Annotated in this window: 46 protein-coding genes and 2 pseudogenes; 28 read left to right on the top strand and 20 right to left on the bottom strand. The window is 72.4% G+C overall.

The window, feature by feature from the left end; translation table 11 throughout:
* Positions 1-42: 42 nt before the first annotated feature.
* Both IE145_RS18295 and IE145_RS18300 read right to left on the bottom strand, forming a co-directional pair.
* On the bottom strand, positions 43-2,994 hold the full coding sequence (locus IE145_RS18295) for a CARDB domain-containing protein (RefSeq protein WP_189526223.1): 2,952 nt from the start codon (positions 2,992-2,994) through the stop codon (positions 43-45).
* 164 nt (positions 2,995-3,158) lie between these two features.
* Positions 3,159-4,055 carry a UbiA family prenyltransferase gene (locus IE145_RS18300; protein ID WP_189526224.1) on the bottom strand — a complete coding sequence of 299 codons (897 nt, stop codon included), beginning with the start codon at positions 4,053-4,055 and terminating at the stop codon, positions 3,159-3,161.
* A gap of 118 nt (positions 4,056-4,173) precedes the next feature.
* On the opposite strand from IE145_RS18300, the gene IE145_RS18305 reads away from it, so the two are divergent.
* From IE145_RS18305 to IE145_RS33760, 8 genes are all read left to right on the top strand, one after another.
* Positions 4,174-5,226 carry a type III polyketide synthase gene (locus IE145_RS18305; RefSeq protein ID WP_189526226.1) on the top strand — a complete coding sequence of 351 codons (1,053 nt, stop codon included), beginning with the start codon at positions 4,174-4,176 and terminating at the stop codon, positions 5,224-5,226.
* Between the two features lie 13 nt (positions 5,227-5,239).
* Positions 5,240-5,767 carry an isoprenylcysteine carboxyl methyltransferase family protein gene (locus tag IE145_RS18310; protein WP_189526228.1) on the top strand — a complete coding sequence of 176 codons (528 nt, stop codon included), beginning with the start codon at positions 5,240-5,242 and terminating at the stop codon, positions 5,765-5,767.
* Positions 5,764-6,780 (top strand): NAD(P)/FAD-dependent oxidoreductase, encoded by a 1,017-nt coding sequence (locus IE145_RS18315; RefSeq protein WP_189526229.1) that lies wholly within the window; start codon positions 5,764-5,766, stop codon positions 6,778-6,780. The genes IE145_RS18310 and IE145_RS18315 overlap by 4 nt, the downstream gene beginning before the upstream one ends.
* Positions 6,781-6,909: 129 nt before the next feature.
* Positions 6,910-8,604: an MFS transporter gene (locus IE145_RS18320; RefSeq protein ID WP_189526231.1), complete on the top strand. Its 1,695-nt coding sequence runs from the start codon at positions 6,910-6,912 to the stop codon at positions 8,602-8,604.
* Between the two features lie 3 nt (positions 8,605-8,607).
* Positions 8,608-9,072 (top strand): VOC family protein, encoded by a 465-nt coding sequence (locus tag IE145_RS18325; RefSeq protein ID WP_189526233.1) that lies wholly within the window; start codon positions 8,608-8,610, stop codon positions 9,070-9,072.
* A gap of 95 nt (positions 9,073-9,167) precedes the next feature.
* On the top strand, positions 9,168-9,566 hold the full coding sequence (locus IE145_RS18330; protein ID WP_189526234.1) for a DUF6221 family protein: 399 nt from the start codon (positions 9,168-9,170) through the stop codon (positions 9,564-9,566).
* A gap of 248 nt (positions 9,567-9,814) precedes the next feature.
* Positions 9,815-10,018, top strand: coding sequence for a cold-shock protein (locus IE145_RS18335; RefSeq protein WP_003964323.1), 204 nt, complete (start codon positions 9,815-9,817; stop codon positions 10,016-10,018).
* A 213-nt stretch (positions 10,019-10,231) separates the two neighbouring features.
* Positions 10,232-10,360 (top strand): LPFR motif small protein, encoded by a 129-nt coding sequence (locus tag IE145_RS33760; RefSeq protein WP_003964321.1) that lies wholly within the window; start codon positions 10,232-10,234, stop codon positions 10,358-10,360.
* 85 nt (positions 10,361-10,445) lie between these two features.
* On the opposite strand, the gene IE145_RS18340 is transcribed toward IE145_RS33760, so the two are convergent.
* Positions 10,446-10,694, bottom strand: a complete 249-nt coding sequence (locus IE145_RS18340) for a hypothetical protein (protein ID WP_189526236.1) — start codon at positions 10,692-10,694, stop codon at positions 10,446-10,448.
* 358 nt (positions 10,695-11,052) lie between these two features.
* Here IE145_RS18340 and IE145_RS18345 point away from each other — a divergent pair, with 358 nt between their 5' ends.
* The 3 genes from IE145_RS18345 to IE145_RS18355 all read left to right on the top strand — a co-directional run bounded on the left by IE145_RS18345 (position 11,053) and on the right by IE145_RS18355 (position 13,039).
* Positions 11,053-11,280, top strand: coding sequence for a DUF5133 domain-containing protein (locus IE145_RS18345; protein WP_098017184.1), 228 nt, complete (start codon positions 11,053-11,055; stop codon positions 11,278-11,280).
* A 27-nt stretch (positions 11,281-11,307) separates the two neighbouring features.
* Positions 11,308-12,399: a glutamate--cysteine ligase 2 gene (locus tag IE145_RS18350; RefSeq protein WP_189526237.1), complete on the top strand. Its 1,092-nt coding sequence runs from the start codon at positions 11,308-11,310 to the stop codon at positions 12,397-12,399.
* Between the two features lie 76 nt (positions 12,400-12,475).
* Positions 12,476-13,039 (top strand): DJ-1/PfpI/YhbO family deglycase/protease, encoded by a 564-nt coding sequence (locus IE145_RS18355; protein ID WP_189526239.1) that lies wholly within the window; start codon positions 12,476-12,478, stop codon positions 13,037-13,039.
* A 35-nt stretch (positions 13,040-13,074) separates the two neighbouring features.
* Here IE145_RS18355 and IE145_RS18360 read toward each other — a convergent pair whose 3' ends face one another.
* Entirely contained in the window at positions 13,075-14,103 is a 1,029-nt protein-coding gene (locus tag IE145_RS18360; protein ID WP_189526241.1) for a S66 family peptidase, read from the bottom strand.
* A 218-nt stretch (positions 14,104-14,321) separates the two neighbouring features.
* Here IE145_RS18360 and IE145_RS18365 point away from each other — a divergent pair, with 218 nt between their 5' ends.
* The 6 genes from IE145_RS18365 to IE145_RS34135 all read left to right on the top strand — a co-directional run bounded on the left by IE145_RS18365 (position 14,322) and on the right by IE145_RS34135 (position 17,532).
* Positions 14,322-15,221, top strand: a complete 900-nt coding sequence (locus IE145_RS18365; RefSeq protein ID WP_189526243.1) for a siderophore-interacting protein — start codon at positions 14,322-14,324, stop codon at positions 15,219-15,221.
* 139 nt (positions 15,222-15,360) lie between these two features.
* Complete coding sequence (locus tag IE145_RS18370; protein ID WP_189526245.1) at positions 15,361-15,579, top strand: MbtH family protein; 219 nt, start codon at positions 15,361-15,363, stop codon at positions 15,577-15,579.
* Positions 15,580-15,774: 195 nt separating this feature from the next.
* Positions 15,775-16,332 carry a heme-binding beta-barrel domain-containing protein gene (locus IE145_RS18375; protein WP_189526247.1) on the top strand — a complete coding sequence of 186 codons (558 nt, stop codon included), beginning with the start codon at positions 15,775-15,777 and terminating at the stop codon, positions 16,330-16,332.
* A gap of 88 nt (positions 16,333-16,420) precedes the next feature.
* Positions 16,421-16,849 (top strand): DUF4190 domain-containing protein, encoded by a 429-nt coding sequence (locus IE145_RS18380; RefSeq protein ID WP_189526249.1) that lies wholly within the window; start codon positions 16,421-16,423, stop codon positions 16,847-16,849.
* Between the two features lie 51 nt (positions 16,850-16,900).
* Entirely contained in the window at positions 16,901-17,287 is a 387-nt protein-coding gene (locus IE145_RS18385; protein ID WP_189526250.1) for a VOC family protein, read from the top strand.
* Between the two features lie 167 nt (positions 17,288-17,454).
* On the top strand, positions 17,455-17,532 hold the full coding sequence (locus IE145_RS34135; RefSeq protein WP_373292019.1) for a 50S ribosomal protein bL37: 78 nt from the start codon (positions 17,455-17,457) through the stop codon (positions 17,530-17,532).
* A gap of 117 nt (positions 17,533-17,649) precedes the next feature.
* Here IE145_RS34135 and IE145_RS18390 read toward each other — a convergent pair whose 3' ends face one another.
* The 9 genes from IE145_RS18390 to IE145_RS18430 all read right to left on the bottom strand — a co-directional run bounded on the left by IE145_RS18390 (position 17,650) and on the right by IE145_RS18430 (position 27,456).
* Positions 17,650-18,588: a PfkB family carbohydrate kinase gene (locus IE145_RS18390; protein WP_189526252.1), complete on the bottom strand. Its 939-nt coding sequence runs from the start codon at positions 18,586-18,588 to the stop codon at positions 17,650-17,652.
* Positions 18,585-19,574 carry a zinc-dependent alcohol dehydrogenase family protein gene (locus tag IE145_RS18395; protein ID WP_189526254.1) on the bottom strand — a complete coding sequence of 330 codons (990 nt, stop codon included), beginning with the start codon at positions 19,572-19,574 and terminating at the stop codon, positions 18,585-18,587. The genes IE145_RS18390 and IE145_RS18395 overlap by 4 nt, the downstream gene beginning before the upstream one ends.
* Complete coding sequence (locus tag IE145_RS18400) at positions 19,571-20,455, bottom strand: carbohydrate ABC transporter permease (RefSeq protein WP_189526255.1); 885 nt, start codon at positions 20,453-20,455, stop codon at positions 19,571-19,573. Before IE145_RS18400 ends, IE145_RS18395 begins: the two co-directional genes overlap by 4 nt.
* Positions 20,452-21,414 carry a carbohydrate ABC transporter permease gene (locus IE145_RS18405; protein ID WP_189526257.1) on the bottom strand — a complete coding sequence of 321 codons (963 nt, stop codon included), beginning with the start codon at positions 21,412-21,414 and terminating at the stop codon, positions 20,452-20,454. Before IE145_RS18405 ends, IE145_RS18400 begins: the two co-directional genes overlap by 4 nt.
* The gene (locus IE145_RS18410; protein ID WP_189526259.1) at positions 21,411-22,775 is read right to left on the bottom strand and encodes an ABC transporter substrate-binding protein; all 1,365 of its coding nucleotides are present in this window, start codon (positions 22,773-22,775) and stop codon (positions 21,411-21,413) included. The genes IE145_RS18405 and IE145_RS18410 overlap by 4 nt, the downstream gene beginning before the upstream one ends.
* A 113-nt stretch (positions 22,776-22,888) precedes the next feature.
* Positions 22,889-23,650, bottom strand: coding sequence for a DeoR/GlpR family DNA-binding transcription regulator (locus IE145_RS18415; RefSeq protein WP_069735965.1), 762 nt, complete (start codon positions 23,648-23,650; stop codon positions 22,889-22,891).
* 353 nt (positions 23,651-24,003) lie between these two features.
* A complete protein-coding gene (locus IE145_RS18420; RefSeq protein WP_189526261.1) occupies positions 24,004-25,098 on the bottom strand; it encodes a Rieske 2Fe-2S domain-containing protein in 1,095 nt (364 codons plus the stop codon).
* Positions 25,099-25,255: 157 nt separating this feature from the next.
* Positions 25,256-26,155, bottom strand: a complete 900-nt coding sequence (locus tag IE145_RS18425; protein ID WP_189526263.1) for an LLM class F420-dependent oxidoreductase — start codon at positions 26,153-26,155, stop codon at positions 25,256-25,258.
* A 98-nt stretch (positions 26,156-26,253) separates the two neighbouring features.
* Entirely contained in the window at positions 26,254-27,456 is a 1,203-nt protein-coding gene (locus IE145_RS18430) for an erythromycin esterase family protein (protein WP_189526264.1), read from the bottom strand.
* A 57-nt stretch (positions 27,457-27,513) separates the two neighbouring features.
* Between IE145_RS18430 and IE145_RS18435 the strand changes: the two genes are divergently transcribed.
* Entirely contained in the window at positions 27,514-28,287 is a 774-nt protein-coding gene (locus IE145_RS18435) for a TioE family transcriptional regulator (protein ID WP_189526268.1), read from the top strand.
* A gap of 9 nt (positions 28,288-28,296) precedes the next feature.
* On the opposite strand, the pseudogene IE145_RS18440 reads toward IE145_RS18435, so the two are convergent.
* A pseudogene (locus IE145_RS18440) lies at positions 28,297-29,145 on the bottom strand (acyl-CoA dehydrogenase family protein); the annotation flags it as partial.
* Positions 29,146-29,243: 98 nt separating this feature from the next.
* Between IE145_RS18440 and IE145_RS18445 the strand changes: the two are divergent.
* Positions 29,244-29,492, top strand: coding sequence for a hypothetical protein (locus tag IE145_RS18445; protein WP_229825629.1), 249 nt, complete (start codon positions 29,244-29,246; stop codon positions 29,490-29,492).
* Between the two features lie 33 nt (positions 29,493-29,525).
* Here the strand turns inward: IE145_RS18445 and IE145_RS18450 are convergent, their stop codons facing one another.
* The gene (locus tag IE145_RS18450; protein ID WP_189526270.1) at positions 29,526-30,758 is read right to left on the bottom strand and encodes a metallophosphoesterase; all 1,233 of its coding nucleotides are present in this window, start codon (positions 30,756-30,758) and stop codon (positions 29,526-29,528) included.
* A gap of 171 nt (positions 30,759-30,929) precedes the next feature.
* Between IE145_RS18450 and IE145_RS18455 the strand changes: the two genes are divergently transcribed.
* From IE145_RS18455 to IE145_RS18470, 4 genes are all read left to right on the top strand, one after another.
* The gene (locus IE145_RS18455; protein WP_189526271.1) at positions 30,930-31,220 is read left to right on the top strand and encodes a hypothetical protein; all 291 of its coding nucleotides are present in this window, start codon (positions 30,930-30,932) and stop codon (positions 31,218-31,220) included.
* Between the two features lie 257 nt (positions 31,221-31,477).
* Positions 31,478-33,091, top strand: coding sequence for a S8 family peptidase (locus IE145_RS18460; RefSeq protein WP_189526273.1), 1,614 nt, complete (start codon positions 31,478-31,480; stop codon positions 33,089-33,091).
* Positions 33,092-33,345: 254 nt separating this feature from the next.
* Positions 33,346-36,258 (top strand): ATP-binding protein, encoded by a 2,913-nt coding sequence (locus IE145_RS18465; protein WP_189526274.1) that lies wholly within the window; start codon positions 33,346-33,348, stop codon positions 36,256-36,258.
* A gap of 276 nt (positions 36,259-36,534) precedes the next feature.
* On the top strand, positions 36,535-37,425 hold the full coding sequence (locus IE145_RS18470; protein WP_189526276.1) for a S1 family peptidase: 891 nt from the start codon (positions 36,535-36,537) through the stop codon (positions 37,423-37,425).
* Between the two features lie 113 nt (positions 37,426-37,538).
* On the opposite strand, the gene IE145_RS18475 is transcribed toward IE145_RS18470, so the two are convergent.
* Together IE145_RS18475 and IE145_RS18480 are read right to left on the bottom strand one after the other, a co-directional pair.
* Positions 37,539-37,892: a hypothetical protein gene (locus IE145_RS18475; protein WP_229825630.1), complete on the bottom strand. Its 354-nt coding sequence runs from the start codon at positions 37,890-37,892 to the stop codon at positions 37,539-37,541.
* A 402-nt stretch (positions 37,893-38,294) separates the two neighbouring features.
* A complete protein-coding gene (locus IE145_RS18480; RefSeq protein WP_229825632.1) occupies positions 38,295-39,815 on the bottom strand; it encodes a WD40 repeat domain-containing protein in 1,521 nt (506 codons plus the stop codon).
* Positions 39,816-42,756: 2,941 nt separating this feature from the next.
* Here IE145_RS18480 and IE145_RS33945 point away from each other — a divergent pair.
* Positions 42,757-43,539, top strand: a pseudogene (locus IE145_RS33945) (CHAT domain-containing protein); the annotation flags it as partial.
* A 50-nt stretch (positions 43,540-43,589) separates the two neighbouring features.
* On the opposite strand, the gene IE145_RS33950 reads toward IE145_RS33945, so the two are convergent.
* Positions 43,590-45,329 (bottom strand): CATRA conflict system CASPASE/TPR repeat-associated protein, encoded by a 1,740-nt coding sequence (locus IE145_RS33950; protein WP_373296602.1) that lies wholly within the window; start codon positions 45,327-45,329, stop codon positions 43,590-43,592.
* Positions 45,271-46,935 (bottom strand): CATRA system-associated protein, encoded by a 1,665-nt coding sequence (locus tag IE145_RS18490; RefSeq protein WP_189526282.1) that lies wholly within the window; start codon positions 46,933-46,935, stop codon positions 45,271-45,273. The genes IE145_RS33950 and IE145_RS18490 overlap by 59 nt, the downstream gene beginning before the upstream one ends.
* Positions 46,936-47,163: 228 nt before the next feature.
* On the opposite strand from IE145_RS18490, the gene IE145_RS18495 reads away from it, so the two are divergent.
* The 4 genes from IE145_RS18495 to IE145_RS18510 all read left to right on the top strand — a co-directional run bounded on the left by IE145_RS18495 (position 47,164) and on the right by IE145_RS18510 (position 50,965).
* On the top strand, positions 47,164-47,361 hold the full coding sequence (locus IE145_RS18495; protein ID WP_189526284.1) for a hypothetical protein: 198 nt from the start codon (positions 47,164-47,166) through the stop codon (positions 47,359-47,361).
* Positions 47,362-47,427: 66 nt separating this feature from the next.
* Complete coding sequence (locus tag IE145_RS18500; RefSeq protein WP_189526286.1) at positions 47,428-48,276, top strand: hypothetical protein; 849 nt, start codon at positions 47,428-47,430, stop codon at positions 48,274-48,276.
* On the top strand, positions 48,273-49,406 hold the full coding sequence (gene grrM / locus IE145_RS18505) for a cyclophane-forming radical SAM/SPASM peptide maturase GrrM/OscB (RefSeq protein WP_189526288.1): 1,134 nt from the start codon (positions 48,273-48,275) through the stop codon (positions 49,404-49,406). The genes IE145_RS18500 and grrM overlap by 4 nt, the downstream gene beginning before the upstream one ends.
* Positions 49,403-50,965, top strand: a complete 1,563-nt coding sequence (locus IE145_RS18510) for a hypothetical protein (RefSeq protein ID WP_189526289.1) — start codon at positions 49,403-49,405, stop codon at positions 50,963-50,965. Before grrM ends, IE145_RS18510 begins: the two co-directional genes overlap by 4 nt.
* Before the next feature lie 375 nt (positions 50,966-51,340).
* Here the strand turns inward: IE145_RS18510 and IE145_RS18515 are convergent, their stop codons facing one another.
* The gene (locus IE145_RS18515; protein ID WP_229825634.1) at positions 51,341-51,820 is read right to left on the bottom strand and encodes a peptidoglycan-binding domain-containing protein; all 480 of its coding nucleotides are present in this window, start codon (positions 51,818-51,820) and stop codon (positions 51,341-51,343) included.
* Between the last annotated feature and the right edge of the window lie 634 nt (positions 51,821-52,454).

A 52,454-nucleotide genomic window follows, 5' to 3' on the forward strand; every position in this document is an offset into this window, starting at 1 on the left:
GGCCGGCGGGGGATCCGCCGGCCCGGGAACCGTTCAGGGGGTTCAGCGCTTGGCGCGGACGCCGTTCGGGGTGCCGGAGATCGTGAACTGCGAACCCGGCTCGATCAGCACATGGCCGTCGCGCGAGTCGGTGATCGTCACGTCGGTGAGCGTCGCGTTGCCGCGCGCGCCGCCCATCGCGAGGATGCCGGAGCCGTTGTCGGACTGGTCGATCCGCACGTTCTGGATCTTGACGTCCGGCATCAGCCCGCCGCCCGTCTTGAACTGGATGCCGTCATAGGTGGAGTCGACGATGTCCGTGTCGCGGATCGTGACTCCGGGGATCGGCAGGTTCTGCGGGAAGAGCGTGATGGCACCGAACTCCTGGTCCTCGTTCCAGAAGGCTCCGCCGGTGCGGTAGAGGCCGTTGTTGGCGATCAGCGTCTGCCCGGAGAAGGGCAGCGGGTCGTGGTCGGTCGCCAGCATGATGGCCGGGTAGTTCATGGTGTCGGAGATCAGGTTGTTCTCGATTCTGTTGTCGTAACCGCCGTAGATCGCGATGCCGTTGGCGCGCCACGGGAGCTGGATGGTGTTGTTGCGGAAGCTGTTGTCGTGGCCGATGTCGACGGACCGGTCCTTGACGTACTTGCTGGACCAGACGGCGAGCGCGTCATCGCCGGTGTTGCGGAACGACGAGTTGTAGACTGTGGAATTGCGGGTGCCGTTGGCGAAGTTGATGCCGTCCGCGTACGTGTTGCGGATCCGCATCCCGGTGAACTCGACGCCGTCGCCCGGGTTCCACAGCTCCTGGATGTTGTCGAAGTCGCGCCCGGCCCAGACGCCCACGTTGGCGTGCTCGATCCAGACGTTGCTGATCTTCGTGTCCTTGCCGAACCGGCCGTTGAGCGCGACGCCGCCCTCGTGGTTGCCGTCACCGCCGCGGATCGTGCCCGAGCCGAAGATGGCGATGTCGGAGATGTGCGTGTTCTCGTCGATGTCGAAACCGAAGTTGCCCTCGTGCGGGTGGTTGATGCCGCCCGCCTCGTGCGGCGGGGTCAGCGTGTAGAGCTGGGAGTGCCACATGCCCGCGCCCCGGATCGTCACGTCCCGGATCCCGACCTGGTTCCACTGGCCCCGGTCGAGCGGGTCGTCGGTCAGGATCTTCTGCTCCTGGCGCCACTGGCCCGCCGGGATCCACACACAGTCGATCTCGCCGTTCTGGTCCGCCGTCACCGCGCGCTGGATGGCGGCCGTGTCGTCGATCCCGTCGTTCGCCACCGCACCGTACGTCGTGATGGAGACACAGCCGGACGGCTGCGAGGCGGGCGCGGCCACCTGCTCCAGGTCGATCAGGTCGATGATGTGGAAGGCGGCGTTGTCGCTCGCGTCCCGCTGGAGGCGGAACTTCGTTCCCGCCGGGTAGGTCTCGGTGAGCAGGGCGTGGGACTCGTCGAACAGCCGCCGCGCGTCGCCGCCCGGTGTGTTGGTGAGCCCCTCGGGGCTGTCGGTGTTCCCGTACAGCCAGCTGTGCTTCGAGGAGAGGCCGAGCTTGCGGACGAACTCGCCGTCGGCGTACAGGCTGATGGTCGCCTCGCGGCCGCCGCCACCCGGGGCGTCCGGGACGGAGTTGCGGACGACGATCGAGTTCGCCGGGGCGGTCGAGGTGAACTCCACGTACTCACCGGTGGAGTTGAGCCGCACCGACTCGCGGCCGGAGGACTCGGTGGCGAAGTTGGTGTGTCCGAAGGTGCGTTCGGCGTCGGACTGGAGCAGCGTGCCTTCGTAGTCGGCCTTCTCCGCCTCCAGCTCGGTGTACGGGACGGCCGCGCCGCGACCGACCACGATGGACCGGGCGAAGGTGTTGTTGGTCTCGCTGGTCTCCGTGACCAGGTTCGTGGCGTCGGCGGTGGCGGTCAGGGTCGCGCCGCCGCTCGCCGCCGTCCAGCTGCCGCCGAGGGTGACGTCGGCGGTCGCACCCGCGGCGATGGCCGGGGTGGTGCCGCCCAGCGTGGTGGAACCGACGGTCAGCCGGGTGACCGTGCCCGCGCTCACCGCGCTGGTGCCGCGGTTGTGCACGGCCACGGTGAAGGTGACCGTCGCGCCGACGGCCGGGTTGGCCGGGCTGGAGGTGATGGAGCGGACCTCCAGGTCCGGGCCGGGGCTCTGGCCGACCACCAGCGGGGAGGTGGTGGTGCGGCTGTTGTTGGTGTCGTCCGACTCGACGACCGTGTCGGTCGGGTCCACCAGCGCCGAGACGGTGTACGACCCCTGCGGCCGCTTGCCGACCTCGACCGAGACCGGGGCCGAGGCCCCGGCCGCGAGGGGGCCGACCGGGGCGCTGCCCACGACCACGCCGCCCAGGCTCACGTTGACGGTGGTCGCGGGGGAGGCGGCCGACCCGGCGTTGCGGACGGTCCCTTCGACGGTGATGTCGTCCGTCTCGGACGGGGACGACGGGCTCCAGGACAGTGCGCTCACGGTCAGGTCCGGGTTGGGCGCCGGCGTCCCGAACACCTGGATCTCGGCGACCTGGGCGCCGGGCGCCTCGGTGTTGGAGAAGAACTTCAGCTGGAGGTCGGCGACCCGGGCGTCCACCGGGATGGTCACGGTGTTCTGGTGGGAGCCGGGGGTGAACACATAGCCGGCGCGGGCGCGCAGCGAGGTGAAGGCGGTGCCGTCCTGCGTCCGTCCGAGCACCTGGATGTCCTGCGTCCGGGTGGCCCAGATCGGGTCCGGGTTGAGCTTGACGACCACGGACTCCAGGTCCGCGTCCGCCCCGAGCTTCACCGTCAGGTCGGCGGGGTGCCCGTTGGACTCCCAGTAGCTGTCGACCTTGCCGTCGTTCGCGTTAGAAGCCGGGTATCCACCGTGGGATCCGCTGGCGGTGACGGTCTTGCCCCGCGCGAGGTCGGTCGCCTCGGCCGCGCTCGCGGTGACGGGCAGGAGCCCGGCGGAGATCAGTCCGGCTGTCAGCAGCCCGGCGACCGTCCGTCCGGTGAGTCGCTTCCATCTCATGATGTCCTCTGCTTCCACAAGATTTGAGCCTGCAAGTCAATTTTTTGCGGTCAGAGGTTCACAGATTTCTGCGCTGCTTCGGATTTGTCAACGGTCTTCGCATGGTCATGTCATTCGCGTGCGTGATGCGACGCGGCGTCAGACGTACTCCGGCGCAGGGCTGTTCAGCCCGCCGCCACGCCTTCGACCAGCAGCAATGTCAGATCCACCGCCGCCACGGCCACCGCTCCGGCGAGCGCCGCCTTGCGCCAGCGCCGGCCGAGTGCCGGGCCCACGAGCGCCGCCGCCCCAGCCAGGGCGAGTGCCGCCGCGCCCCTGGCGCCCACCGGCCCGGGCGGCCCGAGTGCCAGCACCGCCGTCGCCCCGAGGAGCGGCAGCGGCAGCAGCAGCCGGGTCCCCGTGTCGCCCAGCCGGTGCGGAAGGCCCAGGATCCCGGCCGCCCGGTCCGCCGCGATGTCCGGGAGCGTGTCGGCCAGATGTGCCGCGAACCCGAGCAGGGCCCCGGCCGCCACCGTCCACCACCGGGGAGCCGGCCCGCCCGGCAGCGAGAGGTTGACGGCGGCGGGCAGGGCGCCGAACCCGGCCACGTACGGCAGCCACGACAGGGCGGTCGCCTTGAGGCGCAGGTTGTAGAGCCAGGCGGCCGCGACCGCGGCGAGGTGCACCGTACCGGCGAGAACCCCGCAGGCCAGCGAGAGCAGTACGCACACGGTGAGCGCGGCCGTCGCCGCCACCCACACCGTGCCCGCCCCGACCGTGCCGTCGGACGCGGGCTTCCCCCGGCGCCCGGCCCGGGCGTCGCGCCGCGCGTCGTACGCGTCGTTGCACCAGCCGACCGAGAGCTGCCCGGTCAGTACGGCCGCCGTGACCAGCGCGGAACGCGGAACGCCGAGGCCGGAGCCGAGGGCGAGGGCGCAGGTGAGCGCCGTCACCGCGAGTGCGGGACCGGGGTGGCACGCGAGCGCGAGCCCCGCGACCCGGCCGCCCCGCCGCCCGGCACCGGTCGGAGGGGCGTCGACCGGAACGGAACCCGCGGGGCTCACCCTCTCCGTGGCGTCCATCGGGCGATCGTAGGGGGCTGCCGCCCCGTCAATGCCACGACCGGGCGGGTCTTTTGCGCCGTTTCGCACCATATTGCGGGCAGGATGGGGGCATGACGCCACCGAAACAGGAGGCAGGATGACCCGCATCGCCGCGGTGCACGGGGCTCTGCCGTCGCACCGTCACACCCAGGGCGAGGTCACCGACATGGTGGCCCGGACCTGCCTGCCGCCCGGCGCCGACCGCCGCGTCCTCGACCGGCTCCACGAGAACGCCCGGGTCCGCAGCCGGCACACCGTGCTGCCGCTGGACGGCTACGGCGACCTCGACGGCTTCGGACCCTCCAACGACGTGTTCATCCGGTCCGCCGTCGATCTGGGCGCCCAGGCCGTACGCGGCGCGCTCCGGACGGCGGGGCTGCGCCCCACCGACGTCGACCTGCTGATGTTCACCTCCGTCACCGGCATCGCCGCCCCCTCGATCGACGCCCGGCTCGTCACCCGCCTCGGAATGCGGTCCGACGTCAAACGGCTGCCCGTCTTCGGTCTCGGCTGCGTCGCCGGAGCCGCCGGAACGGCCCGGCTGCACGACTACCTCCTCGGCCGCCCCGACGACGTGGCCGTGCTCCTGTCCGTCGAGCTCTGCTCCCTCACCTTCCAGCGCCACGACACCTCGCCCGCCAATCTCGTCGCGACCGCGCTGTTCGGGGACGGGGCGGCCGCCGTCGTCGCCCTCGGCGGCCGCCGGGCCGTCGCCGGACCCGAGATCGTGGCCACCCGCAGCCGGATGTACCCGGACACCGAGCACGTCATGGGCTGGGACATCGGCTCCACCGGATTCCGCGTCGTCCTCGATCCCGGCGTGCCCGACGTCGTACGCCGCTATCTCGCCGACGACGTACGGGAGTTCCTCGGCGAACACGGCCTCAAACCGAAGGACATCGCCCACTGGGTCTGCCACCCGGGCGGCCCGAAGGTCCTGGAGGCGGTGACCGAGGTCCTCGACCTGCGCGACGGGGCGCTCGACGTCACCTGGCGCTCCCTGGCCGACATCGGCAACCTGTCCTCGTCCTCGGTCCTGCACGTCCTGCGGGACACCATCGAACAGTGCCGGCCGGAGCCGGGCACCCCCGGACTGCTGCTCGCCATGGGCCCGGGGTTCTGCTGCGAACTGGTGCTGCTGCGCTGGTAGGAAGGAACGGCCCATGACCTGGTACACCGCTCTCGTGCTCGCCGTCGCCGCCGAGCGCCTCGCCGAACTCGCGGCGGCCCGCCGCAACACCCGCTGGAGCCTCGCCCGGGGCGGCGTCGAATCGGGCCGGGAACACTATCCGGCGATGGTCGCGCTGCACACCGCGCTCCTGGCCGGCTGTCTGGCGGAGGTCCACCTCGCCGATCGTCCCTTCCCGCCGGTCCTCGGCTGGGCCATGGCCGCCGTCGTCGTGGCCGCGCAGGCGCTGCGCTGGTGGTGCATCCGCACGCTCGGTCCCCGCTGGAACACCCGCGTCATCGTCGTCCCCGGCCTGCCCCGGGTCACCGGCGGCCCCTACCGGTGGCTGAGCCACCCCAACTACGTCGCCGTCGCCGCCGAAGGGCTCGCGCTGCCCCTGGTCCACGGGGCGTGGGTGACCGCCCTCGTGTTCACCGCTCTCAACGCCGCGCTCATGGCCGTCCGGATCCGCTGCGAGGACGGGGCGCTGGCCCGCCTCCCGGCCGTGGACGCACGCACGTGATCGACGTCCTCGTCGCGGGCGGCGGACCAGCAGGCCTCGCCGCCGCGATCCGGGCCGCCTCCGCGGGCCTGGAAACGGTGGTGATCGAGCCGCGCACCGCCCCCGTCGACAAGGCGTGCGGCGAGGGCATCATGCCCGGCGGCGTCGCGGCCCTGCGCGACCTCGGCGTGCGGGTGAGGGGCCACGAACTGCGCGGCATCCGCTACACCGACGGCCGGCGCAGCGTGGAGGCGGCCTTCCGGGGCGGCCCGGGGGCGGGCGTCCGCCGCACCGAACTCCACACCGCTCTCCACGGACGCGCCGCCGCCCTCGGCGTACGCACCGTCGCCGCCAAAGTGGGCGAGATCCGGCAGGACGAGCACACCGTCACCGCCGCCGGTCTCACCGCACGGTGGCTCATCGCCGCCGACGGGCTCCACTCGCCGCTGCGCCGCGCCCTGGGCCTCGACCACCCGGTCCCCGGCCCCGGCCGCTACGGGCTGCGCCGCCACTACCCGCTCGCCCCCTGGACGGACCACGTCGAGGTGCACTGGTCCCGGCACGGCGAGGCGTACGTGACCCCGGTCGGCGAACGCCTGGTGGGCGTGGCCGTCCTGAGCCGCGACCGCCGCCCCTACGACCAGCACCTCGCCGCCTTCCCCGCCCTCGCGGACCGCCTCGCGGCCGGCCGGGGCGCCACTCCCGTACGCGGGGCCGGTCCGCTGCGTCAGCGGGCGCTGGGCCGACGGGCCGGGCGCGTCCTGCTCGTCGGTGACGCCGCGGGGTACGTGGACGCCCTCACCGGAGAGGGCATCGCCCTCGCGGTCGCCACCGCGACGGCCGCGGTCGACTGCCTGAGCGCCGGGCGGCCCGAGGACTACCCCCGCCGCTGGGCGCGGGTCACCCGCCGCTACCGGCTGCTCACCGCGGCCCTGCTGGCCGCCGCGGGACACCCGTCCTCGGGCCGGCTGATCGTCGGCGCGGCCCACCGGGCCCCCGCCGTCTTCGGCACCGCGGTCCGCGCGCTCCAGTGAGGTCGCGGCGGCGTGTGCCGCGGGCCGCCCGCTCGAATGGCAGGGTCCCCGGTTCCGGCTTAACGTCGATCGGGTGAACGCCCGCGCTCACGCCGGGCACTGTCCTCGGCACGAGAGACGAACTCCATCATGACGGGCTCCCGCGCGACACCCACGGCCACGGCACCCGACCGGCACCGGAGTGGACTGGCGCTGCTGGTCATCGCCTCGTGCCAGCTGATGGTGGTGCTCGACGTCACCATCGTCAACATCGCCCTGCCGCACATGCAGAAGGACCTGGGGTTCTCCACCGAGAACCTGTCGTGGGTCGTCAACGCGTACACGCTGACCTTCGGCGGGCTGCTGCTGCTCGGCGGGCGCCTCGGCGACATCCTCGGCCGCCGCAGGGTCTTCATCTTCGGCGTGCTCCTCTTCGTCTTCGCCTCGCTGCTCGGCGGACTCTCCCAGGAGGGCTGGCAGTTGCTGGCAGCCCGCTCCCTCCAGGGCGTCGGCGGCGCGATCGCCTCGCCGACCGCCCTGTCGCTGATCACCACCACCTTCCGCGAGGGCCCCGAACGCAACCGCGCGTTCGGGGTGTTCGCCGGTGTCTCGGCGGGCGGCAGCGCGATCGGGCTGCTCGCCGGCGGAATGCTGGTGGAGTGGCTGGACTGGCGGTGGGTCCTGTTCGTCAACGTCCCGATCGGCCTGCTGATCGCCTTCGCGACCCCGCGTTTCATCCCGGAGTCCGAACGCCGTCCGGGCCACTTCGACGTCATCGGCGCGCTCACCTCGACAGCCGGCATGGTGCTGCTCGTCTACGGCTTCATCCGCGCCTCCGAGGACGGCTGGACCGACGAGCTCACCCTCGGCTCGTTCGCGGCCGCCGTGGTGCTCCTCGCGGTCTTCATCATGATCGAGCGCGGCTCGAAACAGCCCATCACCCCTCTGTGGATGTTCCGCGACCGCAATCGCGCCGGGTCGTACGCGATGATGCTCAGCCTCGCCGCAGCGTTGTTCGGGATGTTCTTCTTCCTGACCCTCTTCGTGCAGAACGTGCTCGAATTCAGCCCGCTGCGGGCCGGGCTCGCCTTCCTGCCGGTCAGCGCCGTCATCGCGGTGAGCGCCGGCCTGACCTCCCAACTGCTGCCCCGCTGGGGCCCCAAACCCTTCATGGTGGTGGGCGCGCTCCTGGCGGCCGTCGGCCTCGGCTGGCTGACGCTGACCGACGTCCACAGCTCCTACCTCGGCTCGATCCTCGGCCCGATGCTCGTCTTCGGCTTCGGCATGGGCATGCAGTTCGTCTCCCTGACCCTGATGGCCGTCTCCGGCGTCGCCCCGAAGGAGGCGGGCGCCGCCTCCGGCATCCTCAACGCCACCCAGCAGGTCGGCGGCTCGCTGGGGCTGTCGATCCTGGTCACGACGTTCGGCAAGGCCAGCCGCAACGAGGCGGCCGACCAGGTGCCGAAGTTTCTCGAGCAGGCCACGCCCGCCCAGAAACTGGAGTTCCGGAGGACCGAGGTGCTGCCCCCGCCCTGGGGCGCCGAAGTGCTCACCTCGGGCGTCTCCAGCGCCTTCGTCGTCGCGGCCTGCTTCGCCGTGCTCGCCGCCCTGGTCGCCCTGTTCGTCATCCAGGTCCGGCCCGCCGACCTGGCCCGCCTCCAGGGCGGCGCGACGCCGCTCGCCGCGGAGGGGGCGGGCCAGGGCGAAGCGGAGGAACCGACGTCCGGCGCGGGCGCCGTCCGAACCGACCCGGACGCACCACCACCCGGCCCGGACGATCCACGGACCGGTCCGGACGATCCAGGGACCGATCCGGACACCGACCGACCCGCGAAAGGGCTGTGACCCATGGACTGGACCCTCGAAGTGATCGTGCTTCCCGTCACCGACATCGACCGGGCCCGGGACTTCTACCGGGACAAGCTCGGCTTCCACGTCGACATCGACGACGAGGTGATGCCGGGCGCCCGCGTGGTCCAGCTGACGCCGCCCGGCTCCGGCTGTTCGATCGCCCTCACCGACGGACTGCCCAACCCCACGGGAACCCCGCAGCCCGGCACGTACCACGGCCTCCAGCTCTGCGTCACCGACATCGCCGCGGCCCACGCAGAACTCGTCGGCCGGGGCGTCGAGGTCTCCGAGCCGCAGCGGTACGCCCCCGACGACGGGGCGACCTTCATGCACTTCACCGACCCGGACGGCAACGGCTGGGCGGTGCAGGAGTACCGCCGCCGGAAGACCGAACCCCTGTACAAGCTCCTCGCCGACCAGGCCGCCGGGAACGGATCGAACGCGGGGGACACGGTGGGGTGAACCGGATGTGGAGGTGGATCGCGCCCCGTCCGGTCCACCAGAATGCTCCCCGTATCGAGTGCAGAGATCCATCAGCGCAAGGGAGCGGCATCCACATGGGCGCCAACGCAGACATGGTGGCCTTCGTCCGGGCGCGGCTCGCCGACGAGGAACACGTCGCACTGGCCGCCGGCGGGGACCGATGGCGGTGCCCGGCCGACGTGCCGGGCGAGGTCCACGACCGCACCGGCGGAGTGGCGTTCACGGTGCGCGGCCGGGGCTTCGACCAGCACATCGCCCTCCAGAACCCCGCGCGGACCCTGGAGCGCATCGAGACGAACCGCGTCATGCTGGGCGAGTACATCGAGGTGGCCGACCTGGACACCGACCGCCCGGCCGAGGACTTCCGCTCCGGCCGTGCGGTTGGCCTGGGCTTCGCCGTACGGCAGCTCGCCGCCGAGTACGCGGGCCACCCGGACTACCAGGCACGCTGGCTTCCCCGGTTCATCCAGTAGTCCGATGTCGCCTGAACGGGCGGTGGCCACGGTCGTACCAGCCGGTGACCTTGAGGATGATCCACGCCAAAATGGCGTTGCTCTCTGGTGAGGAGTGATCCCGCCGTGTAGCGTCGCCGACAGATGTCGTGGTTCGCAGTACCTGCCCGCGCCTGGCGCGGGCGTTTTGCTGTGCAGTGCCTGAGAACCAGGGCGATCACCTCCGGGTCCGCGCGGTGCGGATCCGTTTACTGCTGAGAGGTACAGGCATGGCCAGCGGAACCGTCAAGTGGTTCAACTCGGAAAAGGGCTTCGGCTTCATCGCGCAGGACGGCGGCGGCCCCGACGTCTTCGCGCACTACTCCAACATCAACTCCACCGGCTTCCGTGAGCTCCAGGAAGGCCAGGCGGTGACCTTCGACATCACCCAGGGCCAGAAGGGCCCGCAGGCGGAGAACATCACCACCGCCTGATCCGGGTTGGACCGACCCTGGAGCCCCGGAGCGCGACGCGCTCCGGGGCTCCAGGGCGTTGCGGGCCGATGGGCCGATGGACTGATGGCCCGATGGGCCGGCGGGGCGGGCTGGCCACGATCCGGGGATTGGGGTGCCGCGCCGTGGGTACGCGGTGGCTCGCGAACCCAACGCCCCTGGAAATCCCTGGGAGCGAGAACGGAGGGCAGACCCATGCTGAAGGCCATCGCGGACGTGCTTCGCTCCATCGGAGGAGCCATCGCCACCGTGGTCACGTTGCCCTTCCGGGCGCTCGCGCGGTTGTTCGGCGGCGCGTCGAGCAGCGCGCGCGGACACCACTGAACGCCACGGCATGCCGGTGTCCCGGCCCTTCGCAGGGCCGGGACACCGGCATGCCGTGGCGTCGTGCAGGGGCGGAGGAGACAGGTCAGTCCGTCGCCTCGTTCGGGGCGGGGTGCTCCTCCGGGTGCGCGCCCGCGTTGCGCGGCTCGTTCCGCCCGGCGCCCGCCTCGTCCAGCTCGGGCCCGTCGTTCTGGCGGGCCACCCGGTCCGGCACCGGTATGTCGAGAGCGTCCTCGCCCTCCTGGTTCTGCTGGTCCGGCATGTCCGCCGGTACGGGGGGCGGGCTGCCGGAAGCTCCGGTGTAGGCGGTGCCTTCCGGCCTGCGGTCGGTCATGAGAGCTTCCTTCCGTACGGCCCCGGAGCGCCCGGGGAGGAGTGATGCGCTCAGGTGGGTACCCGCTGCCGGGCGAAGCAGTCACCCGGTCCGACGAGGCGGGGGACACAGGGGCGCGGCCTTTCGCGCCACGCTCCGGGGCGGCGGATGAGAAGGTGCGGGGCCCGTGCGATCCGGCCATATTGGGAGCTCCGGGCCACCGGTCCGGCACGTGCCGCGCGAGTCGGCGGTGGAAGCGGCGTCCGCGGAGTGTGATCGCCCCGGGCGTGGGTACCCGGGGCGATGCCCCATCCGGGCAACACGTCGCCCCCACTCGGTCGCGACATCACCCGACCGACCCCGCGGAAGGAAGCCCCGCATGCTGATGGCCCACCCCACAGTTCTGCGCAATCTGATCGAGCAGTACGAGGCCCTGCGTGTGCTGCACGCCGAGAACGGCGGCCAGGAGGCCCGGCAGCGCATGGACGACGTGGCGTACACGCTGTGCGTGTCGACCGGCACGAGCGACGTGGACAGCGCGCTGGTCGCCGCTCGCCACCGGTTGCCCGGCGCCCGCCCCGAGGACGACTCCGTCCTGTCCGCCTGACCTGCCGAGCGTCGAAGGGGAGGCCCCGTGGTCCGCACGGTGGGAGTCGAGGAAGAACTGCTGCTGGTCGACGAGGACAGCGGCGAGGCCCGGGCGCTGTCCTCGGCGGTGCTGGCGATCGCCGAGAAGGACACGGCCGGGGAGTCGCCGTTCGAGCCGGAGCTGCACCGTCAGCAGCTGGAGTTCTCCACACACCCCTGCGCCGATATGGGCGAACTCGCCCACGCGGTCCACCGGTGGCGCGCCCAGGCGGTCCGGCACGCCGCCGACGCCGGGGCGTCGGTCGTCGCCCTGGCGACCTCCCCGCTCCCGGTCAGCCCGAAGATCGGCACGGGGGAGCGGTACCGGTGGCTGGCGGAGCGCTTCGGCCTCACCGCCCAGGAGCAGCTGACCTGCGGCTGCCACGTCCACGTCTCGGTGGCCTCGGACGAGGAGGGCGTCGCCGTGCTCGACCGGGTGCGCTGCTGGCTGCCCGTCCTGCTCGCGCTGAGCGCCAACTCACCGTTCTGGCAGGGGCAGGACAGCCAGTACAGCAGCTACCGCAGCCAGGTGTGGGGTCGGTGGCCCTCGGCCGGTCCGGTGGACGTCCACGGCTCCGCCGAGGCGTACCGTGCCGGCGTGCGGGCCCTGGTCGCCACCGGAGTGCTCAAGGACGAGGGGATGGTCTATTTCGACGCCCGCCTCTCGCACCGCTACCCCACGGTGGAGGTCAGGATCGCGGACGTCTGTCTGGACCCGGCCGACACCGTGCTGCTGGCCACCCTGGCACGGGGCCTGGTGGAGACGGCCGCCCGGGAGTGGCGGGCCGGTGAGCCGCCGTCGGGGGCCGGTACGTCCCTGCTGCGCGCGGCCTCCTGGCAGGCGGGCCGCTCGGGCCTGGAGGGCCGGCTGGTCCACCCCCGGACCTGGCGGCCGGAGCCCGCGCCCGATGTCCTCGCGGCCCTGCTGGACCATGTGCGGGACGCCCTGGAGGACAGTGGCGACCTGGAAGCCGCGGAGAAGGCCGTGGCCACCGTGGTCCGGCGGGGGAACGGGGCACGGATCCAGCGCGAGACCCTGGCACGGACCGGGAGCCTGCGCGACACGGTGGCCGAATGCGTCCGCATCACGGCCGGATGAGCCCCCGCCGCCCCCGTCGCGGCGGGACGACCGCATGAACAGCCGAACACCCGACATCGCAGGAACGGAGCAGTCCATGTCCACCACCGCTCTCGACGACCGCCGGATCCTGGCCGTCGTCACCAATTACGGCGTCGAGCAGGACGAACTCGTCGTCCCCGTGAAGCACCTGCGCGACCACGGGGCGCAGGTCAGCGTGGCGGCGGTCTCCTCCGACACGATCCAAACCCTCATCGGCGACCGCGATCCCGGAAAGACCATGCGGCCCGACCTCACGCTCGACGACGTCGACCCCGCCGCGTACGACCTCCTCCTCGTCCCGGGCGGCACGCTGAACGCCGACTCGCTGCGGCTGGAGGACGCCACCACCCGGATCGTCAGTTCGTTCGCCGCCTCCGGCCGGCCGGTGGCCGCCATCTGCCACGGGCCGTGGGCGTTGGTCGAGGGCGGCTACGTCCGGGGCAAGACGCTGACCTCGTACGCCTCGCTGCGGACCGACATCACCAACGCGGGCGGCACCTGGGTCGACAAGCCGGTGATCCGCGACGACGCCGAGGGGTGGCCGCTGATCACCTCCCGGAACCCCGGAGACCTCGACGACTTCCTCGGCGAGATCGACGCCGTGCTCGCCGAGGGCTGAGACGGCCGCCCCTGGCCCCCGCGGGGGCTCGGCCCTCAGTCCAGCGTCTGCGTCACCTCGCTGCGGGTGGCGGTGTGCACGACCCGGCACCGTGCCCCGTTGACGAGCGGCAGGTACGGCGGCACATGGCCGCACTCGACGTCGGCGACGATCGGCACGTTCAACGGCCCGAGGGCGTCCAGCACGGCCTCGGGCTGGGTGAGCGAGGGGGTGTCCGGGGCGGAAGTGCGGCCCACGAGCACGGCGTTGGCCGCGTCGAAGAAGCCGGCCAGGCGCAACCCGTGCAGATAGCGGCAGATCGCGAACGCGTCGTCACCGGCGGCCTCCACGTACACGAGAAGCCCCTCCGGGGCGTGGGCCCGGGCGAACGCCGAGGCGTCGAGGTACGGCGTTCCCGTGAGGTTGCACAGCATCTCGACGCAGCCGCCGATCAGCCGCCCCTCGACGTCCACGTCGCCGCCGCCGTCCAGCCGGGTCCACCGGCCCGGGACGTCGAGCGTGAGCGTACGGGCGTCGGGGTGCGCGGCCCAGTCGTCCCAGCCCGAGGCCCGGTGCCGCTGCGGCGGGATCTGGGTGAAACGGTGGCCCGGCGGGGCGGCGACGATGCCGAACCAGGACTCCAGGCCCTCGGGGACCCGGTACGGGGTGTCCATGAGGTTGTTCCCGTGCACGGTCGCCACCCCGGTGAGCAGGGTCAGCGGCGTCATCACCGTCGACATGTCCGAGTAGCCCACCACCCAGGTCGGCTCCGCCGCCCGCACCGCCTCCCAGTCGATCAGCGGCAGCAGGTCGATGGCGGTCTCCCCGCCCCACGGCGGAACCACGGCGCGGATGCCGGGATCCGTCAGCATCGCCGTCAACTCGGCCGCCCGCTCGGCCGCGGGCGCGCTGACGTGCCCGGACCCGTCCATGCACCGGCCGACGACGACCTCGTACCCCCGCGCCTCCACCTCGCGCACCGCCACGGCGAGCCGCTCACGCAGTTCGTCGGGCACTCCGCTCGAAGGGGAGGTGACGCCGACGCGTTCACCGGGGCGCAGGGTGCGCGGGTATCGAACTGGCATGCGGTGGATTCTGGCACAGCACGCCCGCGCCGCGTCAGCGCGATTCGGGGGTCTGCGCCGGATGGTGGAGGGCCGGGCCGACGCTGTTCCGGCGGCCCATGCCCGAGGCCGTCTCGAACCGCCGCACGCGGAAGGTTAGGCTGGCCTAAGTCAATTCGGTTCTCTCGCCCCCGCGGCGAGGCGCTCAGGCCGACCACGCGTACGAAGGGGCAGTGTCCATGACGATCCATCGAGCCGTCGTCGCCCGAGTGCAGCCGCTCTCCCCGAGCATGACCCGCGTCACCCTTCACGGAGAGGGTCTCGCGGGCTTCCGGACCACCGGGGTCGGCGACGAGTACGTGCGGATCTTCCTCCCGCACGGCCCGGACCGCACCGACGTCTCCCTGCCCCGGACCACCGAGCAGGGCGGCTGGGAGACCCCCGAGGGGCAGCCCGTCGCCCCGATGCGCACGTACACGATCCGTGCCGTGCGCCCGGAGGCGGGCGAGGTCGACATCGACTTCGTGCTGCACGAGGGCGGTGTGGCGTCCGGCTGGGCCGCCGAGGCGCGTCCCGGCGACGTCGTGGGCGTCAATGACCCCACCGGGCTCTACAGCCCTCCGGACGACCTCTCCTGGCAGGTGCTGGTCGCCGACCAGACCGGCCTGCCCGCCGCCGCCCGGCTGCTGGAGAACACCCCGGGGCATGTCCGGACCCGGGCGGTCCTGGAGGTGCCCGACCCCTCGGCCGCGCTGCCGCTGCGCGAGCCGGCCGACTCCAAGGTGACCTGGACCTACGGCGGGAACGGTCACGGCCCGAGCCGTCTGGCCGAGCTGGTCGCCGCCGCCGTCCCGCCCGGCACGGACCTCGCGGGCGGCTACGTCTGGGTGGCCGGGGAGACCAACGCCCTGCGTGCCGTGCGCCGCTACCTCCGGCGCGAGCTGGGGCTCCCGGCCGAGCGCTTCAAGGTCGTCGGCTACTGGATACCGAACTCCGACACCTGGTCCGAGCGGTACGAAGCCCTGCCCGACGCCGTGCGCTCCGAGCTGGAGGCCCTCTGGGACAACCCCGCGACGGGCGGTGACACCGAGGACCTCACCATCCGGTACGAGGCGCGCCTCAGCGACCTCGGCCTCTGACCGTCACCCCCTCGTCGGGACGCACAAGTCTCCAGTGAGGCACATGAGTCGGGGAATCCGGCGGGCCATCCGCGAGGGGACGGGTAGGGTTGCACCCGGTCAAGTAAAGCTAGCCTTGCCTAAAGTTGAGGAGCGTGCGGTGACCAATCCGTTCGATGACGAGGACGGCACCTATCTGGTGCTCGTCAACGACGAGGGGCAGCACTCCCTGTGGCCGGCGTTCGCCGAGGTGCCCTCCGGATGGACAGTGGCGCACCCGGAGGACACCCGTCAGGCCTGCCTGGACTATGTCGAGCAGAACTGGACCGACCTGCGGCCCAAGAGCCTGATCGAGAGCACGGCGGCCGACCCCGTCTGAGCCCCGGCACCGGACGCGGCCCCGCCTGTCCGATGGCCCCGCACCCCGCGTGCGGGGCCATCGGCGTGCTCGCGGCGCCGGTACGCCCCTGGGCCCTGTCGTCGAACTGCCGTCTGCCGTGCGACGGCAGGGTGACGACAGGACCTAGGCTGCGACCCGGCACCGGCCCCGACGGATTCAGGAGCGCACCCCCGCATGAACCACCCCGTCCGCGACGTCCCCTTCCCCGACGCGCTGAGCACCGACACGTCCCCCGCGCCGCACCCGCTGCTCGCCCCGGTGACCGGATTCCTCGGCACCTGGCGCGGCACCGGGAGCGGCGGCTATCCGACGCTGGAGGCGGACTTCACGTACGCGCAGGAGGTCACGTTCAGCCACGACGGGCGGCCCTTCCTCGCCTACGAGGCCCGGGCCTGGCTGCTCGACGCGGACGGGAACCCCCTGCGGCCGTCCGCCCGGGAGACCGGCTGGTGGCGGCTGCGACCGGACGGCCGGATGGAAGCCCTGATCACCCAGCCCACCGGCATCGCGGAGATTCTCTCGGGCCACGCCCGCGACGGCGCCGTCGACCTCGCCACCGAGCAGGTCTCCCTCGCCCCCACCGCCAAGCAGGTCGACGCCACCCGCCGCCGCTACACCCTGACCGGCCCGGAGACGCTGGCCTTCGTCCACGACCTCGCCGCGGTCGGCCGGCCGCTCCAGTACCACCTGTCCGCCGAGCTCCGCCGGACAGCGCCCGGCCGGGCCGGGTAGTTGCCGGAGCGTGACCGAAACGGCGGCATGGCGGCCGGGCCACGGGGCAGGTGGACGGGAAGCACAGGAGAACAGGAGCGCCATCCCGATGTCCCTTCCCTCGTACCCGGATTCCCCGTACTCGGCGCCGCCCGCGGCCGGTCACGACCCCTACGGCGGTCAGCCGCCCGCCCGGACGAACGGCTTCGCCGTCGCCGCCCTGGTGCTGGGCCTCCTCGCCTGCCTGTTCTTCTGGACCGTCGTGGGCGGCCTGCTCCTCGGGCTGCTCGCCGTCGTCTTCGGCATCATCGCCGCGCTCCGCACCCGCCAGGGCCGCGCGCCGCGCCGGGTGATGGCCATAGTCGGTGCCGCGTTCGGCGCGCTCGGGCTCATCGGCTCGGCGGTCGTTCTCGTCGTGGCCGTCTCCGTGTTCGACTCACCGGAGTTCAACGACTTCGAGAGCTGTATGGACCGGGCCAACGGGCGGGCCGCCGAGGACCGCTGCACCGAGGACTTCATCGACGAAGTGACCAGCTGACCGGCCCCGCGCGAGCCGCCGCCCCGAGGGGCGGCGGCGTAGGCTCGGCCCATGGTGCATGTACTGGGCAGCAGGATCCTGCTGCGCCCCACCGACCCCGGCCGTTCCCGCGCCTTCTACGGCGAGGCCCTGGGCCTCGCCGTCTACCGCGAATTCGGTACGGGCCCCGAGCGCGGCACGGTCTACTTCCTCGGCGGCGGATTCCTGGAGGTCTCCGGCCGGGGCGAGGAGCCGCCCTCGTCGGCCGTACGGATCTGGCTCCAGGTCGACGACGCGGAGGCCGCCCACGAGGAACTGCGGGCCAAGGGCGTCCCCGTCCTGCGACCGCCGAGACGCGAACCCTGGGGGCTGGTCGAGATGTGGATCGAGGACCCCGACGGCGTGCGGATCGCCGTCGTCGAGGTGCCCGACGACCACCCCCTGCGCCACCGGCCCTGACCGGCGGTCTCCGCACATCAGTCCACCCCCGCCCGGCACCGCACCGCCGGTTGCACGCGCACCGGGTGTTTGCCACGGTGTGGGTGGGTAGGCGGCCCGGTGATCACCGGGCGATTCCGCCCGTTGGACCGTCCGCAATGGAGCACCGAGCAGAAAAGGAGGGTTCGATGTCCTCGAAGCGACGTCGTAAGAAGAAGGCCCGCCGCAAGAACGCCGCGAACCACGGCAGGCGGCCGCAGAGCTGAGACCGCGCCGCGGCCCCACCGGACTTCCGAGCCGGTGGGGCCGCGGCGGTTTCCGTGGGCCGGGGGAGGGCCGTGCGGAACTCGGGTCCACCGTGTGATGCCCGGTGGACGACCGCTTCACACCCCAAGCGGGGCGGTGGGTTCCGTTCCCGCCCCGGCGCAGACCGAGGCGGCCGTCGCGGCCGCGTACTCCAGCATCGCCCGCGTCTCCCCGCCGGACAGCTCGGTCCGCCACCCGGTCTCCGCCCCGAGCCAGGCCAGCATTCCTGCCATGAACGCGTCACCCGCGCCGATGGTGTTCACCACCCGCACCGCAAGGGCGGGGACGGAGATCGCCGGGGCGTCCTGGACGTACGCGGTGGCGCCCCGCGCGCCCCGGGTCAGCACCACCAGCCGCCCCTGCCCGGCGAGCCTGCGGCAGCTCGCCTCCGGCTCCGCGTCCGGCCACAGGCGCACCAGATCCTCGTCGCTCGCCTTCACGACCCGCGCGAGCGCGCACAGTTCGCGCAGCCGCTCCACGCTCCGTACGGGGTCCAGGGTGCGGTCCTCGCGCACATTGGGGTCCACCGCGAGCACAGCGCCGCGTGCGGCCGCCCGCGCGACGGCGGCCACCACCTCCGCAGCCGGCTCGACGACCGCGGCGAGCCCGCCCACGTACACCGCGCCGAAACGCGGCACCTCCGCCGTACGGTCGGGCAGCGCGAAGGTCGCCGTGTCCCCGAGATGGAAGCGGTACGTGTTCCCGTGCTCACCCGGGTCGGCCACGGCGAGCGCGGTGGGCAGGGGCGGGCGGGCGCTCAACGAGAGATCGACGCCCGCCCCGGTCAGCCACGCCTCCAGGCGGCGCCCGAAGGCGTCGTCGCCGAGCCCGCCCACGAACGACGGCCGCCCGCCCAGCCGGGCCAGCCCCACCGCGACGTTCGCCGGCGCCCCGCCCGGCTGCGCCACCCGGACCGCGTCGTCCTCCCCGGCCGGCACCAGATCCACCAGCGCCTCACCGGCCACGAGGACCGGGCGGGGGCCCCGGCCGGGGGCCGGGGGCGGGGTGTCCGTCACGGCTCCACCACGATCTTGCGGCCGATCCCCGCCTGGAAGCGCTCGATCGCCTGCGGGTACTGCTCCAGCGGCAGCCGGTCGCTGATGAACACCGACGCGTCCAGCACCCCGCTCGCGAAGAGCGCGGCGGCCCGCTCGTAACTGTGCAGGACCGCCATCGACCCGGTGATGGTGATCTCCTGGTTGTAGATCCGGTACGGCTCGATCACCGCGGTCGTGGCGTAGTCCGAGACCCCGAACTGGAGGAACGTCCCGCCCTTGGCGACCCTGCCCAGCCCGTCCTGGATCGCCCCCGCGTTGCCGGTGGCGTCGATGACGACGTCCCAGCCGCCCGGCCGGTCCAGCTCCTCGGCGCGGGCCGCGGCCCCGGTGCACCCGAGCGTCGTCGCGGTGGCCAGGCGCTGTGCGTTGATGTCCAGCATGTCCACCGACGCCGCGCCGGTGCGCTTGGCCAGCTCCAGCATCATCAGCCCCATCGTCCCCGACCCGTAGATCAGCACCTGGGCCCCGAGATTGCCGTTGAGGACGTCGTAACCGCGTACCGCGCACGACAGCGGTTCGATCAGCGCCGCGTCCCGGACGTCGATGTGTTCCGGCAGCCGTACGCAGTTGGCGACGGGCGCCACGGCGTACTCGGCCGCACCCCCGGGCACGGTGACGCCGATCGCCGCCCAGTTGTCGCAGAGGTTGCCCCGGCCGGAACGGCAGTAGCGGCACTCGTGACAGTGCAGCGAAGGGTCCACGGCCACCTGGTCGCCGACGGACAGCTCGGTGACGTCCGCTCCCAGACCCACGACCTCACCGGCGAACTCATGGCCCGGCACGATCGGCAGCGTCGGTGCGAACTCGCCCTGGAGGATGTGGAGATCGGTGCCGCACAGCCCGCACGACGCCACCTTGACGACCACGTCGCGCGGGCCCGGCGTGGGGTCCGGCACGGTGGTCACCGAGACCTTGCCGACGGCTTCGACGATGGCTGCCCTCATTTGACTGCTCCCAGCGAGAGGCCCTGGACGAGTTTGTCCTGGGCGGCGTAGCCGGCGACGAGCACCGGCAGGGACACGACCACGGACGCCGCGCACAGCTGGGCGAGGAAGAGACCCTGACTCGTGACGAAGGTGGTCAGATGGACGGGGGCGGTCCCGGCGACCACGCCGGTCAGCACCCGCGCGAACAACAGCTCGTTCCAGCTGAAGATGAAACAGATCAGGGCGGTCGCGGCGATCCCGGGACCGGCGACCGGGGCGACGACCCGCCGCAGCACCGTCGGCAGCCGGGCCCCGTCGACCTGTGCCGCCTCGATGATCGAGACGGGCACGTCCGCGAGGAAGGACTGCATCATCCACACCGCGATCGGCAGGTTCATCGAGGTGTAGAGCAGGACCAGCAGCCAGATGTTGTCCAGCAGCCCCGTGTTCTTCGCGAACAGGTACACCGGCAGCAGCCCGGCGACGACGGGAAGCATCTTGGTGGACAGGAAGAAGAACATCACGTCGGTCCACTTGCGCACCCGCCGGATGGAGAGCGCGTACGCGGCGGGCAGCGCGAGCAGCAGCACCAGCACGGTCGAGAAGAACGACGCCGCCAGCGAGTTGACCAGCGGAGGCCACGGGGTCGGGCCGCCCCCGTCACCGAAGAACGTGCGGTAGCCGTCGAGCGTCAGGGCGGCGGCGATCGACGGCGGGTTGGTCGCCGCGTCGGCCTCCGCGTGGAAGGACGTCAGCACCATCCACAGGGCCGGCAGACAGAAGCCGATGCCCACGACCCAGGCGACCACGCCGAGGGCGGCGGAGCGCCGACGGGCCTTGCGCTCCAACCCGTTGACGGGCGAGGTGACGGACGGGGAAGTCGCGGTCGAGGCGCTCATGCGCGGCTCGCCTCCTCACGGAAGAGGGAGGAGACCACCCGGAGCGCGAAGGTGGCGATGATGATCGTGCCGATCACCACGACCACGCCCGCCGCCGACGCCAGCCCGTACTCATGGGCCCGGTAGAAGGTCTCGTAGACGGTGTACGGGAGGTTGGCGGTGCCGAGCCCGCCGGAGGTGATCGTGAACACCGCGTCGAAGTTCTGCACGATGTACACCGACCCGAGCAGGATGCCGAGTTCGAGGTAGCGGCGCAGATGCGGCAGGGTCAGATGGCGGAATATCTGCCAGGGCCCGGCCCCGTCCAGCCGCGCGGCCTCGATGATCTCGGCCGGCCGGCTCTGCAGCCCGGCCAGCAGGATCAGCATCATGAACGGCGTCCACTGCCACACGAGCGACGCCTCGATGGCGATCAGCGGCATCTCGGACGTCCACTCCGGCTGCGCGATCGACTCGATGCCGAACAGCTCGCCGAACCAGGTCAGCGCCCCGTTGAACAGCCCGTACTCGGGGTTGTAGAGGGCGTGCTTCCACAGCAGCGCCGCCGAGACCGGCACCAGCAGGAACGGGGTGATCAGCAGGGTCCGCACGAACCCCCGGCCGAAGAAGGCGCGGTCCAGGAGCAGCGCGAAGACGAGCCCGAGCGCGACGCTGACCAGCACGACGGTCGCGGTCAGGACGACGGTCGTCACGACCGATTCGCGCAACGCCTCGTCGGTGAAGACGGACGCGTAGTTGGAGAGACCGGTGAAGTGGCGCTTCTCCGGCTTGAGGGAGTTCCAGTCGAAGAGCGAGATCACCAGGGTCGCCACGAAGGGCAGTTGGGTGACGGCGATCAGGAAGACCAGGGCGGGCAGCAGCGGTGCGCGGGTGGCCCAGGCGCGCCGCCTGCCGCCGTCCGGATTCTTCACCGGAGCCTTTGGAGAGGCGGTGGTCCCTCTCGTTGCGGTGATGGTCATCGGTACTCCTCCGCGACCTTCTCGGCCAGCTTCTGGGAGGCGGCGAGCGCGTCGTCCACCGACTGGCGGCCCGCGATGGCGGCGCTGATCTCCTGCGCCACCCGGGTGCCCAGATCGGTGAACTCCGGTACGCCGACGAACTGGATGCCCGCCGTCGGGCGGGGCTGGGTGCCCGGGTTCTTCGGGTCGGCCTGGGAGATCGCCAGCTCGGTGACATCGGCGAACGCCCCTGCCTCCGCCCGGTAGTCGGGGTTGGCGTAGGTCGAAGCCCGCTTGCCCGCCGGGACGTTGGACCAGCCGCTGGTGGCGCCGACGAGCTCCTCGTACTCCTTGCTGGAGGCCCAGGAGACGAACTTCCAGGCGTCGTCGGCCTTCTTGGACGCCTTCTGGAGGCCCCAGGCCCAGGTGTAGAGCCACCCGGAGCTCTCGGTCCGCTCGACGGGGGCGGGGACGTACCCGATCTTCCCCTTCACCGGGGAGCCCTTCGCCTCCAGGGATCCGGCGCCCGCCGTGGCGTCGTACCACATGGCGGTCTTGCCCTGCGTCATGTTGTTCAGGCACTCCGCGTACCCGGACTGCGGGGCGCCCAGCTCTCCGTGACTGCGCACGAGATCGACGTAGAACTTCGTCGCCTTCTTGAACTCCGGCGCGGTCAGGCGCGGTTCCCAGTCCTCGGTGAACCAGGTGCCGCCCATCGTGTTGACGACCGTGGTCAGCGGGGCGATGACCTCGCCCCAGCCGGGCAGCCCGCGCAGACAGATGCCCTTCATCCCGCGCTCCGCGCCGTCCGTCCGCTCGGCGAGCTTAGCCACCTGCTCCCAGGTCGGCTTCTCGGGCATCGTCAGGCCCTGCTTCTCGAAGACGTCCTTGCGGTACATCAGGAAGGACGACTCGCCGTAGAAGGGCTGGGCGTAGAGCTTGCCGTCCTCGGCGGTCAGCGACTCCCGCAGCGGCTCCAGGATGTCCTCCTGGTCGAAGGCGGTGTCGGCCTTCGCGTAGTCGTCGAGCGGGTGCAGCCAGCCGTTCTTCGCGAAGAACGGCAGCTCGAAGTTGCTGATGGTGGCGACGTCGTACTGACCGGCCTGATTGGAGAAGTCCTGGCTGATCTTGTCGCGTACGTCGTTCTCGGGCAGCACCGTGAAGTGGACCTTGATACCGGTCTCCTTCGTGAAGTGCTTCGCGGTCAGCTTCTGCAACTCGACCATCTGCGGGTTGTTCACCATCAGCACGTTCAGCGCGTCGCCGCCCCCGAAGGAGGTCCCGCCCGCTCCGGCACAGCCGGTGGCGAGCAGGGCCAGTGCGGCGGTCACGGCGCACGTCCGCCCCCGCATACGTGGTCGACGGCGTCCTGGATGAGGCATGGGGGCTCCTGATCAGTCGTAGCGGCTCGGTGATCGGGTGGATGCGGGCATGGCGGACCACGCCCCGGCGGGCGGGGGAGCGGAGAGATGGCGCGTGCGGGCGGCGGGGACGGTCAGACGCGGATGACCTGAGGGCCCAGCAGGGAGTAGCGCTGGGCCTCGGCCGAGGAGAGTCCGGCGTCGGTGACGATCGCCTCGAAGTCACCGACCCCGGCGAACCGGCAGAAGCTCACCGCGCCGAACTTGCTGTGGATCCCGGCGAAGATCCGGCGCCGCGAACTGCGCAGCGCCTGCGCCTTGACCTCGGCGACGGCGGGGTCCGGGGTGGTGAGACCGTACTCGCGCGAGATGCCGTTGGCTCCGACGTACGCCAGATCGATCACGAATTCCGAGAGCATCCGGGAGGCCCAGTGGTCGACGGTCGCCATCGTCGAACCGCGCACCCGGCCGCCCAGCAGCAGCACCGAGGTCTTCTCGACCGCGGCGAGGGAGGTGGCGACGGCCAGGGACGCGGTGACCACGGTCAGCGGCCGGTCCTGGGGAAGCGCCTCGGCGACGAGCTGCGGGGTGAACCCCTCGTCGACGAAGACCGTCTCGGCGTCGCCGAGCAGATCGGCCGCGGCGGCCGCGATGCGCGACTTCTGCGGAACGTTGCGGGTGGTGCGGACGGCGAGTGTGGTCTCGAAGCCGGCCGACTCCACGGGGTAGGCGCCGCCGTGGGTCCGACGGACCAGCCCGTGCTCCTCCAGGACGTGCAGATCGCGGCGGACGGTCTCCCTGGCCACCTTGAACAGGTCCGCGAGGGCGTTCACCCCGACCGACCCCTCCCGCCGGGCCGTGTCCAGAATTCCCCGACGGCGTTCCTCGGTGTCCACGGCGCACTTCCCTGGTCGCTGCTGCGCCCGTTTCGGGCGGAGCCCGATAGTCCGTTCGGGCTCATGTGTCGTTTGTACAAGCAGGTCAGGGGTCACGACCAGCGGCTTCACCGAATCCCCTCGGCCCGTTCGTGCCCGGTTGGTGGGCACGAAAGCGCAGTTCAGGCGCGGACGGCCGCCGTGTCGGCCGTCCGCGCCGCCCGCTTTCCCGTGTTCCATGCCCGAACGGCGCCCGAATCATGGATCCCCGGCGTCCGCGGTGCCCGAGGGGGAGGGCACACGAACACCGGGGCGGCGCGGCCCGGGGCCGCGCCGCTCGGGTCGCCCGGGCGGCCCGGCTCCCCCGGGCCGTGTCAGGGGAGCACGGGCCTGCTCTCGCCCTCGCCGCCATGGGGGCGGGGCACCGCGCCCCTCCCGGGCGCCTCCGGATAGAACCGCCGGGCCCAGCGCCGGAACGGGCCGATCGGTCCGTCGCCGGAAGCCAGCCGGGGCGGCTGCTGGTACTGCTTGTGGTGCCAGATCGGGAAGTCGGCGGCGGTGAACTCGCAACTGGACCGGAAGACGGGACGCTCCAGGAGCCGGGCCGCGGTTCGGCTGACGATCCGGGCGAGCCCGGGCGGCAACCGCCCCGGCTCGTCGAAGGCGATGCGGTTGAGCTGCCGGAACTGCATCCGGTTGGGCGCGATGGCCGTCGGCATCACCATCGTGCACATCCGCAGCCCGAAGCGGGGCGTGTGGACGTCGGCGTGCAGGCAGCCGAGTCCATAGCCGTCCACCTTCACGTCGACGGTGAAGTCACCCACGAGGGGCGCGGACTCGTGGGCCCGCATGGCGACATGGAACGTCGCGCCGTCGTACGTCACAGGACCGTCGATCTCGGCCTTCGACCAGCCGTGCAGGGTGGCGAAGTGCCCGAGGTCGACCGCGTTCTCGATGACTTCCTGCACGTTGCCGGCCAATTCCCAGGCGGCCGTGCGCGCGGGCCTGTGCCCGATCCGGTGCCACCGCGGTACGGACCAGTCCGGATCCCGTCCGTCGTGGTGCCGCCAGACGAAGACGCCCCCGTTCACCTCCTGGACGGGCAGCTGGGCCAGCGGCGACCGCGGGGGAGGCGTGCCGTACCCCGTGCGGACACAGGTGCCGTCGGGGGCGAACGCGAAGAAGTGGAAGGGACACGTCAGATCCTCCCCCTCGACCTTGGCCAGGCCGAGATGGGCCCCCAGGTGCGGGCAGTACGGCCGGACGGCGCGGAGCAGTCCCGTGCCGGTGCGGTACAGGACGACGTCGCGCCCCGCGAGCGGCCGCGTCAGCACGGTGCCCGGCCGCAACTCGTGCGAGAAGGCCAGGGCGGACCAGCCGCTCGGATACGGCAGGGCGGGCGCTCCCGCCGCATCCGCCGGCGTCGGCCCCTCGCTGATCGTGTGCCCGTGCTCGCGTGCCACTCCCACGACTGCCCCCTCCACGGTCGGTCGTACGGAGGCTGCCCAGCACCGCGCCGGGAGCCTCCTGGTACGCCGCACATCACCCGAAGGGGACCGTGCGGGCGGCGGGTTGACGGGAGGGGGGCGAAGCGCGGGGCGTCATCCGGAGCGCGCCCGCTTCCCGTCAGAGGCCGGTGCCGAACGCCTCGGCCAGCTCGCGCCATTCGGCGCGCGGCAGGCCCGCCCCGCCCTCGTCGGCCGTGAGGACCTGCAATGCGACGTGGTCCGCGCCCGCGTCGAAGTACTCCCGGGTCCGGCGTGTCACCTGTTCCGCGTCGCCCAGCGCGAAGAGGGCGTCCAGCAGGCGGGTGCTGCCGCCGCCCTCGAAGTCGCCTTCCGTGAACCCGAGGCGCAGCAGATTGGCCGTGTAGTTGGGTAGCTGGAGATACATCTCCAGCATCGTCCGAGCGGTCGTGCGGGCGCGGTCGAGGTCCGTGTCCAGGACGACGGTCAGCTCCGGGGCGAGCAGCGCGTCGGGGCCGAGCGCCGCACGGGCCTCGGCGGTGTGCTCGGCCGTGACGAGATAGGGGTGTGCGCCCAGCGACCGGTCGGCCGCGAGCTTCAGCATCTTCGGTCCGAGAGCCGCCAGGACCCGGTGGCCGGAGCCCACGGACGGTTCGGCGGCGTCGAGCGCGTCGAGGTACTCCACCATCGCGCTGTACGGCTTCGCGTACTGGGGCACCATCGGGCCGTGGCTGACGCCCAGTCCGAGGACGAAGCGGCGGCGCGCGTCCGGCTCGATCGCCGAGACCGCGGCCGCCACTTCCTCCGCCGTGTGGTTCCAGATGCTCAGGATGCCGGTGGCCACGGTGATCGAACGGGTGGCGGCCACGACGGCGGCGGCGTCGGCGGGCGTCGGGCTGGCCCCGGTCCAGACAGTGCCGTACCCCAGTTCGTCGAGTTCGGCGAGCGCCTCCGCGATCGCCTTCCTGCCCGCGTCGTCCACGCGTGACGCGTGCAGCGCCGCGCTCCAGATCCCCACGCGTCCGAAGGTGTTGCCCGATCCGTTCGTCTCAGAAGTCATGGTGTGATCAACAACGGCCCGCCCCGGGTATTCCTGCCCCGAGGGCTTTTCACCCGACCGGATGGGGCCTGGTCCCGCAGGCGCAGTCCCATGCGGTCTCAGTCCTCGGGGACGTCCTTCATGAACACGATCCCGTCGATGCGGGCCAGGTGCGCCGGGTCGAGCGGGGCGTAACCGAAGTACGGCGACGAGCGCCGTCCGGGGCCCGTGGCGGCGAGGGCGGAGGCAGCTTCGGAGGCGTCCACGAGGCAGGTCTCGGCCGGGAGCGCGTACAGGGCTCCTTCGAGGGTGTCCGGCGGCGGGATGTCCACGCCCTGGTGCCGCATCGTGCCGAACGCGGTGGCCAGGAAGCCGTACTCCTCGCCCAGCCGGGTGTGCACGACGGCACCCGCGCTCCACCACTCCAGCCGCTGTCCGCCCATCCGCATCGAGCTGATGTCGCGCTGGAGATGGCTGTTGTGCGCGTGGACCAGAACCTTCCCGCGTTCCGCGAGCGCGAGGAGGTTGTCGGCCATCATCTGGTCCCGCAGGCCCGTCAGCCGTGCCAGTCGGCTCGGCGAGGCGTCGGCCATCCAGTGGTGGTAGCGCAGCAGCCCCGAGGCGGCCCGCGCCCGGAGCCGCGCCCGGTCGAACGCGTCCCGTGAGGTCGCCGCGATCAGCCGCGGCGCCCAGGAGTGGAGCAGCGCCCCCAGATCGTCGGCGAGCAGCCGCAGCTCCCCGGCCTCGGCGGACTGCCCGAACGACGCGGTCGGATCCAGCATCGCGGCGGGGTCGGTCCACCGGTCGTCGGGCCCGAGCAGACGGTCGAGCGTCCCGGCGGTGCACGGAATCAGTCCCGGCTCGACGTGGTCGGTGAGCGTGCGGTGGAGCGCGGTGAGGGTCTCCCGGGGGCTCGCGGCCCGGGCCATCTCCAGCGGACCGTCGAAGCCGGCGAACCGGACCTGGTCGGACGGGGGCCGGCCGTCGTTGAACACGCGCATCCAGTCCACCAGTTCACGACTGGCTGCGGACGCTCCGAGACCGTGGCTGAACCCCCGGTCCAGTACGTCGTCCAGGGCGCCCGCGCCCGTCGTCACGTAGTCGTCCACCAGAAGTCCCGCCACACAGTCGCTCTCGACGGCGATGGTCCGGTACCCCTCCCGCTCCACCAGCTGACGGAAGAGGGCGTTGCGCAGGCGGAGCGGGGCGTCCACCCCGTGAGTGGGCTCGCCGAGGGTCAGCATCCGGGGCGGGGAGGCGAACAGCCTCATGACGGAGGCCGCCTCGACGGCATGGGCGATGTCCTTGATGTCGTTGGCCATGGCTTCAACCGTATCGTTGAACCTTCGGTGGAAACTTTTGCGCGATATCCTCGGTGGATGGGTAAAAACCCTCAAACAGCAGGTCGCCTCCGCCCCGTCGACCTGGCCCGTCGGCACGGTCTGTCGACCCAGGCCGTGAGGAACTACGAGGCGGCGGGCATCCTCCCGGCCGCCGGGCGCACCGCCCACGGCTACCGCACCTACACACCGCTGCACGCGGACGCCCTGGGCACCTTCCTCGCCCTGGCCCCCGGCCACGGGCACGCGATCGCGACGGCGATCATGCGGGCGGTGAACCGCGACGATCCGGCCGAGGCGCTCCGCCTTGTCGACGAGAGCCACGCCCAGCTCCTGGAGGACCGCAGAACGCTGGACGCCGTCGAAAGGGCCCTTTGCGACGTGGGGCCCGGGGCCGTGCCCGCACCTGACGACGGGGCGGATCACGGCACGATGTTCGTCGGACCGCTGGCAAGGAGGCTGGGCATCGGACCCGCCACGCTGCGGAAGTGGGAGCGCGCCGGGATCGTGACCCCGCGCCGCGACCCGCGGACCGGGTACCGCGTGTACGACGGGGCCGACGTACGGGACGCAGCCATGGCGCACCAACTCCGGCGGGGCGGCTACCGCCTGGAGCAGATCGCACCGCTGATCGCCCAGGTGCGGGCGGCCGGGGGCCCGGAACCGCTCGCCGCCGCCCTGCGCGACTGGCACGACCGGCTGGCCGCCCGCGGGCGCGCGATGCTGGCCGGGGCCGCCGAGCTGGACGCCTACCTCCGCGAACGCGAAAGGCCGGCGCGGGCGCAGGGCCCGCACCGGCCGCACGGCACGTGAGCGGTTCGGTCAGGCAGGCAGCCGCCCCAGCAGGGCCGCGAAGTCCGTGCCCGCGGGAAGGGTGCCGAACGCGAGCCCCCGGTCCCCGGCGAGGCGGGATGCGCAGAACGCGTCGGCCACCGCCGCCGGGGCGTGGCGTACCAGCAGCGATCCCTGGAGGACGAGAGCGGCCCGTTCGACGACCCGGCGGGCCCGGAGCTGCGCGTCCTCGGGGCGGGCCAGCTCGGCCCGCAGCTCCCGCCAGGCCGCGTCGAGGCGCGCGTCCGCCCCGGTGGCCGCCCCGATCTCGGCGCTCAGGGCCTCCAGCGACTCGGGCTCCCGGGTCAACGCCCGCAGCATGTCGAGGGCGTTGACATTGCCGGAGCCCTCCCAGATGCCGTTGAGCGGGGCCTCGCGGTACAGCCGGGGCATCCCGGACGCCTCGTCGTAGCCGTTGCCGCCGAGGCACTCCAGGGCCTCGGCGACCGCGACGGGCTGCCGCTTGCACACCCAGTACTTGCCGATCGCGGTGGCCAGCCGGAGGAAGGCGCGTTCCCCGGCGTCGCCCCGGTGGGCGCGGTCGGCGGCCCCCGCCAGGCGCAGGGCCAGGGTCGTGGCCGCCTCGGACTCCAGGGACAGGTCCGCCAGGACGTTGCGCATCAGGGGCTGGTCGATCAGCTCGACGCCGAACACCGAGCGGTGGCGAGCGTGGTGGGCCGCCTGAGCGAGCGCGGCACGGGTGCCGGCGGCCGAGCCGAGCACACAGTCGAGCCGGGTCATCGTCACCATGTCGATGATCGTGCGCACACCCTTGCCCTCGCTCCCCACGAGCCAGGCCACGGTGTCGTCGAACTCCGGCTCGCTGGACGCGTTGGAGAACGTGATGCACCTCAGCGCCCTGCTGGACGGCGTGGCGTTGGGCTTCCTCCTCGGGGCCGCACGCCGTGGGGCGCGCAGCCCGGCCACACCCCCAGGGGATGGGCAGCGGGGCCGGATTCGCGCACCACGCCTTCCTGCTGGAGGACGTCGGGAAGACGGTCCTGCGGGCGCCCTTCGCACCGTTCCCGCGCGGCCTGTTCACCGGCTCCCCGTCGTTGTCCCCGCGCCCGCCATACTACGCCGCCAAGCGCACGGGCCGTACGACGATGAAGCGCCTCACCGCCCGGACGACGGCCCTGTCGCCGATGAAGCTGCTGGGCATCTTCGCCTCGGCTCCGCGGGGGTGACGTCCCGGCGGTCGGGCCGCTCGCCCTCCGCCGTCAGGACGCGGCGGCCCCCTGCGGGGACCGGAGGACGAGCAGGGTGATCTCGCTGGGGGCGAAGACGCGGAAGGGCGGACCCCAGAAGCCGGTACCGCGACTGGTGTAGAGGAGGGTGCGCGCGCCGTGGCGGCTGAGGCCCGCGACGGCCGGCTGGTCGACGCGGACCAGGTAGTGGAACGGCCAGATCTGGCCGCCGTGGGTGTGGCCGGAGAGCTGGAGGTCGATGCCGTGGGCCGCCGCGCGGTCGATGAACTTGGGCTGATGGGCGAGGAGCAGGACGGGGAGACCGGGATCGGCGCCGTCGAGGGCTCCCGCGAGATGGGCGCGGTGGCCCGCCAGCCCGGAGGACTCGGCGGTGACGTCGTCGACGCCGGCGACCACGAGGCTGTCGCCGTCGCGTTCGAGCAGCAGGTGGCGGTTGCGCAGGGGCTCCCACCCCAATTCGTCCATCAGGTCGACCCAGCCCTGGGCCTCGCTGTAGTACTCGTGGTTGCCGGTGACGTAGACCCGGGCCCGGGTCGCTCGCACCGTGCCCAGGGGAGCGGCCTGGGCGCGGCGGCGTTCGGGCGTGCCGTCCGCGATGTCGCCGGTGTGGCAGACGAGATCGGCCTCCAAGGTGTTCACCGTCTCGCAGACGCGTGCGGACCAGCGGGCGCGGTCGAGCGGACCGTAGTGGGTGTCGGTGATCAGGACGACCCGGGTGCCGTCCAACCCGGCTCCCAGACGCGGGAGTTCCACGTCGAGCCGACGCACGCGTGGTACGCGTCGGGCCTCGGCGTACCCCCAGGCGAGCAGCACGGCGGCGACGCTGAGGACGGCCCACGTGACGATGCGCGCCCGGTCCTGTCCGTCCCCGACGCCGGCCACGGCCAGCGCGGGCCGCAACAGGACACCGAGCAGGACGGACCAGGTGAACAGGACCCATATGGAGCCGAGCAGTGTGTCACCGACGACGGCCGCCCCGTCCTGCTGACGCCGGCCGTGCCCCCGGGCCATCGCGAACGGCATACCGACCAGACCGAGGACGGACAGCGCGGTGCCGGCCAGTGCGACGGGCAGCGGCCAGCGCTGACCGGTGTGCAGGAGAACCCAGCACGGCACGGCCCACAGCAGGACGGGGGCGACCAGGGGGATGTAGCGCATCAGACGCCGCAGCCGACTCCGCGGCGCTCCCCGCGCCGCGTCGCCTGCCGCGCCGCGCGCGGATCGGGTGTCGCCGGCATCGGTCACGCTCGTCCTCCTGCGGTTCTGCCTGGGCGGATCCCGTGGCCGATGCCCTGCTTCTGCTCCGGCCCCACTGCCGGATTCTCTCGCAGTACGCGGGATCGCCCCAGGGGGGGGGGCGGCCGTGCAGTCCGCGATCCAGGCCCGGCCCCGCCTCGGCGCCCGTAGGATGCGTGGATGTCCAAGCCGATACGGATGAGGCGCCGCACCTGGGCCGGTGCGTGGGCGGTGCTGTGCGCGGCCGGTCTCGCCGCCACTGCCGCGCTGCAGAACTCCTCGGCATCGGACCCGCGGCCCGCCACGTCCGTCAGTGCCGAGTGCGACGAGTTCATCGCCGAGGCCGAGAGGCAACTGGCCAAGTCCGGGCAGCAAGACGAGGAAGAGGGAATCCTTGCCTTCTCGCGAGGCCCTGCGAGCACCGTCGAAGACTGCGGCGACGAACTTCGCGACTTTCTCAGCAAGAAGTGACGCCCGTTTCTCGGCAAGAAGTGACGCCCGTCCGCCGTTGACGTACGGCAGCGCGCCCTTCCTTTAGGTAGGGCTACGTATTGATAGGCGCCGTTCGCGCGCCGCACACTCTGGGCGGCAAAGCCCATCACCGCTCATCCCCGCGGCCGCCCGGCCTGATCTCCCGTCACCACGGCTCTCTTCGTGGTGCCCGCACGCCGGGCGGCCCACCCCCACCCAGGCCCGACAGGGCCTGTGACGCATCAAGAGGAGAAGCTGTGGATCGTCCCGTTCGCACCTTGCGGAGACTGCTCGCCGTCGGTGCCGGTGCCGCCCTGCTCGTCGGGGCCGCCTCGACCGCCGGGGTCGCCGCCGCGCCCGTACCGCCGGGCGGTGGCGAAGGCCGCATCGTCGGTGCGGACCGCCCCGACGCGGTCGAAGGCTCCTACATCGTCACGCTCAAGGACTCCGTGGCCCGTACGGAGATACCCTCCGTCGCGCGGTCCCTGTCCCAGCGCCACGCGGGCCAGGTCAGGAGCACCTACACCAGCGCTCTGCGCGGCTTCTCGGTGAAGATGAGCGAGGAGAAGGCCAAGCGCCTCGCCGCCGACCCCTCGGTGGCCCGCGTGGAAGCCGACGGCGCCGCGTACGCCACCGGCACCCAGCCCAATCCGCCCAGTTACGGCCTGGACCGCATCGACCAGCGCGGCCTCCCGCTGGACAGGAGCTTCACCTACCCCAGCGAAGCCTCCGACGTCACGGTGTACGTCGTCGACTCCGGTGTCCGTATGAGCCACGGCGACTTCGGCGGCCGGGCCACCAGCGGCTACGACTTCATCGACAACGACTCCAACGCCTCAGACTGTCATGGGCATGGCACTCACGTCGCCGGTACGGCCGCGGGCAGCTCCTACGGGGTCGCCAAGGGCGCCAAGATCGTCAGCGTCCGTGTGCTGAACTGCCAGGGCAGCTCCGGCACCAGCTGGGACCCGGTCCTCCGCGGTATCGACTGGGTCACCAAGAACGCCAAGAAGCCCGCCGTGGTCAACATGAGCGTCGGCGGCGGCAGGACCCAGTCCATCAACGACGCGATCAGCAACTCCATCGCGTCCGGCATCACCTGGGTCGTCGCCGCGGGCAACAACAACGCCGACTCCTGCCAGTACTCGCCCTCGTCCACCCCGGCGGCGATCACGGTCGGTGCCACGAACGGCTCGGACGCCCGCGCCACCGGCTGGAGCAACGGCCAGGCCTCCAACTACGGCACCTGCCTCGACATCTTCGCCCCCGGGGACAAGATCATCTCCACGTCCAACGCGGGGGACAGCGCCGGCCAGTCCATGAGCGGCACCTCCATGGCATCCCCGCACACCGCCGGCGCCGCCGCCCTGCTCCTGGCCGCCGACCCGTCGCTCACCCCCGCCCAGGTCCGCGACAAGCTGGTCGCCGACGCCACCCCGGACAAGATCAGCGACGCCCGCTCCGGCTCCCCGAACCGTCTGCTCTTCACCGGCAACGGCGGCGGTGAGGACCCCACCGATCCGCCCGGCAGGAAGTTCGAGAGCACCGGTCAGGTCCAGATCCGCGACAACGCCACCGTCGAATCCCCCATCACCGTGACCGGGATCGACGGCAACGCCCCCGCCGACCTCTCGGTCACGCTCGACATCCGTCACACCTTCCGCGGCGACCTCAAGGTCGAACTGCTGCCCCCGGGCGGAGGCGCGGCCGTCCTGAAGGACTTCAACCCCAACGACAGCGCCGACAACGTCCGGGGCACGTTCACGGTCAATGCCTCAAGCAGCCCCGCGAACGGCGTCTGGAAGCTCCGCGTCACCGACAACTGGGTCAACGACACCGGCTCCATCAACTCCTGGTCCCTCCAGTTCTGATCCGGCCCGCGCCTCCCGGCCGGTGAGCGACTCTCCGCGAACCTCGCCGGCCCGGGAAGGAGGCGTCCGCGGCGCCCGCACACGCGCCGCGGACGCCACTCCTCTTTCCAGCGCCGTGGGAAGGAGCCATCATGAGGCCCTCCCGACGGCCCGGTCGCATCGCCAGTCCGGCCAGGCCACCAGTCCGCCCGTAGGCCCGCCCGGCCATCCACCCCTCGTCATGCCGATGCCGCTCAGGAGCGCAAAAGGAAGCCGTGAACGCCGAGCCGTCGCCGCCCCCCGCCCCCGGTCTCCCGGCCGTACGCTCCGCCCTCCTGGACGACGTGTGCTCGCGGCTCGACCGCAGACCAGCCGTCGCGGTGATCACCGGCGAGGCCGGGGCAGGCAAGAGCCGATTCGTACACGAACTCCTGCGACGGACCACATCACCGGACACCGCCACCCTGGTCGCCCGCTGCCAGGAGGCGGACACGCCTTTCCCCCTCGCGCCGCTCGTCGAGGTGCTGAACCGCTTCCGCTCCGGGCCGCTCCCGGCGGACCTGCCGCCGGTGACCGGGGCCCTGCACGCTCTGCTGCCCGACCTCGCGGATCGCCTCCCGCCCGCGCCGCCTCCCCTGGGAGACCCGCTGGCCGAACACCGCCGCGCCCTGCGCGCCCTGCACGCGTACACGGCAGCGCTCGGGGAGACCGTCCTGGTCGTCGAGGACCTCCAGTGGGCCGACGCTTCCACCTGCGCCTTCCTCCGTACGGTCGTCGCCGATCCGCCACCGCGACTGGGCCTCGTACTCACCGCCCGCAGTCATACCGCTCCCCACACTGACACCGAAGGGAGCGACGGCCTTCCGTTTCCGCTGCGCGCACCGGCCCAGGTGACGGTGGTCGAGCGGCACCTCGCGCCGCTGTCGGCGGCGGAGACCGGTGCGCTGGCCGCCGGGCTGCTCGGCGCACAGGCGGTCCCGGACGAGTTCGCCGGCCGTCTGCACCGGTGGACGGGCGGTTTGCCGTACGTCGTCGAGGAGGTACTGCGCGGATGGCCGGGCTCCGCGGAGTTCCCTACCGGCGCGGCGGGGGAGCCGCCGCTGCCCGCGTCCGTGCGCCGGGTAGTGGTGGAGCGGCTGCGTGGCCTTCCTCCGGCGGCACGGCGGGTGGTCGCCGCGGCCGCGGTCCTCTGCGAACCCGCGCCCGTTGAACTGCTCTGCTCCGTCGCGGGGTTGGGCGAGCCGGAGACGCGTCGAGCACTCGCGGCGGCGGTGCGGGAAGGGGTGCTGCGGCGGACGGGCGAGGCCCACGCCTTCCCCGACGACGGTGCCCACGGCTTCCCCCGCGACGGCGGGTACGCCTTCTCCTACGACCTGGCGCGCCGGGCCGCGTACGAGGCGGTCGCCGAACCGGAACGGCCTGTGCTGCACCTGCGTGCGGCTCGCGCCTTGGCCCGGCACGCGAGCGTCGTCCCGCTGGCGGGGATGGCCGAGCACTACCGGCGCGCCGGCCGCCCCGTACAGGCGGCGCGCTGCCTGGAGGCGGCGGCCGACCGGGCGGCCGGGCACGGGGACGCGGGCCTGGCCGCCGCTCACTACCTCGATGCCCTGCGCGACGGTCCCACACCGGTGGCCCGGGACCGGATCGCGCTGAAGCTGGCCCGCGTCGCGCTGAACGCCAGGCCCGGCCCGCAGGTGCCCGCAGCGCTGCGGCAGGTCCTCGGCCGGTGCTCGCTGGGCCCCGGGCCGAGCGGCGAGATCCGGTTGCTGCTGGGCCTGTTGCTGCGCAACCAGTCGGGTTCCGGGCTGGAGGCGCTGGAGGAGATAGCGCGAGCGGTCCCCGACCTTCTGGTCGTCTCCACCGGCCAGGCCGCACGCGCGCTGGCGATCACCGCCATCCCCTCCCTCAAGGGCTGGCGGGTCGGCGAGCACCGCCGTCTGCTGGCCGAGGCGGAGCGGCTGCTGCCCGGGGTCGAGGAGGAGGACCTGCGCTCCGCCGTGCTGGCCAACCGGGCCACCGCCCTGGCCCTGATGGGCGACCCGGCGGCGTGGGAGGCGGTCGCGGATCTGCCCGACACCCTTGCCGGTGAGGCGGCGGCGAGGGTGTACGCCAATCTGGCGGGCGCCGCGAACTCCCTGGGACACCCGCGGCGTGCCCGTGCCTTCCAGGCCCGGGCGTGGCAGGCGGTGCGGGCGAACCACGCCCCCTATCTGGAGGCGTTCGTCGAGACGACGGACGTGGTCGCGGCCTTCACCGGTGGCCGGTGGAAGGGCCTCCTGGGGCGTGCCGAGCGTGCCGAGGCGCAGTACCGGGACGTGCCCGACTTCCACGCGGAGGCCCTGCTGGTCTGCGGACTGCTGCGCCTGCACACCAAGGGGCAGACGGATGTGGCGCGGCGGCTCCTGGAACGGGCCGTGCGGACGACCGCGCTGGACACCGGCGTGGTGCTGACGGCTGCCGCGGCCGCCGGGGCGCGGATCCACCTGGCGGCCGGACGCCCACCGCGGGCCGTCCAGGCGGTGGAGGAGGCGCTGCGGCAGGTCCGCCGTACCGGGGCGTGGGTGTGGGCGACCCCCCTCGTACCACCGGCGATCGACGCTCTCATCCGGGACGGCCGCCCGGCCGAGGCGCATCGCCTGGGCGCGGAGCTGGCCGCGGGCATCGCCGACCGGGACGCACCGGCGGCCCGGGCCGCCCTGCTGACCTGTCGGGCCCTGCTCACCGCGACGGACTCCTCGCAGTCCGGGCACGCACCGTCCGACGCGCTGTACGTGTCCGCGGCGGATGCGTGGACGCGGCTGGAGCGACCGTACGAAGCCGCGTACGTGAAGGAGGCCCGGGGTCTCCATCTGCTGGCCTCGGGCATGCCGGCCGGGCGCACGGCGCTGCACGAGGCGATCGCGGCCTACCAGGACATCGACGCCGTATGGGATGTGCTGCGGTGTCAGCGCGAACTGCGGGAGCACGGACAGACCACCGCCCGCAGGCCCGGTGCGCTGGGGTACGGCGACCACCTCTCGCCCCGGGAGCGAGCCGTGGCCCGCCTCGCCTCGCTCGGCCTGTCGAACCGCGAGATCGCGCGCGAGCTGGTCCTCTCGCACCGCACGGTCGAGCACCACGTGGCGCGTGCCCTGCGGAAGCTGGGGGTCTCCTCACGCACGGAGATCGGTTCACACCTCGGACCGTGACCGGACAGGCGAGGGCGGGAGGCGCACCCAATGGTCCATATTCCGCCATCCCCTCCCCTTCCAAGGTGGGTAATGTGCCGGAATGTTGAGGTCTGGAGCGCACCGCAAGAGCTACTCGTCAGCCAGCCCGGATCCGGGGGTCTTGTGTGGGTCCACCGGTCTCTTCAGCATGAATAACGTTGTCAGGGACACGTCGGAATGATCGTGTTCCCGGTGACGCGTCATGGGCGTCCACCCAAACGCCCCGAGTTTCCCCCCACGATCTGGAGGAACACAGTGCGACTCTCTCGCCCCCACAGCCTCACGAGACGAGCACGACTCATCGCCGGGGCCACCGGCCTCGCCGCCGCGGCGGCACTCGCGGTTCCCGCTGCCGCCGCGTCCGCCCAGCCGGCCCCGACGACGTTCAGCGCCACCGAGCTCAACCGGACCGCCGACTCCGTGCGCACCGCCGATGTCGGCGGCACGGCCTGGTACGTCGACGCGGCGTCGGGCAAGGTCGTCGTCACCGCCGACAGCACGGTCAGCAAGGCCGAGATCGCCAAGCTGAGGAGCGAGGCCGGCGTGAACGCCGACGCCCTCGTGGTCAAGCGGACCCCCGGCAAGTTCACCAAGCTCATCGCCGGTGGCGAGGCCATCACCACCGGCGGCGCCCGCTGTTCCCTGGGCTTCAACGTGCAGGACAGCGCGGGAACCAAGTTCGCCCTGACCGCCGGGCACTGCACCAACATCGGCAGCTCGTGGTCCATCGGCACCACCACCGGATCGAGCTTCCCCGGCGACGACTACGGCATCATCCGGCACTCCGACCCGGGCGCGGCCGACGGCCGTGTCTCCCTCTACAACGGCAGCTATCAGGAGATCGACGGCGCGGCCGATGCCAGGGTCGGCCAGTCCGTCCAGCGCAGCGGCAGCACCACCGGCCTGCACGGCGGCTCCGTCACCGGTCTCAACGCCACCGTCAACTACGGCGCCGACGGCATCGTCTCCGGTCTGATCCAGACCAACGTCTGCGCCGAGCCCGGCGACAGCGGCGGCGCGCTCTTCTCCGGAAGCACCGCGCTCGGCCTCACCTCCGGCGGCAGCGGCAACTGCTCCTCCGGCGGCACCACGTTCTACCAGCCCGTCACCGAGGCGCTCAGCGTCTACGGAGTGAGCATCATCTGATCCCGCACGAACCGGGGTTCCACCATCGGCCCTGAACGCTGCCCCCGCCGATTCGTCGGCGGGGGCAGCGTTCGTTCGTGTGCCGTCGTGTCCAGCCCACGGGCCTCCCCGCCTCAGCGGAACTCGTGGATCACCTGGATCTCGCCGACGATGTGGGCGTTGAAGTCGTCCAGTTCCTCGGCCGGAACCCAGAGCTCGAGAATGGTCCGCCCACCGGCCTGCCGGACGGGATACCGGCTCAGGAACTCCGACTCCACCTCGAACCGCGTGACGAACCCGGCTCCGTCGTGCTTCACGTTCCAGTCCCGGGCGATCCTGACCGCGTAGTCCTCGTTGAGAACGGGGTAGAAGATCGGCTGCTCCGGCAGACGCGGCGGCCAGGCACGCCAGTCCGACTCCCGGACCAGCTCAAGCTCCACGGGGCCGGTGGGGCGCCACAGGGTCGTCGTCGCTCGGGGGCTGGTCATCTGCATCGCTCTCCACACGTGTTCCACCGGCACGGCAGGCCGGGAGACCGGACCATACCGGCCCCACGAGCCTGGCCGCGAGGCGGTTTCCGTCGCTTCCCCGCTTCCCCGCTTCCCGCCTTCCGGTCGGCGGAGACGGACGGCCGGACGCCGCCGTCGGTGCCGTGAGGCCGCGCGCGTTCCGCTTGCCGAGGAGCGTGAGCAGCAGCTCCCCGCCGCCCGCCGGGGCGATGTTGGTCCGCGGCCGCGGTGGATGCGGAATTCCTCGTTCCTGGTGGGCATCCGGCGTTGCCCGGAACGGACCCATGGCGTGCCCGGCTGCCACGCGACCGCCTCAAGGGCCACCCGCCGGGATACGGGCGGCCCTTGTCCCACGACGGAAATCGCCGTACCGCGCGCCGGCTACCGCCTGCCGCGGGTTACCGTGTTCGACTCCTCGACGGTGTTCACCAGGAGCCAGTGCTCCGTCCGGTAGTGGAACGTGCCTCCGGCGTAGCCGAGCACGTAGACGACGTCTCCGGCCCGGTCCGGCAGGACGTCCTCAAGCGTGAAGGTTCCATCCTCGGCGACCGGAACCGGCGGCAGGAAGGTGACGTCCGGCCCGTCCATTCGCTGGACCGTGATCTGCGGCGCCTCGGCGGGCGCCAGACCGTCCAGGTCCAGCCGTCCAGTCACCCTGATCGGCTTTCCGGCGATGGCCGGGCCGTGCGCCACGTTCACGAAGCTCGACGGAGCCAGGGCCTCCCGGGTCTGGATCGTGTGCAGCCAGAACTTCGTACCCTCCTGGTTGGAGGTCACGACGAAGAGCTGTTCGCCGTCCCCGGAGAACTCCATGCCCCGAGGGACGACGCGTCGGCCCGCGTCCTCGTCGTCAAAGCTGATCCGCAGCGGCTCCCGCTCGACCGACGGGTCGGCGAACGCCAAGGTCAGGTCGGCCGCGTCGCCCGAACCCGCGCCGCCCTGGGCGAACCACTTGCCGTCGGGGCTGAAGGCGACCGCCGTGGGTGCCACGCCCTCCGGCAGCGGCACGTAGCGGTTGTCGAGGAAGCGGGCGTCCTGGCCGCCGAGCAGCACCGTTCCCCGGGCCCCGTCGGCGACCGCGAGGACGGAGCCGTCCGCGGAGAAGTCGGCGTCCCGGAAGTCCATTCCCGGGCCCGTGCCGCTCTCGGCGAACCGGCGTTCGCCCAGGAACTCCAGCAGGTTCCCGTCCGCCCCGTCCGTGACCCGGTAGATCCCCAGGTCGGGGTCGTCGGTGGGGGACCAGCGCTCCGGGGCGGTCACGAGCAGCCCCCCGGGCCCTCCCTCGAGATGGACCCTGGTGTACGAGTACATGACCTCCCCGGCGCTGTGGCCCTCAGCGGTCGCGGCGACGCCGACACTGCCCATGCCCAGCGCGTCGTCGCAGCCCTCGGGGGAAGCGGGGGCCCGGCTGGTGAAGAACAGCCGTCCGCCGGTGTGCACCAGTTCCCGCCCACAGTCGTCGGCGGGCGCCGGAATCGGGTCGAGGGGGTACAAGGACCCGTTCTCATGGGAGTAGTTCGCGATGTGGTCCGACTGCCCGGCATAGACCTTCGAGCCGGTCGGGTCCACCGCGACGCCCGAGAGGGGGGCGGCCAGGTCGGCGCTCGCGAGGGCGGGCCCCGCGCCCCCGTAGAGCACGCCGATCACCTCGCCCCGCCTCGACCCGTCCGGATAGACCCGGTCGCCGGCGATCCACACACGCCGGCCGGCGTCGTCCACCGCCATCTGGGTGAACGACGCGGCCGACAGCTCCCGGCCCGGCCCCGACGGCACCACCGCCGCGACCTCGGCCGCCCCCGAGGCCGCGGACGCGGTACCGGTGGCGGCCATCGTCGATCCGGCCAGCGCGCTCGCCAGCAGCGCCGCCGTCAGTCTGCTGCCTCTTCCTAACGCCTTCTTCAACGGTGTTCCCCCCTGATGTCGGCGCGCCGCGGCGGATCACAGCGGCACTGGTGCTGATACGAAAGCGTCATCAGCAGGCTGAGACAAGTCATTTGTGGCCAGCACGGTTCCTCCGCACCTTCAGCGGGACGGCGGCCCGTTCACACGGCGTGGAGCGCATGGACGGCGGCGGGGGCATCGGTTCTCGCCGGCCGTGACAGAGTCGGTGGGACCCTGAAGCGGTGCGGGAGAGGAGCCTCATGTCGCAGCACACCCGCCCCAGCGATTCGGGGTGGCGCCGGTTGGGGCCCGGGCGCCTGGGATCGTTGTCCCCGCCCGCTACGAGCACTCCTGGCTGCGCGGCGAGCTGCTGGCGGGTGGGACCCGTCGTGGCGTGTCTCGTGCCGCGGGTCCTGGCCTGCGCGACCGTGGCGGGGCTCCCGCCCGCTGCCGGGCCGCGGTCGATTCTGCCCGCGCCGGTGTTGTACGCGCTGCGCGGCTCGTCGCGGCTGTCGTCGCCGTACTGACGTGAGCCCACCCCGGATACCTGAGGAGCCGCCACATGGCCTCCCGTGCCTTGCGAACCCGATTGTCCGACCGCGTCATCGCCTTCCAGCGGACCGAGAACCGGCGGCTGCTGTTCGGCGCCGACGCGGACGCCGAGCTGGCGGAGGCCGCCCGGACCACCGCGACCACCCGGCTGCCCGTCACCGGCCGGGGTCGGCGGCGTCTGGCGCAGCTGTACCACGCCGCTGCCTGGCTCCACTTCCACCGGTACGACCGCAGCCCCGGTGACGAGGGCTTCGCAGACCTCGCGCGCGCGGTGTTCTATCTCGGCCCGCTCATGGGCAACGACGCGCTGATCCCCGTCCCCCTGCTGCCGGTGCTGGGCGGCAGGACGGACCCGCGGGCCCAGCTCGGGCTCGCTCAGGAGCTCCTGAGCCGGGCCAGGACCGAGGAGAACGGCCCGTACACCGTCTCCGTCATGGCGCTGCTGGACGCCGCTGCAGCCCAGGCCACCGACCCGGAGCACCGCGCGGAGCTGACGAGCCTGCTCGGTGTCGCACACCGGCAGCGCGCCCATGCGGCCGCGATCGCCGACCCCACGGACTTGGAGCGGGCCGTGACACTGAGCCGTACCGCGGTCGACGCCGTCGGCCCGGATTCCGAGAGCCGCAGCAAACTCCTGGAGCGCCTGGGGCTCGCTCTGCTGACGCGCCATCAGTTCGGAGCCCGGCCGGCCGACGCCGCCGGGGCCGTGTCCGCCCTGGAGGAGTCGGTACGCACGGCACGCCCCACGGACCCGGCACTCGCGCCCCGGCGCGGTAACCTCGCGCTCGCTCTGCGGACCCGGCACGAGCTGGACGGCAACGCCGCCGACCTGGAGCGCGCCCTCGCCGTCCTGGCCGAGGCGCTGCGCCCGGAACCGCCGTCCGGGCCCGCCCAGGTCGCCTTCCTGTACGAGGAGCTTCGGGTGGCTCTGCTCCAGCGATGCGTGCTGTTCGGGCGACCCGAGGACATCAGCCGCGCCGTGACCGCGGGAGAACTGTCCCTGGCGGCCACACCCCTGGGCACCGGCGAACGGGTCGGTGCCCTGGGCGCGCTGGCGGAGACCCTGCTGTGGCGCTACGAGTACGAAGGCCGCTCCACCGATCTCGACCGGGCGGTCGGCCTCGCCGAGGAGACCTTGTCGCTCAGTTCGCGCCCGGCCGACCGGCCGTCCGCGGCCCTGCACCTGGGCCACTGCCTGCTGTCACGCTGCGGCCGGGCGGAGGAAGCCTCCGACGTACAACGGGCGGTCGCTCTCATGGAGGAAGCCGCTGCCGCCCTGCCCTGTGGCAGCGCGCTGTACCAAGAGGCCGTCAGCGGACTGGCCCAGGCCTACCACATGCGCTACGGGCTCCTGCGCCGGACACCGGACCTCGACCGTGCCGTGGCGGCCGCCGAGGAGGCCGTGCGAGCCGGCGGGCCGGGCCCCCGCGCCATCGCGAAGGCACGTTCCAACCTGGCGTCCGTCCTGCTGTCCCGGTACCGCCGACTGCGCCGGCCCGGCGATCTGGACGGGGCGGTCGAGCATGGTGTCGCGGCCCTGCGCGGGCTTGCGCCGCGTTCCGCAGAGGCCCTGACCACGGTTGCGGTCGCCGCGTCGGCTCTCACCGAGCGGACGGACGCCGGCTTACGTACGACGGACCGGGACCACGTCGCCTTCCTGCTCGACCGGGAATGGGGCCCGCCCGCCCCCTCCCGGGCCCGGATCCAGTCGCTCCAGGAGGTCGGCGGCCTCGCACTGGCCGCGGGCCGCCACGCGCGGGCGGCCCAACTCCTCGACGAAGCCGCGCTGATGCTCCCGTACGCCGTCCCCGACTCGACGAACCCGATCGACCTGGTTCTGCCGCTGACGACGCACCTCGGACTGGCGGAGAACGCCATCGAGGCGCATTGCGCCCGGAGCGATCCCGCGTCCGCCCTCGCCTCCGCCGAACTCGTCCGGGGCCTGCTGGCGGCGGGCGGCACCAGTGCACCCCGCAGGCCACCACCCGGGCTCCCGTCCCCGGCGGAGGCCGAGCGTGCGGCTGCCGCACGGCGCTTCACCAGCATCCGACAGGCACTGTCCGCGGCGCGGCCGCCGGGTCAGGCTCGGCCCTACGACGCCCCTCGCGCGTACGCCGCGTACGAGGAGGCGTGCGCGGCGGTGCGGGAGGGACACGGCCTAGCCCGCTTCTTGCTGCCTCAGGACGTCTCCGTCCTGAGGCCCGGAGGGGGACCGGGGGCGGTCGTCGTGGTCAGCGCGGGGCGGCGCACCGGACACGCACTGATCATCGGACCGAGCCGGGAACCGGTCGCGCTGCCGCTGCCGGAACTGACCGGAGCGGCAGCGTCCGAGCACACCGGGCTGTTCGCGCTGGCCACCGGGCAGGTGCGGGCGGACCCGCATGCCCGGCTGGCCGATGAGCTCCCCCTGATGCTGGACTGGCTGTGGACCGCCGTCGGAGAGCCCGTCACGACACGCGTGCGGGAGCTGGTTCCCGAGCCGCGTCCCCGGCTCTGGTGGATCCCGGTCGGACTGATCTCCGTCCTTCCCCTCCACGCGGCTGCTCCGATCGGCGGCGCCGGCTGCCTGGACGCGGTGGTGTCCTCGTACGCGCCGTCGGTCCGCGCGTCGGACGGCGTCGGCCGCCCCGGCAGGACCGGCCCGCGGCGGCAGCTCGCCGTCGCCGTGTCGAGCAGTCCCGGCCTGCCGGAGCTGCCCGGGGCGCTTCGGGAAGCCCGTGAGCTGGCGGCGCGGGGGGCCACCGTGCTGCCGGACGCGTCGCGGGCGGAGGTGATGGCGGCGCTGTCTGCGGCGAGCCGAGTGCACTTCGCCTGCCACGCCGGCATCGATCCTCTCTCGCCTTCGGAAGGGGCTCTGTACCTGGCCGACGGTCCGCTGACGATCGCCGAAGTGGCCGCACTCGACCTGGCGGGCGCCGAACTCGCCTACCTCTCAGCGTGTTCCACGGGGCAGGGCGGCTGGCGGTACGCCGGTGAGGCCTTGCACGTGGCGTCGGCGTTCCGGCAGGCGGGCTTTCGTCATGTCATCGGCAGCCTGTGGCCGGTCGCGGACCCCGTGGCGGTCCGCTTCGCGCGCCGCTTCTACGAGGAACTTCCACCCGAGGACTCGGAGGGCAGCGCCGAGGCGCTGAACCGGGCCGCGCGGTGGATGAGGATCGGAACCCGGCCCGCCCCGACCAGTGGGCGGCGCTGGTGCACAGCGGTCCGTGACGCCCCGCCCCGCCACATGACCCTCGGGGCGGCTCATGACCCGCCGTGCCACGAGGGCGTGGGCGGCGGGGCGTGCAGGGTCCCCTCGGTCAGCCAGTCCTGCCCTCGGTCGTCCACCGGCGCCCCGGCCGCCCGGAGCCGCTGGGCGAGCTTTCGACGGCAGGCCGCGGTGTCCTCCAGTTGGATGAAGTTGCGCCCCGCCAGGTCGGCGATGGGGCGGTGCGTGCCTATGCGGACGATCACCGTCCGGGCCGGGGCGTGGGCGAGGGCCATGCCCAGTTCGAGCAGGACGTTGGGCCGCGCCTGCATTCCGGCCAAGGTCTCCTCGGGGGGATCGCCAGGGGCGCACAGCCGCGGGTGGAGCTGGACGGTGTCCTCCGGCGTCAGCAGGACCACGACCGCCCCGGCCTGGCGGATGCCCCGGGCCACCAGCTCCCCGAGGAACGGGCTGCCCTCCGCCGCGGACTCCACGAGGGTCTCCCATTCGAGCGGGCGCAGGCCGAGAGCGCGCAGAAAGGCGAACATCCCGGTCCGGATCGTCAACTCCCGCCCGTGGACGACGAAGACGTTGCGCCGCGCCTCGTCCGGCACCGCGGCTGACGGGGCCGGCTCCGGTGCCCGCGGGACCGGCACGGGGCCGTGTCGGGCCTCCCAGCGGTCCACGGCGTCCGTCAGGTAGCCCGCTTCGTCGTCGATCGCGGACGACAGCCACGAGGCCAGCGCGTGGTCGTCGGCGAACGGTCCCGTGTACGGCGGCGGACTGCCCAGGGCCCGGGCCATGTTGTCGGCGGCGATATCCACGGTGCGGCGCAGAGAGCGCAGCCGTGGCACCAGGCGGCGCGCCTCGGCCGGCGCGTCCGTCGAGTCCGGGAAGCCGGCGGGGACGCGGCCGCCGGGGCGTCCCGTCGTCTCGTCGAGGCGGGCCCGCAGCTCGGACGCCCGGTTGTCGCACCGCCAGACCCGCAGTTGGTAGCGGAGTTTGGCCGCGTGCAGCAGGTAGCGCGCGAGCGGGGGGATCGAGGTTCCGCCGGAGGACCAGCACCAGGCGCTGGCCCGCACCTCGTCGTCCGCCTCCGCCACCAGCAGGAAGTCCCGCCGGTACCGTTCGTCCCCGCCCGGGGCGAGTTCCCACAGGTGGAGCCCTTCCTGCCCGGCGACACCCTGCGTGTGTCCCCCGGGAGTCCGGAGCGTAGGGGGAAGCAGGCCTCGCACGGCAGGTTCGGCCTCGGCAGGGGCGAGCGGCGGGGCCGAGCCGCCGGTCGACGCTGGCAGCCGGGCGAGGTAGACGCGTGCCTCGCCGATCAGTGCCTCGGTCCTGCCGTGGGACACCGCATCCCACTGGCGTGTGAGCAGCCGCCACCCGGGCCGGTCGTGTCGTGGTGCCAGGGCCACGGAGAGGGACAGCACGTCGTGGTGGCGCCGCAGCACCGCCTGGTAGTCGTCCTCGGCGTTCTCCTGTGCGGCCAGCGTGCGCACCTCGTCTGTGCCCGGCGTGGCCTGGAGCAACTGCGCGGCCGTCGCCGGAAGATCCCGGGGCAGGCCGCTGCCCGGCAGGGCCCGGTCCATGGCGAACAGGTGCCGACAAGCCGTCCACAGGCCCCTCACGGCGTCGTACGCGGCCGTGGCGCGGGGGCTGCCCAGGGGGGCCACGAGGTGGATCACGAGATGCTCGTCGAGAAGTTCCGGCGCTGCGCTGACCGGTGCGGCGGGAGTCTCAGCCACTGTCGGAGCCGCTCGATTCCACCGGGATGTCTGTCCGGGAACCGTCTCCACCGGTGGTGAGTTCGTGCAGAAGGACGTTGACGCGCTCGCGCAACTGCGGTTCGGCGCCCTCTTCCCGGGGCACGGAGCCGGCCCGGACGACCCGTGAAGGAGCGAGGTCCTCCAAGGTGGTCGTGGCGTCGAGCAGTTCCTCGGCGCCGCCGCCGCGGAGGGCGAGCGCCAGGGCGTCCACGGACCGGCTCACCTGCTCCCAGTCTGCGGGCGGCAGCCGCCACCGCAGTACCTCGTTCAGGGCCTCGACGGCGTCGTCGTACTCTGCGGCGCTGTCGGACGCCGTGGTCCTTCCGTCGTACACGGACATCCTGGGGGACTCCTCCTGATCCGTGTGGGGGCCCTCGATTGTGGCACCCTCCTCCTGCTCGCGGAGGAACCTCGCGAAGAGCGTCGGCCCGACCCCGGCGATGGCGTCGGGCCGGACCACGAGCCGCAGTTCGGGGCTCACCGTACCGATGCGGGAACGGGCCAGGAACGAGCGCACGACCGTAGCCAGCGACTCCTGAGGCCCCAGGCCCTCGACGCGCGCGAGCCCGGCGCCGACGAGTCCGATCGCCACGGGGCGGCGCCGCCCGTGCCGGGCGGTGTGCTCCCACAGGCGTTCCATGCCGTGCGCCAGATCCTGTGAGGAGGAACGGGCGGCCAGATCGTTGCCCATGCGGCTGTAGGCGACGCCGAAGATCTGCTGTTCGCCGGCCCACAGGGTGACGATCGTGCCCAGGGGATAGCGTGTGAGCTTGCCGAGGCGCTTGTCCGACCTGGACTCCACCGAAACCGCCGGGACATGCCGCAGCTCCCTCCGCAACTGGTCGTCGAGCCGCTTGCGGTCCCCGCGGAACAGGATGCGCAGTAACTGGCCCTGGAGGCTGTCACGGTGGATCACCCGGTCGTCCGTGACGGTGTCGAAGGTGTCGGTGAACCCGATCACCAGGTCGGCGTCCGACTGGTGGAGGAGATCGCCGGAGACCAGCGACACCGAGGTCCGCATGCCGGGGAAGTGGTGCCGGGCCAGCACGGCGCCCTCCTCGCGCACACGGCTGCGCAGCTCCGACACCGTCAGGTCGAGGGCGAGGTCTTCCGGGAGTGACTCGGCCAGCCGCTCCGTGACGGCGAGGGCCGCCGCGTTGTCACCCACCGCGGTGTGGGCCCGTGCCAGTTCGCGCTGCGCCGTCTCGTGCAGGGCGTGCAGACGTGCGATCGTCCCGTCGGCGAACCCGTAGCCCTCCACGTCCTGGAGGGGGCGGCCCCTCCACAGGTCCAGGGCGTGCGACAGGCCGGCGACGGCCAGGGCAAGCGGCAGCCGTCGGGCATCGCGCACCAGCTCCTGGAACCTCCACAGGTCCACTTGGTCGGACCGCAGGGCCAGCCGGTACGTACTCACCCTCCCCGGTTCGGTGACGATCACAGCGGAACCGTCACCACTGCCCCGGTCGAAGAGCCGACGTAGCATCAGGACCCGCTTCTGCACCGCCACCCGGTCTCCACGTCGCGGCGGCGTCACGCCCCAGACGTCGCGTGCCACCTCGTCGACCGTGACCGGCTCTCCCCCCGCCACGGCGAGCCGGGCCAGGACGGCGGTGGCCAGCGGAGGCGGTGTGCTCACCTCGGCACCGTGGTGCACCCGGGTTCTGCCGAACAGTGTCAGTCGCAGATCGTTCACGTCGCCCCCCGTCGCCCGTGACAGCACGGCCCCGCGCCAGTCTAACGACGCATCAGGCAACGGCGGTAGCGCGAGGGAAGCAGACGGGAAGCGATTCGGTGCTTGCGGCGGAAGCAGCCCGGCGCGTTGACTTCGGAGGCCCAACAGCCAAGGTGAGAAAAGGAGTTAAAGATGTCCACGACAGAGCAGAACGCCGACCTGACCGTACGGATGGCGGCCGTGGTAGGCACGGGCCGCGGCCCCTTGTCGGTGTCCGTGGCCACGGGCGAGGTCAGGTCCGTCACGGACCGCGTGGAGCGCCTCCGGGCCACACACCCGTCCGCGAGCCGCGGCTCCTGCCTCTCCGGGTACTCCACCTGGGGCGACTGACCCCCTTCACCCGTGCCCCGGGGCCGCGTCTGGCGCGGCCCCGGGTTCTCCAGAACTGGAGTGCGCATGCTGACCACCGGAATCACCCTCTCCGTTCGCTGTGACGCCTTCCACCCGTCGGACGTCATGATCAGTTCGGGAACGCGTCGGCTGGCTGATGTCCCCGGGACGGCGGCAGACCCGACGGCCGTCGTCCCCAAGGACGACTGGCGTCCCCTCGTCCGTGCCGAGTGGGAGCTGCTCGACCCCGCACCGGCTACCCCGCTGAACCGGATGCTGACCGTGCTCGGTCTGGACACCGACTCGCTGGAGGCCTGCCGTGGCGAACTGCTGCCGGTGCTCGCGGCAGCCCGCGAGGGCGACGCGAACGAACAGGCGGGGCGGCGCGGCGCGGTCCTCGGCCGGGTCCGTGAGCGGGTGCTGGACGCCGTCGGGTCCTGCGTCGGCGCACGCAGCACCCGTCAGGGGGCCAGCGACAGCGTGGTCCACGGCTCCGGCCTCGTCTCGACCGCGTACAACTATGAGCAGCGCACCTTCATGGGTCTTCACCTGGACAACCACGAGGAGCTCCCGCTGACCGAACGGCACCGCTCCCTCCTCCTCACGGTCGCCAACCTGGGGTTCACCGACCGGTACGTCCACTTCGTCAACCTCCGCACGGCCGACCTGGCGCTGATGCTCGCGGCGACCGACCGCGCGGTACCGCACACCAGCCACGCCCTGAAGAACGCCTTCTTCTCGGCCTTCCCCACCCACCCGGTGCTGCGCGTGCGGCTCAGGCCCGGCCAGGCGTACCTCGTCAACACCCAGGACGTGCTCCACGACGGCGCCACCAACACCGAGGGGTTGCCGGACGTCTCCTTCCTCACGGCCAACCGCCTGACCGTCGCCCCACTGGTGCGGGAGGCCCGATGAACGCGCCGCGTCGCCCGGCCGCGCCCGGCCCGATACGGCAGGTGGTGCTGCAGTCCACCGGCTTCTGCAACATCGACTGCGCGTATTGCTACCTGCCTGACCGGCTCACGAGGACCGTGATGCCCCTCGACACCGTGCGCGCCACGGCCCAGGCACTCGCCGGCAGCGGTCTGCTCGCACCGGCGGTGGAGGTCCGCTGGCACGCCGGTGAACCGCTCACCGTGCCGAGATCGTTCTACTCCCAGGCCCACGCACTGCTGCGGCAGGCACTGGGGGACCGCACCCGGTTGTCGTTCTCGCTCCAGACCAACGGTGTGCTGCTCGACAGGGCGTGGGCAGACTTCCTGCAGCACGAGGAGGTGCGCGTGGGCGTCAGTCTCGACGGCCCCACGCAGGTACATGACGCGCACCGCCGCACCCGCAGCGGGGCGGGTACCCTGGCCCGCGCCCTCAAGGGCGTGTCCCACTTGGTGGGGGCGGGACTGAGCTACGACGTCATCTCTGTCGTCACCCCGGCGACGCTCGCGCACACCGGGGCCTACCTGGACTTCATGGCGGAGCTCGCCCCCCGTTCGCTGGGACTGAACCCCGAGGAGACGGAAGGGGGCAACGATTCCGGTCTGCACCGGGCCGACGGCTTCGAGCCGGAGTACCGGGCCTTCCTGCACCGCGTCGCCCGGTGGTCGAAGAGGACGGGCGTCGAGGTGCGCGAACTCGCGGCGATGCGACGCCACGTCCTGCACCACGCCCTGCCCATCCGCAACACGCAGAACGAACCGCTGTCCATCGTCACCGTGGGAGCCGACGGCCGGGTGTCGTCCTTCTCCCCGGAACTGTTCGGCTGGATGAGCGAACGATACGGGGACTTCGTGATCGGCCGGGTGGACGACCCCGGCTTCCGCTTCGACCGCTGGCCGGAGACCTTCCGGCTGCTGACGTCGGACGTCGAGCGCGGACGGGCCGGCTGCGAACGGTCCTGCTCCTACTACGCGGTGTGCGGCGGCGGCGCTCCGGCGAACAAATGGGCCGAGTGCGGAGACATGGCCGCCACCCGCACCGCGTTCTGCTCGCTCGGGGTCATGGCCGTCGCCGACGTCGTGCTGGACGAGCTCGAGACGGCGCGCCGATGAGCACCCCGGCGCCGAGGATCACGGTACGCGGCGACTGCCCCCCGGCCACCGAGGACGCCGTCCGTGCCGCACTCGCCGACGGACGGGCCGATGCCTCCCGCGTCGCGGCTCTGGTCGATCTGCCGGGACACTTCGTGGTCGCCGCCGAACTCCCCGACAGCGACGTGATCGTGACCTCCCGTTCGGGGGCCGTGGCTCACTACTACGACACCGTCACGAGCCGCGTCCACGGCGCGAGCGTCACGGACGTGCTCACCCTCGCGGGGCGCGCGCCGCGCTGGAACGCCGCAGCCCTGGCCGATCACCTGGTCCACGGCCATCCGCTGGGTGACGCCACGCTCGACCGCGACATCCTCCGGGTACCGGCGGGGGCTGTCCTCACCATGTCCCGCCTCCGCGCCGACCTGGTGACGGTGCCACCGCGGACGCGCGAGCCCGGACCGCCGAGGGTCGCCGCCCGAACCGCCCTCGCCGCGCTGCGCGCCGCGGTCCGGGACGCTGCGCGCATCCCGTGCGCCCTCTCGATGTCGGGCGGCCTCGACGCCCGGCTCCTGCTCGCCGCCCTCCTGGCCGACGGCATCAAGCCGCGCCTGCTGATCTCCGGAGTGGTCGGCTCGTTCGACCGCACCGTCGCGCTGGCGATCGCTCGGGACTTCGGCCTGCCCCACGAGGTGCACGTCGTTTCCGAGTCCGCGCTCATGTCCAGCGCCAAGGGCATCACGGCGGCATCGGACGGACTTCTGCCGATCAGCAACTGGGCGGGGATGGCGCACGTCGCGGAGGCGGGCGGCACCGAGCCGGTGCTCTTCGGCTATCACGGCGAGCTGGCCCGGGCCTACCATCTGCCCGCGGTGGGCAGGCGGGCATTGCTGTGGGCCAACCGCCCGGCCGCGCAGGCTCCCGCCCATCTGCTCGAACGCGCGGGTGGGCATCCCTTCCTGCCGGACGAACGGGATCGGCTCGCGGACGAACTCCGGGAGGCCCTCGAGCCGGAGGCCCAGAGGGAGCGGATCCGGGCGGCGCTGCCGGTGGGCGCCATGCGGGGCACGCTGCTCGGGGCGTCAGAGGCGTTCTTCCGCACCCAGTACGGGCACCGAAAGATCGCCGCCAACTTGGCGGCCATCGGCACCTTCAGCCGCTGGCGGGTGCCCCTGTTCGCCCCCGACTGGAGCGACGCCGTTCAGGCTATGCCCCGTGACGGGAAGCTGGGCGACCGTTGGCACCGCTGGGCCATCGGCCTGCTGTGCCCGGCGCTGCTGCGCTACCCGGAGGAGCGCTACGGTGCCACCACCTCGCGCCGCCCCCCGCTCCGCTACTGGTTGAGGGGACCCGCCCTGCCGAGCACGCCGTTCTACGTGGACCAAGTGCCGCTGCGGACCCGGAGTGAGCTGCTGGCGAGCCTGGCCGACACCGACGCCTCGGCACTGGCGCCGCTCCTGGACCCCGACCTCGTGGGTGAGCTGGTCCGGGCGCAGACGGGGACGTCGGCCCGCTCCCACCTGTGTTTCGCCCTGAGTGCCCTCGCCGGCTGGAGCCGGGTCGCGACGGGCCGGCCGTAGTGGCGGGCTCGTTTGTCGCAGCGGTTGGCGAGTGCCTTGCTCTGCCTGAGCCGGTTCAGTGGACGTCAGATCCGATCTTCCCCGGTCCGTGATCGCTCGATCGCGGTCCTGAGCGCCGCACGACTCCGACACCCTCGGGCCGGCCGAGATCGAAGCGCGACTCGCGGACCTGGCCACCACCGCCGAGGTCATCGCCGAACTCGCACCCGCTGGAAGGCGACCGCGATCCATCCGAGACGAACACGGCCTACCAGTCCATCGTGAACATCTTCAACCTTGACGGCCACTCAGAACGCTGTGCGGACATTGCCACGGCCTTCGCCCGCGATGCAGAGCCCCGGTTGCAGGCGGCCTATCCCGATAGTGGCGGGCGTGTCAGTAGCCGTAATGGTCGGCCCAGGCGCTGCCGCAGCGCGCCCATGCGGCCCGGGTGCCGTCCCCGGCTATGCCGTCGATTGCGCCGGTGTAGCCGTAGTACTCCTTCAACATGCGCTGCAGCGCCTTGATGGTGTTGGGTCCGACGATCCCGTCGATGGCGCCCGTGTACTCGTGGTATTCGCGCAGCGATCGCTGCATCGCTTTCCAACTGTCGGTGCCCAGGTAGCCATCCACAGCCCCAGGGCGGTAACCCCGGACCTGGAGATGGTGTTGGATTCCCTTGGCCTGCCTGGCGTTGAGCCCGAGATTCTCGACTGCCTGTGATGAGACCCGGGTGGTGACGTTCAGCGGCGTCTCGCTCGGAGCCGCGGCGGCGGTGGCGCTTGCGCCGACGCAAGCGCCGACGCAAGCGCCGACGGCGATTCCTGCGGCAGCGACGCCGCCGACCATCGTGTGCTTCCAGGTACTGAACCTCATGCTCTCTTCCTAACCGTAGGAGGAACAAGCCTGAATGAGCGGTGCACCAAGAAAGCACGCTATTGCCCAGATGATCGTCGGAGAAAGGCCGTCCACCGGACGTTGACCGAGAACTGCCGCTGCCAGCAACGCCTTTGAGGTGTAAAGCCGCCCGGAGCCCTCAGTCCGCCGAAGCGGGTGGCACGGGCGCCGGGATGGTCGGATGGCCGCCGGGGGAGTGGGAACCGGCAGCATCTGGTCTGCCGGGGCCTGGCTCGTGCCCTGTGCCGGGAGGCCGGCGCTGGCCGTGGGCGGGTCGACTACAGCTATGCCATCGAGCGGGAGATCGAGTACGCGGCCGCGATCCTGTCGACCCGCCTCGTCCACGGCGACCGGCCGGTCTCGCACCCCGGCCAAGAATCTGGTCCGTGGCTGGTCCGGGGGCGGTCCTCGTGCAGGTCGACCATCGACATGAGCGCCCTGTCGCCTACCTGCAGTGACAGCCGGAGCCGGACTGCCCGGAGCGTGACGGCCTCTCCAGGCAACCGACTTCAGGCTCTAGAAGAACCCGAGCTTCTTCGGGCTGTAGGAAACCGGGACTGCTGCATGATCGGGTGACAGCGGGGTTTATGCAGCCAGAGCTGCGGGTGGGGTC

The sequence above is a fragment of the Streptomyces sindenensis genome, from assembly GCF_014649035.1.
Classification (GTDB): Bacteria; Actinomycetota; Actinomycetes; order Streptomycetales; family Streptomycetaceae; genus Streptomyces; species Streptomyces sindenensis.

What these genes read in the sequence shown, in the direction of transcription:
- IE145_RS18295 (WP_189526223.1), bottom strand. Translation starts at nt 2,994, where the DNA reads ATGAGATGGAAGCGACTCACCGGACGGACGGTCGCCGGGCTGCTGACA.
- IE145_RS18300 (WP_189526224.1), bottom strand. Translation starts at nt 4,055, where the DNA reads ATGGACGCCACGGAGAGGGTGAGCCCCGCGGGTTCCGTTCCGGTCGAC.
- IE145_RS18305 (WP_189526226.1), top strand. Translation starts at nt 4,174, where the DNA reads ATGACCCGCATCGCCGCGGTGCACGGGGCTCTGCCGTCGCACCGTCAC.
- IE145_RS18310 (WP_189526228.1), top strand. Translation starts at nt 5,240, where the DNA reads ATGACCTGGTACACCGCTCTCGTGCTCGCCGTCGCCGCCGAGCGCCTC.
- IE145_RS18320 (WP_189526231.1), top strand. Translation starts at nt 6,910, where the DNA reads ATGACGGGCTCCCGCGCGACACCCACGGCCACGGCACCCGACCGGCAC.
- IE145_RS18325 (WP_189526233.1), top strand. Translation starts at nt 8,608, where the DNA reads ATGGACTGGACCCTCGAAGTGATCGTGCTTCCCGTCACCGACATCGAC.
- IE145_RS18330 (WP_189526234.1), top strand. Translation starts at nt 9,168, where the DNA reads ATGGGCGCCAACGCAGACATGGTGGCCTTCGTCCGGGCGCGGCTCGCC.
- IE145_RS18335 (WP_003964323.1), top strand. Translation starts at nt 9,815, where the DNA reads ATGGCCAGCGGAACCGTCAAGTGGTTCAACTCGGAAAAGGGCTTCGGC.
- IE145_RS33760 (WP_003964321.1), top strand. Translation starts at nt 10,232, where the DNA reads ATGCTGAAGGCCATCGCGGACGTGCTTCGCTCCATCGGAGGAGCCATC.
- IE145_RS18340 (WP_189526236.1), bottom strand. Translation starts at nt 10,694, where the DNA reads ATGACCGACCGCAGGCCGGAAGGCACCGCCTACACCGGAGCTTCCGGC.
- IE145_RS18345 (WP_098017184.1), top strand. Translation starts at nt 11,053, where the DNA reads ATGCTGATGGCCCACCCCACAGTTCTGCGCAATCTGATCGAGCAGTAC.
- IE145_RS18355 (WP_189526239.1), top strand. Translation starts at nt 12,476, where the DNA reads ATGTCCACCACCGCTCTCGACGACCGCCGGATCCTGGCCGTCGTCACC.
- IE145_RS18360 (WP_189526241.1), bottom strand. Translation starts at nt 14,103, where the DNA reads ATGCCAGTTCGATACCCGCGCACCCTGCGCCCCGGTGAACGCGTCGGC.
- IE145_RS18365 (WP_189526243.1), top strand. Translation starts at nt 14,322, where the DNA reads ATGACGATCCATCGAGCCGTCGTCGCCCGAGTGCAGCCGCTCTCCCCG.
- IE145_RS18375 (WP_189526247.1), top strand. Translation starts at nt 15,775, where the DNA reads ATGAACCACCCCGTCCGCGACGTCCCCTTCCCCGACGCGCTGAGCACC.
- IE145_RS18380 (WP_189526249.1), top strand. Translation starts at nt 16,421, where the DNA reads ATGTCCCTTCCCTCGTACCCGGATTCCCCGTACTCGGCGCCGCCCGCG.
- IE145_RS18385 (WP_189526250.1), top strand. Translation starts at nt 16,901, where the DNA reads ATGGTGCATGTACTGGGCAGCAGGATCCTGCTGCGCCCCACCGACCCC.
- IE145_RS34135 (WP_373292019.1), top strand. Translation starts at nt 17,455, where the DNA reads ATGTCCTCGAAGCGACGTCGTAAGAAGAAGGCCCGCCGCAAGAACGCC.
- IE145_RS18395 (WP_189526254.1), bottom strand. Translation starts at nt 19,574, where the DNA reads ATGAGGGCAGCCATCGTCGAAGCCGTCGGCAAGGTCTCGGTGACCACC.
- IE145_RS18400 (WP_189526255.1), bottom strand. Translation starts at nt 20,455, where the DNA reads ATGAGCGCCTCGACCGCGACTTCCCCGTCCGTCACCTCGCCCGTCAAC.
- IE145_RS18405 (WP_189526257.1), bottom strand. Translation starts at nt 21,414, where the DNA reads ATGACCATCACCGCAACGAGAGGGACCACCGCCTCTCCAAAGGCTCCG.
- IE145_RS18410 (WP_189526259.1), bottom strand. Translation starts at nt 22,775, where the DNA reads ATGCCTCATCCAGGACGCCGTCGACCACGTATGCGGGGGCGGACGTGC.
- IE145_RS18425 (WP_189526263.1), bottom strand. Translation starts at nt 26,155, where the DNA reads ATGACTTCTGAGACGAACGGATCGGGCAACACCTTCGGACGCGTGGGG.
- IE145_RS18430 (WP_189526264.1), bottom strand. Translation starts at nt 27,456, where the DNA reads ATGGCCAACGACATCAAGGACATCGCCCATGCCGTCGAGGCGGCCTCC.
- IE145_RS18435 (WP_189526268.1), top strand. Translation starts at nt 27,514, where the DNA reads ATGGGTAAAAACCCTCAAACAGCAGGTCGCCTCCGCCCCGTCGACCTG.
- IE145_RS18445 (WP_229825629.1), top strand. Translation starts at nt 29,244, where the DNA reads ATGGGCAGCGGGGCCGGATTCGCGCACCACGCCTTCCTGCTGGAGGAC.
- IE145_RS18455 (WP_189526271.1), top strand. Translation starts at nt 30,930, where the DNA reads ATGTCCAAGCCGATACGGATGAGGCGCCGCACCTGGGCCGGTGCGTGG.
- IE145_RS18475 (WP_229825630.1), bottom strand. Translation starts at nt 37,892, where the DNA reads ATGACCAGCCCCCGAGCGACGACGACCCTGTGGCGCCCCACCGGCCCC.
- IE145_RS18495 (WP_189526284.1), top strand. Translation starts at nt 47,164, where the DNA reads ATGTCCACGACAGAGCAGAACGCCGACCTGACCGTACGGATGGCGGCC.
- IE145_RS18500 (WP_189526286.1), top strand. Translation starts at nt 47,428, where the DNA reads ATGCTGACCACCGGAATCACCCTCTCCGTTCGCTGTGACGCCTTCCAC.
- grrM (WP_189526288.1), top strand. Translation starts at nt 48,273, where the DNA reads ATGAACGCGCCGCGTCGCCCGGCCGCGCCCGGCCCGATACGGCAGGTG.
- IE145_RS18510 (WP_189526289.1), top strand. Translation starts at nt 49,403, where the DNA reads ATGAGCACCCCGGCGCCGAGGATCACGGTACGCGGCGACTGCCCCCCG.
- IE145_RS18515 (WP_229825634.1), bottom strand. Translation starts at nt 51,820, where the DNA reads ATGAGGTTCAGTACCTGGAAGCACACGATGGTCGGCGGCGTCGCTGCC.